The sequence below is a fragment of the Leptospira selangorensis genome (assembly GCF_004769405.1).
In the GTDB taxonomy this organism is placed as follows: Bacteria; Spirochaetota; Leptospiria; order Leptospirales; family Leptospiraceae; genus Leptospira_B; species Leptospira_B selangorensis.
Genome location: NZ_RQES01000005.1, coordinates 346,030 through 403,700 on the forward strand (window position 1 = coordinate 346,030; position 57,671 = coordinate 403,700).

The 57,671-nt window shown below is 39.8% G+C and carries 59 protein-coding genes (2 of these 59 only partly in view); 30 read left to right on the forward strand and 29 right to left on the reverse strand.

Features of this window, described 5'->3' with window-relative positions:
- From EHO58_RS03225 to EHO58_RS03250, 6 genes are all read left to right on the forward strand, one after another.
- Positions 1 to 687: the 3' end of a thiolase C-terminal domain-containing protein gene (locus tag EHO58_RS03225; RefSeq protein WP_135678584.1), read on the forward strand. It extends 855 nt beyond the left edge of the window; 687 of the gene's 1,542 nt are visible here — the last part of the coding sequence; the start codon falls outside the window, past its left edge; the stop codon is at positions 685 to 687.
- A gap of 312 nt (positions 688 to 999) precedes the next feature.
- The gene (locus EHO58_RS03230; RefSeq protein ID WP_244241074.1) at positions 1,000 to 1,338 is read left to right on the forward strand and encodes a hypothetical protein; all 339 of its coding nucleotides are present in this window, start codon (positions 1,000 to 1,002) and stop codon (positions 1,336 to 1,338) included.
- A gap of 60 nt (positions 1,339 to 1,398) precedes the next feature.
- The gene (locus tag EHO58_RS03235; protein ID WP_135627759.1) at positions 1,399 to 1,644 is read left to right on the forward strand and encodes a hypothetical protein; all 246 of its coding nucleotides are present in this window, start codon (positions 1,399 to 1,401) and stop codon (positions 1,642 to 1,644) included.
- A gap of 351 nt (positions 1,645 to 1,995) precedes the next feature.
- Entirely contained in the window at positions 1,996 to 2,250 is a 255-nt protein-coding gene (locus tag EHO58_RS03240) for a hypothetical protein (RefSeq protein WP_100708011.1), read from the forward strand.
- Positions 2,247 to 3,365: a suppressor of fused domain protein gene (locus tag EHO58_RS03245; RefSeq protein ID WP_135678586.1), complete on the forward strand. Its 1,119-nt coding sequence runs from the start codon at positions 2,247 to 2,249 to the stop codon at positions 3,363 to 3,365. Before EHO58_RS03240 ends, EHO58_RS03245 begins: the two co-directional genes overlap by 4 nt.
- A 16-nt stretch (positions 3,366 to 3,381) precedes the next feature.
- Positions 3,382 to 4,032, forward strand: coding sequence for a hypothetical protein (locus EHO58_RS03250; protein ID WP_135678588.1), 651 nt, complete (start codon positions 3,382 to 3,384; stop codon positions 4,030 to 4,032).
- Between the two features lie 418 nt (positions 4,033 to 4,450).
- On the opposite strand, the gene EHO58_RS03255 is transcribed toward EHO58_RS03250, so the two are convergent.
- The 12 genes from EHO58_RS03255 to EHO58_RS03305 form a co-directional block, all read right to left on the reverse strand.
- A complete protein-coding gene (locus EHO58_RS03255; protein WP_135627756.1) occupies positions 4,451 to 6,811 on the reverse strand; it encodes a PP2C family protein-serine/threonine phosphatase in 2,361 nt (786 codons plus the stop codon).
- A complete protein-coding gene (locus tag EHO58_RS03260) occupies positions 6,808 to 8,058 on the reverse strand; it encodes a hypothetical protein (protein ID WP_100722530.1) in 1,251 nt (416 codons plus the stop codon). The genes EHO58_RS03255 and EHO58_RS03260 overlap by 4 nt, the downstream gene beginning before the upstream one ends.
- Before the next feature lie 31 nt (positions 8,059 to 8,089).
- Entirely contained in the window at positions 8,090 to 9,241 is a 1,152-nt protein-coding gene (gene argJ / locus EHO58_RS03265; RefSeq protein WP_135678590.1) for a bifunctional glutamate N-acetyltransferase/amino-acid acetyltransferase ArgJ, read from the reverse strand.
- A gap of 82 nt (positions 9,242 to 9,323) precedes the next feature.
- Entirely contained in the window at positions 9,324 to 10,715 is a 1,392-nt protein-coding gene (locus tag EHO58_RS03270; RefSeq protein ID WP_135627753.1) for a HAMP domain-containing sensor histidine kinase, read from the reverse strand.
- Complete coding sequence (locus EHO58_RS03275) at positions 10,705 to 11,409, reverse strand: response regulator (protein ID WP_100708470.1); 705 nt, start codon at positions 11,407 to 11,409, stop codon at positions 10,705 to 10,707. The genes EHO58_RS03270 and EHO58_RS03275 overlap by 11 nt, the downstream gene beginning before the upstream one ends.
- A gap of 238 nt (positions 11,410 to 11,647) precedes the next feature.
- Positions 11,648 to 12,061, reverse strand: coding sequence for a hypothetical protein (locus EHO58_RS03280; RefSeq protein WP_135678594.1), 414 nt, complete (start codon positions 12,059 to 12,061; stop codon positions 11,648 to 11,650).
- The gene (locus EHO58_RS03285) at positions 12,058 to 12,426 is read right to left on the reverse strand and encodes a hypothetical protein (protein ID WP_100722535.1); all 369 of its coding nucleotides are present in this window, start codon (positions 12,424 to 12,426) and stop codon (positions 12,058 to 12,060) included. Before EHO58_RS03285 ends, EHO58_RS03280 begins: the two co-directional genes overlap by 4 nt.
- Positions 12,407 to 12,994: an RNA polymerase sigma factor gene (locus EHO58_RS03290; RefSeq protein ID WP_100722536.1), complete on the reverse strand. Its 588-nt coding sequence runs from the start codon at positions 12,992 to 12,994 to the stop codon at positions 12,407 to 12,409. The genes EHO58_RS03285 and EHO58_RS03290 overlap by 20 nt, the downstream gene beginning before the upstream one ends.
- Positions 12,995 to 13,047: 53 nt before the next feature.
- Positions 13,048 to 13,440, reverse strand: coding sequence for a hypothetical protein (locus EHO58_RS03295; RefSeq protein WP_135678596.1), 393 nt, complete (start codon positions 13,438 to 13,440; stop codon positions 13,048 to 13,050).
- On the reverse strand, positions 13,437 to 13,613 hold the full coding sequence (locus tag EHO58_RS19495) for an LIMLP_16695 family PerRB-regulated protein (protein ID WP_086448547.1): 177 nt from the start codon (positions 13,611 to 13,613) through the stop codon (positions 13,437 to 13,439). The genes EHO58_RS03295 and EHO58_RS19495 overlap by 4 nt, the downstream gene beginning before the upstream one ends.
- A gap of 240 nt (positions 13,614 to 13,853) precedes the next feature.
- Positions 13,854 to 14,495, reverse strand: coding sequence for an NUDIX hydrolase (locus tag EHO58_RS03300; protein WP_425269429.1), 642 nt, complete (start codon positions 14,493 to 14,495; stop codon positions 13,854 to 13,856).
- Positions 14,491 to 15,660 (reverse strand): ribonuclease D, encoded by a 1,170-nt coding sequence (locus EHO58_RS03305; RefSeq protein ID WP_135627748.1) that lies wholly within the window; start codon positions 15,658 to 15,660, stop codon positions 14,491 to 14,493. Before EHO58_RS03305 ends, EHO58_RS03300 begins: the two co-directional genes overlap by 5 nt.
- A 40-nt stretch (positions 15,661 to 15,700) precedes the next feature.
- On the opposite strand from EHO58_RS03305, the gene purF reads away from it, so the two are divergent.
- The gene (purF, locus tag EHO58_RS03310; RefSeq protein ID WP_100708463.1) at positions 15,701 to 17,167 is read left to right on the forward strand and encodes an amidophosphoribosyltransferase; all 1,467 of its coding nucleotides are present in this window, start codon (positions 15,701 to 15,703) and stop codon (positions 17,165 to 17,167) included.
- A gap of 31 nt (positions 17,168 to 17,198) precedes the next feature.
- On the opposite strand, the gene EHO58_RS03315 is transcribed toward purF, so the two are convergent.
- Positions 17,199 to 18,203 (reverse strand): hypothetical protein, encoded by a 1,005-nt coding sequence (locus tag EHO58_RS03315; RefSeq protein ID WP_135679100.1) that lies wholly within the window; start codon positions 18,201 to 18,203, stop codon positions 17,199 to 17,201.
- Positions 18,187 to 18,660, reverse strand: a complete 474-nt coding sequence (locus EHO58_RS03320; RefSeq protein WP_135678599.1) for an LIC13259/LIC11441 family protein — start codon at positions 18,658 to 18,660, stop codon at positions 18,187 to 18,189. Before EHO58_RS03320 ends, EHO58_RS03315 begins: the two co-directional genes overlap by 17 nt.
- 163 nt (positions 18,661 to 18,823) lie before the next feature.
- On the opposite strand from EHO58_RS03320, the gene EHO58_RS03325 reads away from it, so the two are divergent.
- The 11 genes from EHO58_RS03325 to EHO58_RS03375 are packed head-to-tail and all read left to right on the forward strand — an operon-like array spanning position 18,824 to position 31,440.
- Complete coding sequence (locus EHO58_RS03325) at positions 18,824 to 19,144, forward strand: (2Fe-2S) ferredoxin domain-containing protein (RefSeq protein ID WP_135627746.1); 321 nt, start codon at positions 18,824 to 18,826, stop codon at positions 19,142 to 19,144.
- A 12-nt stretch (positions 19,145 to 19,156) separates the two neighbouring features.
- The gene (locus EHO58_RS03330) at positions 19,157 to 20,185 is read left to right on the forward strand and encodes a zinc-binding dehydrogenase (RefSeq protein WP_135627745.1); all 1,029 of its coding nucleotides are present in this window, start codon (positions 19,157 to 19,159) and stop codon (positions 20,183 to 20,185) included.
- Positions 20,185 to 20,763 carry an LEA/WHy family protein gene (locus tag EHO58_RS03335; RefSeq protein WP_135678601.1) on the forward strand — a complete coding sequence of 193 codons (579 nt, stop codon included), beginning with the start codon at positions 20,185 to 20,187 and terminating at the stop codon, positions 20,761 to 20,763. The genes EHO58_RS03330 and EHO58_RS03335 overlap by 1 nt, the downstream gene beginning before the upstream one ends.
- A complete protein-coding gene (locus tag EHO58_RS03340; protein ID WP_135678603.1) occupies positions 20,753 to 21,082 on the forward strand; it encodes an LIC13255 family lipoprotein in 330 nt (109 codons plus the stop codon). The genes EHO58_RS03335 and EHO58_RS03340 overlap by 11 nt, the downstream gene beginning before the upstream one ends.
- Positions 21,082 to 21,573: a hypothetical protein gene (locus tag EHO58_RS03345; RefSeq protein WP_135627742.1), complete on the forward strand. Its 492-nt coding sequence runs from the start codon at positions 21,082 to 21,084 to the stop codon at positions 21,571 to 21,573. Before EHO58_RS03340 ends, EHO58_RS03345 begins: the two co-directional genes overlap by 1 nt.
- A gap of 24 nt (positions 21,574 to 21,597) precedes the next feature.
- Positions 21,598 to 22,539 carry a DUF1175 family protein gene (locus tag EHO58_RS03350; protein ID WP_135678605.1) on the forward strand — a complete coding sequence of 314 codons (942 nt, stop codon included), beginning with the start codon at positions 21,598 to 21,600 and terminating at the stop codon, positions 22,537 to 22,539.
- Positions 22,540 to 22,549: 10 nt separating this feature from the next.
- Positions 22,550 to 27,169 carry an alpha-2-macroglobulin family protein gene (locus EHO58_RS03355; protein WP_135678607.1) on the forward strand — a complete coding sequence of 1,540 codons (4,620 nt, stop codon included), beginning with the start codon at positions 22,550 to 22,552 and terminating at the stop codon, positions 27,167 to 27,169.
- Positions 27,147 to 27,821, forward strand: coding sequence for a YfaP family protein (locus tag EHO58_RS03360; protein WP_135627739.1), 675 nt, complete (start codon positions 27,147 to 27,149; stop codon positions 27,819 to 27,821). Before EHO58_RS03355 ends, EHO58_RS03360 begins: the two co-directional genes overlap by 23 nt.
- Before the next feature lies 1 nt (position 27,822).
- Positions 27,823 to 28,539, forward strand: a complete 717-nt coding sequence (locus EHO58_RS03365; protein ID WP_135678609.1) for a DUF2135 domain-containing protein — start codon at positions 27,823 to 27,825, stop codon at positions 28,537 to 28,539.
- A 5-nt stretch (positions 28,540 to 28,544) separates the two neighbouring features.
- On the forward strand, positions 28,545 to 29,639 hold the full coding sequence (locus EHO58_RS03370) for a penicillin-binding transpeptidase domain-containing protein (protein ID WP_135678610.1): 1,095 nt from the start codon (positions 28,545 to 28,547) through the stop codon (positions 29,637 to 29,639).
- Position 29,640: 1 nt separating this feature from the next.
- Entirely contained in the window at positions 29,641 to 31,440 is a 1,800-nt protein-coding gene (locus tag EHO58_RS03375; protein ID WP_135678612.1) for a hypothetical protein, read from the forward strand.
- A 53-nt stretch (positions 31,441 to 31,493) separates the two neighbouring features.
- Here the strand turns inward: EHO58_RS03375 and EHO58_RS03380 are convergent, their stop codons facing one another.
- The 4 genes from EHO58_RS03380 to murA are packed head-to-tail and all read right to left on the reverse strand — an operon-like array spanning position 31,494 to position 35,336.
- Positions 31,494 to 32,213, reverse strand: coding sequence for a hypothetical protein (locus EHO58_RS03380; protein ID WP_135678615.1), 720 nt, complete (start codon positions 32,211 to 32,213; stop codon positions 31,494 to 31,496).
- Positions 32,210 to 33,391, reverse strand: a complete 1,182-nt coding sequence (locus EHO58_RS03385; RefSeq protein WP_135678617.1) for a SpoIID/LytB domain-containing protein — start codon at positions 33,389 to 33,391, stop codon at positions 32,210 to 32,212. The genes EHO58_RS03380 and EHO58_RS03385 overlap by 4 nt, the downstream gene beginning before the upstream one ends.
- Positions 33,388 to 34,041 (reverse strand): 4Fe-4S dicluster domain-containing protein, encoded by a 654-nt coding sequence (locus EHO58_RS03390; RefSeq protein WP_135678619.1) that lies wholly within the window; start codon positions 34,039 to 34,041, stop codon positions 33,388 to 33,390. The genes EHO58_RS03385 and EHO58_RS03390 overlap by 4 nt, the downstream gene beginning before the upstream one ends.
- A complete protein-coding gene (murA, locus tag EHO58_RS03395) occupies positions 34,038 to 35,336 on the reverse strand; it encodes a UDP-N-acetylglucosamine 1-carboxyvinyltransferase (RefSeq protein ID WP_135678621.1) in 1,299 nt (432 codons plus the stop codon). Before murA ends, EHO58_RS03390 begins: the two co-directional genes overlap by 4 nt.
- Positions 35,337 to 35,449: 113 nt before the next feature.
- On the opposite strand from murA, the gene EHO58_RS03400 reads away from it, so the two are divergent.
- Entirely contained in the window at positions 35,450 to 37,231 is a 1,782-nt protein-coding gene (locus EHO58_RS03400) for an apolipoprotein N-acyltransferase (protein WP_135678623.1), read from the forward strand.
- Between the two features lie 16 nt (positions 37,232 to 37,247).
- Here EHO58_RS03400 and EHO58_RS03405 read toward each other — a convergent pair whose 3' ends face one another.
- Positions 37,248 to 38,399, reverse strand: a complete 1,152-nt coding sequence (locus EHO58_RS03405; protein WP_135678624.1) for a hypothetical protein — start codon at positions 38,397 to 38,399, stop codon at positions 37,248 to 37,250.
- 51 nt (positions 38,400 to 38,450) lie between these two features.
- Positions 38,451 to 38,885, reverse strand: coding sequence for an LIC_13246 family protein (locus EHO58_RS03410; RefSeq protein ID WP_135678626.1), 435 nt, complete (start codon positions 38,883 to 38,885; stop codon positions 38,451 to 38,453).
- A gap of 284 nt (positions 38,886 to 39,169) precedes the next feature.
- Between EHO58_RS03410 and EHO58_RS03415 the strand changes: the two genes are divergently transcribed.
- From EHO58_RS03415 to EHO58_RS03440, 6 genes are all read left to right on the forward strand, one after another.
- A complete protein-coding gene (locus EHO58_RS03415) occupies positions 39,170 to 39,703 on the forward strand; it encodes an RNA polymerase sigma factor (RefSeq protein ID WP_135627728.1) in 534 nt (177 codons plus the stop codon).
- 16 nt (positions 39,704 to 39,719) lie between these two features.
- Complete coding sequence (locus tag EHO58_RS03420; RefSeq protein ID WP_135627727.1) at positions 39,720 to 40,052, forward strand: hypothetical protein; 333 nt, start codon at positions 39,720 to 39,722, stop codon at positions 40,050 to 40,052.
- Between the two features lie 10 nt (positions 40,053 to 40,062).
- Positions 40,063 to 40,416, forward strand: a complete 354-nt coding sequence (locus tag EHO58_RS03425; RefSeq protein ID WP_244241047.1) for a VOC family protein — start codon at positions 40,063 to 40,065, stop codon at positions 40,414 to 40,416.
- 135 nt (positions 40,417 to 40,551) lie between these two features.
- Positions 40,552 to 41,127 (forward strand): hypothetical protein, encoded by a 576-nt coding sequence (locus EHO58_RS03430; RefSeq protein ID WP_135627725.1) that lies wholly within the window; start codon positions 40,552 to 40,554, stop codon positions 41,125 to 41,127.
- 68 nt (positions 41,128 to 41,195) lie between these two features.
- Complete coding sequence (locus EHO58_RS03435) at positions 41,196 to 42,392, forward strand: NADP-dependent isocitrate dehydrogenase (RefSeq protein WP_100722563.1); 1,197 nt, start codon at positions 41,196 to 41,198, stop codon at positions 42,390 to 42,392.
- A 22-nt stretch (positions 42,393 to 42,414) separates the two neighbouring features.
- The gene (locus tag EHO58_RS03440; RefSeq protein WP_135627724.1) at positions 42,415 to 43,047 is read left to right on the forward strand and encodes a hypothetical protein; all 633 of its coding nucleotides are present in this window, start codon (positions 42,415 to 42,417) and stop codon (positions 43,045 to 43,047) included.
- 4 nt (positions 43,048 to 43,051) lie between these two features.
- On the opposite strand, the gene EHO58_RS03445 is transcribed toward EHO58_RS03440, so the two are convergent.
- Positions 43,052 to 43,897 (reverse strand): response regulator, encoded by an 846-nt coding sequence (locus tag EHO58_RS03445; protein ID WP_208728679.1) that lies wholly within the window; start codon positions 43,895 to 43,897, stop codon positions 43,052 to 43,054.
- Positions 43,898 to 43,998: 101 nt separating this feature from the next.
- Positions 43,999 to 45,198 (reverse strand): nucleoside triphosphate pyrophosphohydrolase, encoded by a 1,200-nt coding sequence (gene mazG / locus EHO58_RS03450; RefSeq protein ID WP_135678627.1) that lies wholly within the window; start codon positions 45,196 to 45,198, stop codon positions 43,999 to 44,001.
- Positions 45,199 to 45,368: 170 nt separating this feature from the next.
- On the opposite strand from mazG, the gene EHO58_RS03455 reads away from it, so the two are divergent.
- Positions 45,369 to 45,887: a DUF6580 family putative transport protein gene (locus EHO58_RS03455; RefSeq protein ID WP_135627722.1), complete on the forward strand. Its 519-nt coding sequence runs from the start codon at positions 45,369 to 45,371 to the stop codon at positions 45,885 to 45,887.
- Between the two features lie 53 nt (positions 45,888 to 45,940).
- Here the strand turns inward: EHO58_RS03455 and EHO58_RS03460 are convergent, their stop codons facing one another.
- Positions 45,941 to 47,194, reverse strand: a complete 1,254-nt coding sequence (locus tag EHO58_RS03460; RefSeq protein ID WP_135678629.1) for an LA_2444/LA_4059 family outer membrane protein — start codon at positions 47,192 to 47,194, stop codon at positions 45,941 to 45,943.
- 135 nt (positions 47,195 to 47,329) lie between these two features.
- On the opposite strand from EHO58_RS03460, the gene EHO58_RS03465 reads away from it, so the two are divergent.
- Positions 47,330 to 47,581 (forward strand): cation transporter dimerization domain-containing protein, encoded by a 252-nt coding sequence (locus EHO58_RS03465; RefSeq protein ID WP_135678631.1) that lies wholly within the window; start codon positions 47,330 to 47,332, stop codon positions 47,579 to 47,581.
- 70 nt (positions 47,582 to 47,651) lie between these two features.
- Positions 47,652 to 48,212 carry an LOG family protein gene (locus EHO58_RS03470; protein ID WP_208728720.1) on the forward strand — a complete coding sequence of 187 codons (561 nt, stop codon included), beginning with the start codon at positions 47,652 to 47,654 and terminating at the stop codon, positions 48,210 to 48,212.
- Here EHO58_RS03470 and EHO58_RS03475 read toward each other — a convergent pair whose 3' ends face one another.
- Genes EHO58_RS03475 through EHO58_RS03490 form a run of 4 tightly spaced genes read right to left on the reverse strand, consistent with a single transcriptional unit; the run spans position 48,213 to position 52,150 of the window.
- Positions 48,213 to 49,310: an ankyrin repeat domain-containing protein gene (locus EHO58_RS03475; RefSeq protein ID WP_135678633.1), complete on the reverse strand. Its 1,098-nt coding sequence runs from the start codon at positions 49,308 to 49,310 to the stop codon at positions 48,213 to 48,215.
- Positions 49,280 to 50,302: an AEC family transporter gene (locus tag EHO58_RS03480; RefSeq protein WP_135678634.1), complete on the reverse strand. Its 1,023-nt coding sequence runs from the start codon at positions 50,300 to 50,302 to the stop codon at positions 49,280 to 49,282. Before EHO58_RS03480 ends, EHO58_RS03475 begins: the two co-directional genes overlap by 31 nt.
- Before the next feature lie 34 nt (positions 50,303 to 50,336).
- On the reverse strand, positions 50,337 to 51,521 hold the full coding sequence (locus EHO58_RS03485; protein WP_135678636.1) for a M23 family metallopeptidase: 1,185 nt from the start codon (positions 51,519 to 51,521) through the stop codon (positions 50,337 to 50,339).
- On the reverse strand, positions 51,518 to 52,150 hold the full coding sequence (locus EHO58_RS03490; RefSeq protein WP_135678638.1) for a DUF2889 domain-containing protein: 633 nt from the start codon (positions 52,148 to 52,150) through the stop codon (positions 51,518 to 51,520). Before EHO58_RS03490 ends, EHO58_RS03485 begins: the two co-directional genes overlap by 4 nt.
- Positions 52,151 to 52,266: 116 nt before the next feature.
- On the opposite strand from EHO58_RS03490, the gene EHO58_RS03495 reads away from it, so the two are divergent.
- Positions 52,267 to 53,064, forward strand: a complete 798-nt coding sequence (locus EHO58_RS03495) for an SDR family oxidoreductase (RefSeq protein ID WP_135627714.1) — start codon at positions 52,267 to 52,269, stop codon at positions 53,062 to 53,064.
- Positions 53,065 to 53,071: 7 nt separating this feature from the next.
- Here EHO58_RS03495 and EHO58_RS03500 read toward each other — a convergent pair whose 3' ends face one another.
- On the reverse strand, positions 53,072 to 54,394 hold the full coding sequence (locus EHO58_RS03500; protein ID WP_135678640.1) for a formylglycine-generating enzyme family protein: 1,323 nt from the start codon (positions 54,392 to 54,394) through the stop codon (positions 53,072 to 53,074).
- Positions 54,395 to 54,491: 97 nt separating this feature from the next.
- Positions 54,492 to 57,086 carry a response regulator gene (locus EHO58_RS03505; RefSeq protein ID WP_135627712.1) on the reverse strand — a complete coding sequence of 865 codons (2,595 nt, stop codon included), beginning with the start codon at positions 57,084 to 57,086 and terminating at the stop codon, positions 54,492 to 54,494.
- A gap of 224 nt (positions 57,087 to 57,310) precedes the next feature.
- Here EHO58_RS03505 and EHO58_RS03510 point away from each other — a divergent pair, with 224 nt between their 5' ends.
- Positions 57,311 to 57,671, forward strand: partial view of a 7-carboxy-7-deazaguanine synthase QueE gene (locus EHO58_RS03510; RefSeq protein ID WP_135627711.1) — the 5' portion only. 344 nt of this gene lie beyond the right edge of the window; 361 of the gene's 705 nt are visible here — the first part of the coding sequence; the start codon lies at positions 57,311 to 57,313; the stop codon falls past the right edge of the window.

The window sequence follows — 57,671 nt, forward strand, 5'->3', positions numbered from 1 at the left end:
CTTTTTGCACAATCCGGTTACCAAAGAGAAGAAGTCGACTATGCTTGGATCTACGATTGTTTTCCAGGACAGGTGATCCAACAGTCTGCTCAATATTTTAAATTGGGCAAAAAAGAAGTCGTTAATGCTCTCAAAAATTCTTCATTAAAAATTTCTAATGGAAAGCAGGTCCCTATCAATCAGATGGGTGGAATTCTAAACTACCAAGCTGCAATGTCTATCTCTGCCGCTACAGGTCTTGTAGATATAGCTGTGCAATACGGGCTATATGCCCAGGTCGCGGATTGTGGAAAAGTTCCAGCACATTCTCCCAAGGTATCACTTTTGGGAGGGAATGGTGGAATAGATAGTATCAATTCTATTGCGTTATTCTCATCGGAACGTCCTTCAAGCGATAGAAAGTCCAGACCTCCAGAACTTTCTCCTCTTACTTTAAACAAGCCCGGCGCGGATATTGGTGAAGAAGGTATAGTTTGGTCTGCTACAACAGTAAATATGAATCCAGGATTTTCTTGGAAGCCTCCTTATTCTTTAGCTCTGATCAAGTTGGCAGAAAATCGTTTCGTTCTTGCAAACATCCATGAGAAGGATGGGACGATTCGTAAGTCCGGGGACGAATTGCAATACGACAGAACTCGGGTAAAAATAGAAAAAGAAGGCCGAAGATGGAAGGCTTTACTTTTATAAATCGATCGTTCGTCTTGCAAAACTAAATAGATTTTTTCTAATATTCTCCGCAGAAACCTGAAAATAAATTGATTAGAATTGTTTTAAGAAGAAAAACTTTTACTTTGTTTTTGGAAAAAAATTTCCGAATTTGAAGTACGTTCCGATTCCATTCCGTCAGATTTTTTCTCGGAAAGTGAAAGTGGCTTCGGTTCTAAATGTTCTGAAAACAAGACAGTCAAAATTTCAGTCTAATACTTGAGACTGTCTAACCCCGGATACACGGGATATCTGAAAAGAAAATGCGAGAACCGTTTCCGTGATTTGATCTTTGTGAAGGGGACGATATTCTTGTTTATCACTGCGGAGAACATTCGAACTGGAGAAGTTAGGACCTTCCTTGGGAAAGAAAGGATCTTAGTGCCTGATTCCAAACATACTGAAGTGGCCCGTTCCCTTTCCGCGCATTGGGAAACGGTGGAAGAATGTTTAGACTTACGTAAATATTCCAAATTTTTCTATGTCTCCGAAACGGAAGGCAAATGGCAAAGGGGAGAAGAAGTTTTAATCTCCACAGAAAGACCTATTTCAGACAGATCAGGAAGTAAAAGCCTCTCTATGGATCATATAGATAGCTACAGAGTACTCGGAATTTTTTTAGAAAAGGAATAAAATCCGAGTAGAATACCAATCGGGAGAAGATAAGGTACGGACCCGACGCACTCACTAACAATGGTCCAAAAAAAGAAAAAGAAACCCTCACCTAAAAAGAAGGTAGTTAAACGGGCAAAATCCTCTTCTACCGGGACAAAAAGCGTACGTATCCCCAGAGATAACGACGTTAAGATGAGCGAAATGGTGGATTTGGCCGCCGAAATATTCGTTCAGACCTTAGAGATCTCCGCTAAAATTCCGGACAAGCTCAGATCTAGACTGATCAAAAGGCTTAAGGACGCTGCAAAAGAAGCGCTATCGTGAACATATTCTACCCTGCCTCCAGGGGTAGATTTTCGATTTTAAGAAATTTTTTTCCAAAAACCTCGCTCAAACGAGGTGGGATTCCGTATTTATGTCCGTCGAAATTAATATGGAAACGATGTTTTTAGCAACGGCCCTTTTCTTGATTCTTTTCGAACAATATAAGGAAAGAAAGACCCGAGAGAAGGTTTTTGTAGAACCTTTACGTAACTTCCTTCACCGTTAACCTACGGTCCAAGCGCCGGGCGAAAGGATGCCCCGGCCTTCGTTTTTCTCGCCTCGTTAATGTTGGAACCGACTTGAATCCTTCCGGATACCAGGGATAATGGCCTTGGGCGGATTTCAACTTCTATGAAGAACAAATTACTCACACCTATCAAAGCGATAGATACCTTCGTTAAATGTAAAAAAGAAGGGGAGCGTATTCCCGTACTGGTTTGGGACAGTTTAAGGACCTACCAAAAATGGAATCAGGTGGAGTTAACAGGACTTCTAAATGCTAGCGCCTATTTTCCTGATATTCTTTTTGAAAAAGATATGGAGAAGAAGATCCAGCACCGTCTGGACGAATTTAATTCCCGGATCGTGGACATTCCTATTAAATGAATCAAACTGCTGAACCTAATATTTTATACCAAGAAGCAAATCCTTACGGATCCTTAACCGCGTATTTAGAAGACGACGGAAGAACTGTTTATCTTTATCTACAAGCAGAAGAAAGTCCTGACTTCGCGATTAAATCCGTTTGGATATGCAATCGAATCGATGCACCTAAAACAAGAACCGATCTAGATCTAAGATCAGGCCTTGCACCATTCTTAACGGAAGAAGAAGTTACTGATCCTAAGGGCCAACCTGAATTCGATCCCAAAGAGATCCATTTTATCTGGTCGGAAGAAGGAAACGGAGTCTCCTTATTTTATAAAGAAGAACTGATTGCATATCTTCCTCCTTGGTCAGGTATCAAAGGATTTCATGGATATTCTAAATTTGCAAAAATGGATACAATTACCGCTTATCCATTAGGTAATACGGAATACGGAGTAATTCCTGATCGTATCAACCAAGACAGAAATTTTTGGGAATACAGATCTACCAAAGGGGTTTGGAAGAATATACAAGAGTCCAGACTTGCATATCTAGAATATGTATTTGGTAAACATGATAAGTATTGGTCTGCAGATGGCGGAAAATATCCACAACTAGGGATCGTAAGATTCGCTCCTAAGAATATGCCAGGTGTTTATGTATATTCTACCGTAGGAATGAGTGCGCAAAATCTTCCTTCCGTTGAATTATACAGAAAAGATTACGAAAACTACGCTAGAATAGAATTAGTTTGTGCAGTAAAAGTTTCAGATGAGGATAGATCCGAAAGTTGGGTCCCGCATCAAATCGGTGAGATCATTCGTTATCCATGGGTCATCGGTAAATGGTTTGGCCATGGACATTCTGTTGCGATGAGCAGAAGAGATCCGGAAGCTTTATACTTAAGTTTTAGCTCTCTCGTTATAAGAGAGATAGGAAAAGAAGAAGGATTCCCTGAATTAGCGGATCTGAAGTCTGAAAGAGGAAATCCGATCAAATTTCTGGCGATGATCCCTGTTTCAGAGGAAGAAAGGGTCTTTATTGAAGAAAAAGGCGCCGAAGAGTTCTTTTCCTTATTGGATTCCACTCAATCTAAGTGGATCCATAATCCTGAGAGACAATCCACAATCTGATCGGACAGTTTTTGGAATGAAAAACTTTATCTCTAAGCGATTTCTAATTTTTCTCGGCTTATTCTTAGCGTTTAACTTTTTAAATCTAAGTTTAAACGCTCAAGATAAGACTTCTGCGGCCGCGATAGAAAAAATTTGGGAGAATATATACTCTCAGGACTTCATCTCGGCTAAAAAACTAGTCCAAAAAGAACTTCAATCATCAAATTCTGAGTCATTACAGCTTCTATCCTTGATGGAAATCTGTTTGAACGGTCTAGAAAGATATAAACAAGCAGATGAAAGTCGTAAAAAGATCCTAAACGTTTGGGAAAAGAACCATAAAAAGGCTTATCTAGAAGAGAATTATCCCTTAAACCTAGCTACTTGGACTAGAATGGCAGTGGTGACACCGAATATTTTAGTATTAGGAGCTGAATATTACCTTCCTTATCCGGTAAATGCTAAGAGAGAAGGCTTCTATTATCATAAATTCACTGCTTATAATCGCTATAGCAAGCATGCTATTAAGTTTTTTAAGTTAGAGAACTCACCTAAAACTGAAAAAGAGTATAGATTATTCGAAATTTCAGAAGAAGGAGAGGCTAAACTAGTTAAAAATTACGGAAATACACTGCCGGATTTCAGAGATGAGATGAAAGACGTGATGAAATCTTTAAATTTATAAGTGCTCTCACCTAAAGTGTTGTATTTTTACAACAGTATCCGTTAGAAAATCGGAAAATACTAATAAAGAAGGGCTATAAAAGAAAAAACCCGCCTCAAAGAAGCGGGTTTTAAGCTTCATTTCTTCCGTATCAAGTACGGAAGAGATGTTGTTGAAGTTAGTTATTTCTTTTTCGCAACTTTCTTCTTAGCAGCTTTTTTCTTAGCTACTTTTTTCTTAGCTGCTTTCTTGACTGCTTTCTTTTTTGCAACCATTGACGTCCTCCATGTATTAGAACTTTATTGCCCTTCATATAATATGAAAGATCAAGAAAGGTCTTGGATAGTGACATAATTAAGCAATTTACTTTTCATTGTAAAGTATTTTAATTAATTTTAGGAAAAAAATTTTAAGAAGTTGATTTCACACTAAGTGATACTTACTCGGAGACTTCTAGACAAACAAATGAGATATCATCGCTAGGTTCTTTGTAATTTCTAAACTCTTCTAGCGTTTTTTTGATAAGATCAGCTAATGATTGAGCATCTTTATCGTGATTTAAGGATAATATTCGTAAAAGATTCTCTTCTCCGAAGATTTCTTCGTTATCATCGAACGTTTCAGTCACTCCGTCGGTGAACAAAACTAATTTATCACCCGGATTCAAATGAATAGTTAAGATTCTATAATCAGTTGGTAGAACACCTAATACTCTTTGAGTTTCGTTTCTAAGTTCTATTCTTCCACCTTTTCGAATACAAATCGGTGGTGTATGACCTGCATTTACGAATGAAAATGCTCCATCGCTAGCGTTATATATACCTGCAATGGAAGTCATGAACTCACTTCCTCTATATCTCTCGATCAAAAACAAGTTAATCGCTCTAAAAATATCAGGAAGAGAAGAAGAATTGCCCAATTGACGGCGAATAATTCCTCTTACTGCAGAAACTAGATAACCTGACCCGAGTCCATGTCCAGATACATCTCCTAAGAATAATAACTGCTTTTTAGGAGAAAGTTTGAGTATATCTAGATAATCTCCTGAAATTCCTACTGCAGGAAGAGTAAAATAGCCTAATTGAACCGATTTTATGGTCTCTAACTCGGGTAAATGAAGAGTTTTATCTAAGACCGCCGCCATATTCAGGTCTCTAACGATCCTTTTCTTCTCTACTTCATCAACTAGTAGAGAGTAGTTTCGAATGAGTAAAGATGCTAATCTAGTACATTCTTTTAAAAATCTAAGCTCACCTAGCGTAAAATTCTTACGATTGATCTTTTCTCCGACCAAAAATACCGCGATGACCTCTTTTCCTTTTTCAAAATTGAATAAAGGATACGCTAGTTGGACTTCCATCTGATTTAAAAATTTAAATACGGACTCTCTAATTCCTAGTCCATACGCAAGGTGAGAAGTAATAGTAACTTCAGTATGATCTTCGAAATAGGTCCAGATCTCGGATCCGTAAGGAATTCGAATGAAGTTTAGGTTTCTTAGGTCTGTTCCCGAAAATTTATCCGCAGGGATCAATATCTGGAGTTTTTTGACTTCTAAAGCGTCAACAAGTCTGCGGATCAGACTGTTGATAGTTGCTCTCATGGAGATCGGAGCACCTATCATTACGGATAATTCTTCTAATGCCGTGTGAAGTTTAGGATTATTTCTAAAACTCCAATAATCTATCCACTTATACAATTTATTGTTCAATGAACCTAAAAAGTAGGCAGCGGCCACCACATAGAATAAATTCCATTCTCTTTGGTGTTTTCCTAAAAATCCCGGATTCCATCTGACAAAAAATTCCAGACCGAATAAATATCCGAAAGTTAAGATCAAGATAGAATAAATAGAAGTTAAGGAAGAACTGAAAGCGATTTGGACCGGAACCAATGAATAAGTATAAGTTCCGAATACGATTAGGACCGGAAATAATATCAGTGCCGCCATCAGATAAGGACGGATTATGAAAAAACTTTTAGTGGATCCAAACTCAGCAATTAAGAATGGAACGATCGTAATTAAGAAGAATGCTAGAACGATACTTAGTTTTTTGAAAACTTCCTGAAAAGTTCCCTTATTCCTAAATGTGTGGAATATCAACTGCAAGATACAAATTCCCGCAGAGAATAGATTGAAATACATCCCATTCACGGATAAGAACTGGAATAGATCCGGATTCCCTTTCTGAGAAAGACCTACAAATCCTGCGACTAAGGAAAAAATTACCTGAGGTGCAAACCATCTGGATGGTATTTCTTTTCCTCTTAATCTAAAAGAAACATCTAAGATCAAAAATCCTGTGAAATATAAGAAGAAGAAAAACGGAAAGAGGAAGTCGTGGAACGCTAATAGAAAGAAGTTAAATAAAAATAACGAAGATAGAGATCCGAATAATAAGAAAATGTATAAGTCTCTAGTGTAAAAGAAAAACCAGATCGCTACTAAGAAATATAATAAAGATAAAAATATATCCGGTAAAAAATCCTTCAATACTTCGAAGGAAGATCTCATATCTAAAGAAAGACTTTTGACTATACTTCCTTCTTTTGCAAAAAAATGAAATGAGTGTCCGGATAATCCGTAATCCGCTCCTAACTTTCGAACGATCTCGTATTCGATTAAATCGATTTTCATTCCGACTAGATCTGCATGAGATCCGCTCGAAACCGCGATTTTTCCGTTAGGATAAAAATAAAAAGGAAGCCTTGCTTCTTTAGAATAAGAGTTCAGTAATCCTGAAAATAGGATCAAGCTGAATAAGATTACTGAAAGAAATACGATTAGAATATTTCTCACGGTTGTATACCCAAATGTTGAAAGGAAATGATATTACGATCATTCCAAGTTAAGAAGAGCGCATCTTTTCCTGGAGTTTCTATGTTTTCCCAACCGATAGACGCTAAGTTTCTATCCGGTTTAGATGCATCGAATAGTTTGAATTTTTTCCCGACGAACCTAAGAGAGATCTTACCTGTTTCTTTCTCTACCATTCCTACTGCGAGATCATATCTTTCCGTCCAAGAAATCTCTTTCAAATTATCTTCTACCAACGATTTGATCTGAAGAACATTCTTGGACTCTCCGTTCAATCTGGAGGAATATAATGTTCCCAATATATAACAAAGAGCTAAAACAGAAACTGCGTTGGTTACACTCAGGCGTAAAAATACAAAATAAAAATCGCCGGAAGGACTTTGAAAAAACTCCAGAAGTTCTCCAGGTTCTCTGGATAATAGATCTATTTTAATATCTCCAACCATAGGAGGTTCCGGAGATTCTAAAAACTTGCGGATCTTTCCCGCATTCTCTAATTCTTTTCTATATTTTTTATTTTCTGCAATTTGAGAAGAAAGGATCTGGTTGTGAACAGCCAGAGCACATTTGCCTGCTAAGAACCCGAGTTCGTGTCGTACATTGTCTTTTGGAATATTAGAAACCGCTAAAAATCCAAAAAGTTTTTCTCTAAACACGAAAGGAAGAATGAAGTTCGCTCTTAAACTTACAAAGTCTTCATTGATAATTTTGTTTTGGTCCGGTTCTCCGATCATAGCACCGGATCTTTTGTTTAATATGTAAGTGAGAAGTGCAGCTCGCGGGTTAATCCCTTCGAATGTATTTACCTTTCTTTGTTTTTTGTGCGCATAGGTATATAATTCGTAATGGACCAAATCATTCTTTAAGATCGCTAATTTTCCAAAATTGCTATTGGTTAGTCGTACTAACTCCGGGAATACGTTTTTGATCAATCCTTCCGAATCAAATCTTCTATGAGCTAGTCTAGAAGAACCTGGATCATCGCTTAAATATTCGGAAACGAATGTAGACTTTAAGAATCCTGAAATTTTTTCTTGGATAGGTAATATCCCAAAGACCCCGAAGACCAAACAGGTTAGGACAGCAATCTCACTTACGAATTCTATTTCTTTAGGAAGAAGGTAAATACTGAGTTCATATAAACCTAGGATAACGAATACGGAAAGTAATCGTACAGCTACTGTGATAGCCGAAGAGATAAGTCTTAGATCAGAAAAATAGGTCTTCACGTTTCAGGGATTCGATACGGATTCGACAAACTTAGGTTGTGTAGTATGCGTTTTCCTTCACGTAACCTTCGGTCAGGTCGCATCCCCAGAACACCATCTCTTTGTTTCCGGTATTCAATACCACATCGACGAAGATCTCGGAATTCTTTTTTAGATACTCCGATAATTTTTTGAGGGTTTCAGAATCTGCACCCTTGACAGGAAGTCCTCCGAAATAAATTTCCAAGGAGTCAAAAGGGATAGGTTCATCGAAAACTTTACCTACCGCCATGACCAACCTTCCCCAATTCGGGTCTCCACCGTATATTGCAGTTTTGATCAACGGGGAATTCAGTATGGATTTACCGATCTTTCTAGCCTGAGACTCGTCCTTGGATTTTTTGATACGTACTTCGATTAATTTGGTCGCACCTTCTCCATCTCTTGCTACTTCTTTGGCAAGATCGGTGCATATTTCTAAAAGTGCTGATTTGAATTCGTTAGGATCAACGGAACCCGCAAGACCGTTGCTAAGCAAAGCAACTGTATCGGATGTAGAAGTATCTGAATCTATCGTGATACAATTAAAACTTAAGTCCACACAATCTTTTAAGATTGGATAAACTTCACCTTCTATCTGCGCGTCCGTGAGAATATAAGAAAGCATAGTAGCCATATTAGGCTCTATCATTCCGGCGCCCTTTGCCATACCAAAGATAACAGCTTCTCCATTAGAAGATTTGATCTTTCTCACAGAAATTTTTCTGCGAGTATCTGTGGTCATGATCGCTTCTGCCACCTCATCTAGATTGCCAGGTTTTAAATTTGATTTTGCCTGAGCACATGCAGGAAGAATTACCTGCATAGGAAGTGGAACTCCAATTACTCCGGTAGAAGAAGGTAATACGGAAGTTTCCGCGACACCGAGAGACTTTGCGACCTCGGAACAGATCTGTCTGGAGTTTAAAATTCCTTTTTCTCCAGTAGCAACATTTGAATTTTTAGAATTGATAACTACAGCTTGCAAAACTCCGTCTCGTATATGTTCTTTGCCTACGATGACTGGAGCGCCTGGAAAATTATTTTTAGTAAATACGGCAGCCGCTTTGCAAGGTTTTTCGGAATAGATTACTCCGAAATCTTTTGTTTTGTCTTTGATCCCAATATTTGTTCCGAATGAAAAAAAGCCCTTAGGATAATCCATGTTCTAACCTTTATATATAGAATCTCTATATTCGTGTTAGGGCTGTTTTAGGAAAAGCGTATTACGAGCAAATGCTCGGATTTCAAACTTCTGAAATTTCAGAATACACTAACGGAAGGGTTACGGAGAAGATAGTCCCGCCTTCCGGATTATCGAAAACTTTGACAGAACCGTGATGTAATCTAACAATATGTTTCACAATGGAAAGTCCGAGGCCAGTTCCGCCTTCTTTTCTGGATCTGTTCTTATCCACTCTGAAGAATCTTTCGAAAATCCTTTCTTTATCCTCGTCCTTGATCCCGATCCCTTGGTCCATAACCTGAAAATTTACTGAGTCAGGTTCCACCTTTGCGATCTTCAAAGTGATTGTTTTATCATCCGGAGAATAAGAAGAAGCATTCGAAATCAAATTTAAGAGCATATGCTCCAAAAGAACCCAATCAGCAGCGATAGTTAAAGGAGCAGGCATATCCACTACGAGCTTTTGTCCTTTCGGAGAAATCACTCCGTCCACAGTGAAAGAAAGATTTTCTACCAGAGACTTTAATGTGAATTCTTCAGGCTGAGCGATTGCGGATTGGTTCTCAATTCTAGTAATCGTAAGCATGTCTTCTACGATACGAACCATTCTGTCTGTGTTTCGAGAGATCGCGTCTAAAAATCTTTTTTCATGACTGTCTTCTAAAAGTTTTAAACGGCCTAATAATGTTTCCGTATAACCTTTGATTGAAGTGATAGGTGTTTTTAATTCGTGAGAAGCATTTTGAACGAACTGTTCTCTTATCAGATAAGACTGTTTTTCTTCAGTGATATTTCGGATCACTCCAATAAACATCAATAGATTTCCGTTTGTTCGAAGCGGATACATTTTGATCGCGTAAAAATTTTGGCTTAGATCCAGTTCCGTTTTAGGTTCACTCTTGCCAGAAAGATTTTTTTTGATAAAGTCCAGAAGTCTCGGATCTTTAACTGCATCTTCTACTTTTCTAGAGCCTGAATTAGGTTCTATTAATGAACCTGGGATACTTTTATTTTGAAAAACGATGGAGCCTTCCAGGTCGACGGAGAATACACCTTCTTTCAAGTTTTGTAATACCGAATCGAACTTTTCCTTTTCGATGGTAAGATCCACGAATTGGTGTTTCAAACGTCCAGACATCAGATTGATGGAGACTGCAAGATCAGCTAACTCTTGGATCTCAGGAAGACTTAGCTCGGAGCCGAAATCTCCAGCGTTGATCTCTCCAGTTTTCATTTCGATCTGGTTAAGTGTTTGGGTTACACTTCTGGCAATGGAGAAGGACATATAAAAAGTCCCAAACATTGCCAATAGGATATAAGCGGAGAATAAAAGTATTTTCAGGTCGGGGTTGATCAAGTCCTCTAAAAAGAGGACTATCCCCGCGACAGCCATAAGGAAAACGAGTAGAAGCCAGTTACTTAAGAGTAGTTTAGAAAATAAGCTACGCCTCATTGAATCTGTAACCAATCCCGCGGATGGTTTCCAACCTCTCCTTCTCTTCTCCTAGTTTATCTCGGAGTCTTTTAATATTAACATCTACAGCGCGATCCGTCACGTAAATATCCTTACCCCAAACCTTATCTAAAAGTTTGTCTCTGGTAAATGCAACGCCTGTATTAGTCATAAACAGATAAAGAATTTTATACTCGATCAATGTAAGATCGATTTCTTCGTTATTGATGAATACTTTATGCGCTTTAGGATTCAGGAAAATTTTGCCGACCGTGATGTTTCCTTCTTGGTCTTGCTCATCTTCTCCTTCTCCCGATCTTCTTAATACGGAACGAACTCTCGCGATGAGTTCTCTAGTAGAGAATGGTTTTCTAACATAATCGTCCGCGCCAAGTTCCAGTCCTAAGACCGCGTCGGTCTCTCCGGATTTGGCGGTAACCATAATGATTGGAAGAGAATATTTTTCCTTGATCCTTTTGCAAAGATCCATCCCGCCAATACCTGGTAGCATTAGGTCCAATACCACTAAGTCGGGCAGATTTTTTTCGATCCTAGGAAGCACCTCTAAACCGTTTTGGCAGGTGTCCACTTGGTAGCCGTTCTCTTCTAAATGAAATTTGATCAGTTCTGCGATATCCTCTTCGTCATCAACTACGAGGATTTTTTGGCCAGGGGTGCCGGAAGCATTTTTCATAAATTCGCTGAAGCTCTTTCTCCTACGCCTCGGAGGATTTTTGTCATTAGTCGTCGGGGAGGAGGATCCTTGGATTTGGATAGGTTCCATCCCATCAGATTGTCAGAAAACCGTTACAAAAGGTTTACACAAACATTACAATCGCCGGAAAAAGAATTTTCTGAGCTTATTCTTGTGACAACCAGTAAACAAAAAGGAATATGTTCCTTTTCGGATTATAATTAGACGGCGGTTTTGTTCAGTCCCGGTCCTTAATAATTTCGTTTAACTCGCTGATCAGCTTTCTTTGGCGGAAGAGGACATAAAGAACGAATCCTGAAAATAGAGCCAGACCCAAAACATATACCCAAAGTAGACCTTTTAATCTGCTCTGTTCTTCTTCGATTGCTTTGATCGTGGTCAGGTGTTCGACTAAGAAAAAATAATTATCGGATTGGGCCCAGGATTTTCTGGCTTCTTCCCTGATCTGGGTGATTAGAACATCCGCTTCTTGTTTGTTCATATTTTGGATGAGCGGGAAGACGGAGTCCAACTTCATTTCTAAGAATTCTTTTGCAGTTAATTTGGTCTCAGGCTGTTTTTCTTGTGCGGAGATTTGGCTTCCGAAGGTAAGTAATAAAGATAAAGCGATCCCAAAACTGAAATATTTCATTCGTCGAATCCTAACTTGTTTTTCCATTCCTTGGTATAAGGACTCTTATTTTGCACAAGATAAATCCCTATCAGAACAGTAAAAAGCAGGAACAAAAAGCCGCTAGTAGCTAAAATCGCATGTAAAATCCCTGTTTGGAAGAGAAAATTCCAATCCGTAAACAGAAGAACGGTCAAAGGAGAAAAAGCCAAGATCAGAATTGTGATCAAGATCAGCCGTATATGCCTCAGATGGACTAAATGAAGCATTACTTTTTTCTTAAGCATAGGTGGTACGTCATCGTTCACCCTGCCTTCCGGAGGTTTTACAAAAAAATCCAATTGCTCCCGCAACTCGTCGGGAAGTTTATCTTTTTCCGTGCTCATCGTCTTTCTTCAGCCAATCGCGTAGGATTTCTTTCCCTCGAAAAATATAACTCTTTAAGGTATTCATTTTCAAGTTTAAATTTTCGGAGATATCTTTATAGGACATATTCTCGAAGTAGTGTAACGATATAGGTTTCCTATATAGTTCGGGTAACTTGTCCACTAAGGATCTGATCTTTTCCGTCGTTTCTTTTTCTAATACTTCGGATTCTTGAGAGGAGAAATTGTCTCCCAGCTTCTCGCTGGACAAAGTATCGATAGGAGCGTCTATCTCAGGGTGTTCTTTACGGTATCTGCGGATGATCTCATTTCTTGCAATGGAGAAGACCCAAGTGGAGAATTTAGATTTCCCTCTGAATGTGGACAATCCTTCGAATGCTTTTAAAAAAACATCCTGAGTAAAGTCCTCAGCTTCCGCTTCGTTACGGAATGCTTTTTTTGCCTGAGAATAAACCATCGCCTCGTACTTTAATACAAGTTGTTCGAAAGATTCAAAATCCCCGGCTAGAACTTTTTGAATATTGGCCCAATCCTCCGGATCGCATAGGATTGGTTCTTCCGGTTTCATGGGAGTAATAATAAACCTATTTTGTGGAAGGATCGGATTTCAGTAGGACCGATTCATTTCCTAGGAGACCATTTATAATAACAAAGAAGACCTAAGCCGGTACCAAGAGGGATCAATCCTCCTAACATCGCTAAAGATTTTCCTAATACTAAAATGAAAGTAACGGAAAGAGCTACACCAACAAAGGTAAGTATCAGTCCTAAAAAGAAGGAATAAAGACGCAGATCAAATTTTTCTTTTTGATAAAGGCCTGCTTTGATGATCGCCATTCTCTGACGATACCACCAAAAGAATAGGAAGAATAATAATAACCATCCGAAGATGATCCCTACGATCGGAATACTATATAGGATCGCTTTGTATTCTCCACCAGGCTGACTAGCTTGGATGGCGATCCTGATTTCTTCTAGACTACGAAAGAGGGCTTCCTTTTCTTCCGGAGTCATCTGCTAAGAACCGCCACCTTTAGTGAAGAAGTTTCACCTTTCTTAAAGTATGGGATTTTTTGTTCAATGCCAGGTCTGCCGGCGAGAGACTCATACCAGTCTTCTTCTTTCCAGCTTTCTTTTAGATAACTAGTGCGGATGTCTGAATTAAATAGATCCTTAATTTTGCTCATTGGAATGCTCCTATGTAAAATGCCTTTCGAAGTTCGAATACGAACTTTAAAACTCCCGGAAAAGGGTTTTAAATTATGTCGTATATAATTTCGGTCCACTTTTGGAATCCCTAAAGTGGAAAACCTCGTAGGACTACATTTTTTAGAGACGTAAGGGTTAGAAGAAAAATTGGGAGATGAGACAAAAAAATAGAAAGAAAGAAAAATCAAAAACCTTGGATCTTTCGTTTTATGCGGAAACTATTCGGTCTTTTTCACGTCCAAGAACGGCGCTGAACTTAGGTTAGGAGTTCTTAAAATGGGAGGACGATCGAATCCTGCGTATTCTCTTAAGAAGTCTACAATGATCCTTGCAGTGGCTCCCCATAAAAGTCCTTCCTCTATATCAAAGTAAAATACTTCTAATAAAGGTGAGTCAGGCTTTCTTCTTCCTTTAATACTGTAGAAAGGGGCTTCCCAAAGTCTATCTAGCTCCAATATGATAATTCTTTCCACTTCTTCCGGATTGAATTCGAATTTGAAATCTCCGGAATATTTAGCTAAGAAGGGAGTGATGTGAAATCCGGTATGAGTGAGTTGACCTCTGTAATTTCCGATTACGGATAATTCTTTGTCCGGAGCTCCCATCTCTTCTTCCCATTCTCTAAGGGCCGTAACTAAAAGGTCCTTATCTTCCGGATCCTTTACTCCACCTGGAAAAGAGATCTGTCCCGGATGAGAAGCGAGGTTTGGATTTCTTTTTTGAAGAAGAAAGCCGTCTTGTCCGTTCTTTTGGAACACAGGCATAACTACGGAAGAATGTGCTACATCTTCCGGTAAGTTCGGTTCCCCTTCAGGTAGAAACGGAAGTTCCTTTTTTAGTTTATCTAATTCTAATCTAATCAAATTTCTTTTTGATCGGGATTAAACCTGACAAGGTAGTCTCATAAGGTTTAGATTGCATTGCTGCTATAATAGAAGGTCCGTAATTTTCTACCTTCCAGTTGGAAAAAATTCCTAGCTCTTTTAACTCTTCAATAGACTTAGGATTTCTTTTTGCAATCTCCGCGATATTCTTATTAGACGGCATCAAGTTGTGACCCATCCGGCGAATGGACATGATTGTTTCTCTCCATTGCCTTAATCTCTTGAATCTGTCCGCATCTTCCCCAGCCAAATCTTCAGTAGATCTTTTGAATAGATCATTCTTTTGGATAGGAGGGCCGCTTGGATTTTTATAAACCTGATATAAATTTTCTGCGTCTTTTTTGCCTAAGATGTCTACGAGTTTATTCAATTCTCCCCGAGACTTGACTAATTCCAAAACCTTGTCGTTATTCCAAACTCTGAATGGAGCCTTGTTCAACTTCTTCGCTTTTTCGTCTCGGAAACCAAGGGTATCGTGAAGTGCCCTTCTTTCGTCGGAACCCAATTCAAGAACATTCGGGAATTTTTCCAAATTGATAGAAAATCCTTCAAAAGGTTCCGGCTCTTCTTCCGCGATTTTTGCGAACTCGGAAACTGCTTCGTCTAACAATTTACGTTTTCCGAGTTCCTCACTCATTTTAGTCCAAATGGATTCCAGATAAACTGTGTCCAGGGCTGCATATTGGAGCTGACTTTTTTCTAGAGGGCGTTTTTCCCAGTTGGATTTTTGTTCCTTCTTCGAAAGTTTGACCTTGTGATAATGTTCGACAAGATACAACAAAGAGTTCTGTTCTAAGTCTAATAAACGAGAGCTGAACATCGTATCTGCGATGTTGATAAACTTGAAACCGAAGTCTCTTTTCAGAGCTTTGATATCGTCCGAAGCGGAATGAAATATTTTTAAAATGCCGGGATTCTCGAATAGAGGACCTAACCCGGAGAGATCGTCCAACCGAATAGGGTCAAAGATATAATTTTTACCCTTAGAGGATATTTGGATCAGACAAACTTTGGAATAGTAGGTGTAATAACCGCTGGATTCCGTATCAATAGAGAGGCAATCGGATTGAGAGAGAGTAATCAATGCCAACTGTAAGCTTCGGACGTTGTCTACGACAATATAATCGGATTGTATTTGCATCTAAAAGGCGACCTGGGAGACTAGCGTCGGAAGGGGGACCATGAGTTCGATTCCCAATACGTCCAGTCTACGGACCCTAGTCCGAGATGACAAACCAAAAGAAGAATGTGCTATCTTTGGGATTTTTAATTCTCCCGAAGCGGCCAATTTCACTTACCTCGGCTTGTACTCCATGCAGCATAGAGGCCAAGAATCGAGCGGGATCGTTTCCTCCGATGGAGAACATCTCTACCGCTACGCCGGAATGGGATTAGTAGCCAATATTTTTACCGAAGGCAAGATCCGGGAGCTAACCGGAAGCGCGGCTATCGGGCATAATCGTTATTCTACCACTGGCGCGAGCTTCTTAAGGAATGCTCAGCCTCTCAGAGTTGAGTCCCATTTGGGGCCGATCGCTCTGGCTCATAATGGAAACCTGGTAAATTCCTGGGAAGTTCGTTCCCAATTGGAAAAAGAAGGTTCCATTTTCCAAACTACAATCGACTCGGAAGTGATCGTCCACCTCATGGCTCGCTCAGGGGAAACAGATCTACTTTCTGCACTTTCTTCCGCTTTGAAAAAAGTGAGAGGTGCATATTCCCTTGTTGTTCTTACTAAAAACCAATTGATTGCAGTTCGTGACCCGAACGGTTTCCGTCCTTTGGTCATGGGAAGAAGGGACGACGGATCCATCGTATTCGCATCTGAAACCTGCGCATTCGATATCACCGACACCACCTACGAAAGAGATGTGGAACCGGGTGAGATGATCGTTGTGGATAGAACAGGAACCCGTTCCTTCTATCCTTTCCCTCCTGCAAAACCTGCTCTTTGTATTTTCGAATACATATATTTCGCGAGACCTGATTCTAATATTTTTGGTGAATCGGTTTACAAAGTCCGCAAGGCACTTGGAAACCAACTCGCTCAAGAACTTCCTGTAGAAGCTGATGTTGTGATCCCTGTTCCGGACTCTGCAAACATCGCGGCTTTAGGATATTCAGAAGCTTCCGGTATTCCTTTCCAATCAGGACTTATTCGTTCTCACTATGTAGGTAGGACTTTTATCGAACCGGACCAAAAGATCCGAGATTTCGGTGCTAAGATCAAATACAATGTAGTGAAAAACGTAGTGGATGGAAAACGTGTTGTGATCGTGGACGATTCCATCATGAGAGGAACCACCAGCCGTAAGATCATCAAGATGATCCGAAATGCAGGTGCCACTGAGATCCACTTAAGAGTTTCCGCTCCTCCTACAGTTTCCCCTTGTTATTACGGGATAGACATTCCAACCCATAATGAATTGATCGCTGCCACTCATACGATCGAAGAAATTCGAAAGTATTTGAGAGTGGACTCCATTGCTTACCTTTCAGTGGATTCTATGCATAAGGCAGTGAATGATCATAGGGGTGGTGGTTTCTGCAACGCTTGTTTTACCTCAGATTATCCTGTGGAATTCCAAAGCGATATGGGAAATCAAAAGAGTTTGTTCAAGGAATACGAGGTAGAAGAAAGGGTCTAAATATTTCCGTTTGATCGGAGCTTTTAGATCTTTATTTCACTCTGAAAACTTGCGGCCTTCTTCCGAAGGTAATGAAGTCGGACTCTTCTCCTTTGATATAAGCGGACAATAGGCTTTTTTCCGAGAATCCTATATGGTTCTGCTCTTCCAACATTCCTAAAATTTCTAAGGCAGCATCCTTATCCAAAGTATTCAGATAATTTAATACTTCTTGGTGGGAGTTCTTTTTATGGGCTTCTTCTATAATTTTAAGAACTTCTTCCCTGGCTTTTAATAGGGATTCTTTTCTTTCTACAAGTCCTTCCATTGTAGAAAGTATGATATTGATCTCAGGATCTTCGGAGAATAATTCCAGTAGATGTGGATAGATGCCTGGGAATCGGATCGGAAATTCGTATAAGGAATCTTCTAGTCCTCTGTAGAGTTCTGCTTCTTCTTCTTTATTTAATCCTAAGGATTCCCCAAGCATGAGTAAAGTTTCGATAGGCATGAGTCCTAAAAATCTGGCTGCGAATATATTATCTTTTTTGGTTCTAAGACAGAATAATATAAATTTGGATATTCTTTCCGGAGGAAGTCCGTTCCAGAATTGTGCGGCTTTTGAGTCTAGGAAATTACTTTCCGTTCCGAAGACCTTCTTCTCTTTTTTAAGTTTTTGGAATATTTTAAAGTCTTCTTTTACGATCCTATAAAGTAAAGAATCGTCCATCTCCAGGATTGTGGACATGACCTGGTCCGGGGAAGAGATAGAAAGAAAGTATCTGACTAGATCGAAACCTATTTCGGATCTTGTGGAAAAATTTTCTAAAATATCTGCGGGTGCTTGTTGGAATGCAGTGGCACCGACTGAAAAAGAACTGACTCCTTCTAAAAACTTTTCTAATTTTTCAAAGGCAAAACATGCCTGTTCACCGGAATCATTCCAATTCGATTCCCTGTAAAAATCCCTACAATTTCCGGGACAGGGTTTGGACTCGGAGACTCCCGCTAGACAGGTTCTTTCTTGTTGGCTTTCGTTTTCAGGGAATAAGATCACCACAATCACGCATATCCGGAGCGTAAGGATTTAGGATTTTCATACCTGAGAACACCCATGTCTTTTTGACCATCGGACAATAGAAACGGTTTCTTCCAGATTGTAGTCCATGCACCTTCATTGTACTAGCTAAAACTTCGCTGAACTTAGAATAGGCCTCAAAGGATATTCTCACATCCGAAGATTTTGCCCCTTCTAATACGTTTTTCATTTCTAGTGCAGAAGATTCCAAGCCACCTTTTGCTTCTCCCAGAGAATTTAAGGAGGAAATTAATCCGTTTACATCCGGAGAAACACTCTCCGTTGTTAAGAGAAATTGAATTATCTTATCGTTTTCCGACAAAACTTTTTCGAAAAGTGGTTTTTCTGTCTCTAATACAGGCTTCTCTTCCTTTTTGCAGAAGGAAAGGGAAAGTAATAGTGAAGATAATAAAATTAGTATTACGGATCGTTTCATTTTATTCTCCAAATATGAGTAAATACTCGGGAATCGAGCCTCTTAGACCATAAAAAAATCTTTTTTAGGTTCTGGCAACCGTTAGAGCTTCAAACTAATCTCCGAAAAAATGGGTTCAAAGCTTTTGCCTATATAGGAAATTAGGAGGAAAGGCAAGTACCTAATGTATTTTGATAAGCATGTTTTTGTCTGCGAGAATGTCAGAGCGGAAGGAGAAAGACCTTCTTGCGGTCCGAAAGGATCTCCTCAGTTGCTCGCTTATATGAAAAAGAGAGTACAAGAACTTGGATTAAAAGGTAAGATCCGTGTCCAAAAATCAGGTTGTTTGGATCGATGTGAGTTGGGTCCTGTGCAAGTTTCTTATCCGGAAGGCCTTTGGTTTTCTATCAAGACCCAAGAAGACGCCGAAGCATTTATACAAAATCATATACTAGAAAATAAACCGGAAGCGATCCGGCATCTGACATTAAAGGACGAAGAGTGAGAGGGTAATCAAATGGCAAAAAAGTTCGAAATACCAAAATCGTATCTTGCGTATGAATTGAAAGAATACAGCAACGAACCTGGAAGAGCTAAAATTGTAGAGAAAGAACCGAAACCTTTGAAGAAGGGAGAGGTTCTACTTAAGGTTCATTCGGGTTCCATCAATCCATCAGATCTAATGTTCATGAGAGGGCTTTACGGAATTAAGAAAAAACTTCCTGTTGTTCCTGGTTTTGAAGGAAGCGGTTTGGTGATCGCAAGTGGCGGTGGTTGGAGAGCAAATTCTCTAGTTGGTAAACCGGTTGCATGTGTTGCTCCAAATAAAGGTGACGGACCTTATGCAGAATACATGATCACTGACGCATATTCTTGTTTTACTTTAGGAAAAGATGTAAGCCTGGAGCAAGGCGCTTGTTTATTCGTAAACCCAATCACCGCTTGGGCCTTGCTCGATCAAGTTATTCGAGAAAAACATAAGGCTTATGTCCAGACTGCTGCCGCTTCTGCCTTAGGAAAAATGTTATTAAGACTTTCTAATAAGAAAGGAATTCCAGGTATTCATGTTGTAAGAAGAAAAGAGCAGGTTGATCTTCTTAAATCTTTAGGCGCCGAACATGTATTGGATTCTAGTTCCCCTAATTTTGATAGAGAACTTAGAGTTCTTTCCAATAAACTGAATGCTACTATCATGTTGGATGCAGTTGCAGGAGAGATCACAGGAAGAGCTTTAGCAGCAATGCCTTACGGAAGTAAATGTGTGGTTTACGGCGCATTATCTGAAGAACCCATTTCTTATCATGCGGGGCTTGGTATCTTTCAGGATAAAAAGATAGAAGGTTACTGGCTTTCTTCTTGGATGCCTCGGCAAAGTCCTTTTAAAATTTGGAAGATAACTTCAGAGATCCGATCTCTTCTAGGAAAAGAATTCCAGACTCAGATCGCTGCTAAATACCCGCTTAAAGAGGCAGATAAAGCGATCCAAGAATATGCAAATAATATGACCAGAGGAAAGGTTCTCATTTCCAATGGTTGGGAGCTTTAATGGGAATATTTTCCCCGCATATTAAAGGGCAGAGAATCTTTCTGCCTTTGGTTCTGATTTTAGGGACCTTCTTTCTTTTTAACTCTTGCCTGGGAGATCTAAGGGAGAATGTTAAAAAACTACAGGCTTGTAAGTTTCGGATCTTGGAAACAAAAACGGAGAAGGTAGAAATTCTGCCTTTTCCACCTTCTCCCAAGATCGTGATGATATCTAAATTGGAAATAGAGAACCCGAACGATTCTGCCGTTAAAATTTATAAGTTTGATCTTGGTGTGATTACAGCCGGCACAGATGGAAAAGATGCGGAATTGGCTCGGGTGATCTCGGAAGAAGAAACAGAGGTCCCGGCTTTTTCCAAAACCGTTGTCCAACTCAGGATAGAAACAAGCTTTGAAAAGAGAGAGAATCAGGATAAACTATTACTTGGAATTTTAGTAGTCACGAACCTGGTCGCTGGAAAAGATCCGAATTTGAGAATGAAAGGAACTGTGAGATACAAAACCGCTTTAGGAGAAGTAGATCTTCCTTTGGATGAAAAAATACGATTATTACCTAAGAAGCCGGAGCATGAAATTTAACTCTTTAAGTTTTAGAACTGCCAGTAAAAGCCTAATTCTTATTTTAATCTTAACTCTAGGTTTGTCGAATTGTTCCAATGTGGACGACGATTTTTATACATTCGGAGAAGCGGGGGCTAAGATCATAGTAGCTTATGCTGCAAAAGATGTGGAATGCGGGTCGAACAGACAGATTACTTCTTTGGTTCCGGGAAAACAAAGAAAAAAGGATGTGGATAACTGTGTTGCTTCAGTTGCTTTCGAAAAATGTAGTTTTTGGATCCAAGCAGGAGATCCTGTTCCGTTTGCATGTAAGGCGATCGAGTATAGATTGAAGTGATGGGATGGATAGCCAGACATTTTGATTATCTGATTTTTGCTGCCCTGGCGTTGTCCGGCCTTTCCTATCTTTATATACTTCTCACTCGAAACAGAAGACACGATTCCAAATCAGTAGTTCATTATAATATCCCCTCGGACGAACCAATGAGTTTTGATCCGAATGAAAAACCCAAAAAGAAAGAACCTAAAGTAAATGTTCTAGAAGTTTTCGATTATAATGGGATCAAGATCATGCATGAGAACGGAATGTACACTGTGAATCATGCTGGAGAGATTCAAGTGTACGGTTCATGGCAAGAACTTCCTTCCAGATACCAAGCAATGGTAAAAGAGATGGATAAATCTTCTATAGGACAAAAGAAGAAAGGAAATTATTATATGGAAGTTCTAAACGGAACTTACTATGTGATCTTTCCCGACGGCAAAAAACATAAATATCCCAAATTCGAGGATATTCCTGAAAAGATCAGAAAGGCGTTGGGTTATTGACTTTTTGCGATTTAGGTTCCTTCCTTGAAGTTTCGAATTTGTTATCTTCTAATATTCTTACTACTCCAATGTAATTCTTATTTCGAATCCGTTTTGGATCCGACTGAATTAAGAATGCCTGCAGACGGTAAATCAGTTGCTGTTCTAAAAATTTCGAATCCGATCTTCGGTGTGAAAGATCATTTCCTACGGGAAAAAATAGATCCTGAATTACTCAAACTTCTCTCGAGCGAAAAAAACGAAAGAGAAGACGTCTTACGTGTGCAAGCGGGGAAGATCCCTACAAATATTACGATCCGGACTGAAAAGGGCAGAACTGTCCAGATATCCCTGTTTAGCAGAGATGGAGATTTTGACCAGGATGGATTTCCTGATTCTGCGGAGCTTAGAACCGAATCCGATCGCCAGGCATTTCGAGACTGGTTTGTGAGGGTATCTTTGTCACAATATTTAAAAGAGAATTCCTCCTGGAATCTAAAGGAAAGAGATTGCAGCGGATTGATTCGTTTCGCATATAAGGAGTCTCTAAAGGCTCATACCCAGGACTGGCAAACTCGGACTGGGATCCTGTTGGATAAAAATTTACCGGATGTCCGGGAATTTAATTACCCGGATATACCCTATATTGGTAAAAATTTATTTCGAATCGGTGAGGGCAAATTCGGAGAATTTGCAGACGCTGAAAGTTTGGAAAAGTTCCATACTTACTTTGTTACCAAAGAGTTGGAGTCTGGACAAGCGGGAGATATTCTCTTTTTCAGATCGGATCGTGGGGTGGGGACAAATTTCCATTCTATGATCCTTGTAGAGGGAGAAAGTAAAAATCCCCAGCTTTTATATCATACAGGTTCGGATCGAGGTATCAAATTGATCCGGGCAAAAGAATTGGAAAGAAGTGTGTTGTTTTCCCCGGAAAAGAATAACCGAAATTTTCTTGGGGTTTATAGATTTCGGATTTTAGACTAGGAATTTCAGAATGAGAACTCGTGTATTGGATCGTAAAAAGATAATATTCTCTTTTCTCGCAATTTTGATCTCTGCATTAGGATTATTTTATGTGAAACCGAATTTATTCGGTTCCGCCGCATTCTATCTCGGAACGGACAGAAGTTTCGGCTCAGGTGAAAATGCTTATGTAAATCTGGAAGGGAATGGAACTGTAAATTACGAATTCAGAGTTTATAAGATCGCGGACCCGCAAACATTCTTGACCAAAAAAGTAAAAGAAAGATTGGTCCAAGAGAATAATGACGGAGCATTCGGAAATCCGATCGCACTTTTTACAAGAACCTTAGACAAATTCAGAAACGATTTCCGTAAGGTTGCCAGAAAAGAATTCAATTCTAAGACAAGATCCGAGCTGAAAAAAACATTAGGGGTTGATTATGAAAAACCTGATGAATATAAAACTCTCGCGGTCCCCGCTATTCTAAAAGACCAAGAGTTGGTTGCTACATTCTCCATTCCGACTGTTACTTCTTTCTGGGCATATCGTAGGATTCCTGTTCCGATCCGAGACAATGGAGTTTATCTTGTAGAAGGTGTTTCCGGATCTCAGCTTGCTTATACAATCCTGATCAAGTCCGGCCTGAACTTTTTAGTAAAACAATCCGATGCGGAAACTTTCGTATATGTGGGCCGCAAAGATAGTGGAGAACCGGTTTCAGATGTGGATCTGACTCTTTTTAATTTGGAGAACGGCCAAGCATTCCAAACCGGAAAAACAAGTTCCGATGGAACGTATTTTTATAAGGGAAGAAGTCCCGTCAAAGGTTTGGTTCTCGCCCATAAGAATGGGGAATATTCAGTTTCCGATCCGGAATTTTATTCCAGTTCTTTTTATGGAGAAGGTGGCCCAAGGGCCTATATGTATACGGATCGTCCCGTATATAGACCGGGAGATACCGTTTATTTTAAGGGAATTGTTAGAAACTTCTCCCAAGATGATTATAGAGCTATTTCCGGTGCAGGTGTGATTGCTGTTGCAAGTGAGCAAGGAGAAACTTCTATCCCTAGTATTCCTATTAATATCTCGGGAGATAATGGGACTTTTTCAGGAGAATTTGTAGTTCCTGAATCGGAGAATATAACTCTTGGAAATTATTCTCTTATATTAAATTTCCGTGATAAAACTTTTCAGACTGAATTTGCCGTAGAGGCTTATAAAAAACCTACTTTCTTGGTTTCAGTATCTGTTCCTAAATCCAATTATTTACAAAGGGAAGAAGTAAACGCTCTTGTAAAGGCCAGATATTATTACGGCCAACCGGTTGCAGGGCAAGAGGTCGCTTATAGAGTATTCCGTAGACCTAAATTCGATTATTCTCCTGTTGGAACGATCAACTTTGATGCTTCTTCCGATTATTTGGAACAGTCCGGTCAAAGTGATAAACAAGAATTGGTTTTAGATGGAAAAGGAAAATTAGATTCCAAAGGGCAATATTCTATCAGCTTTAAACCGGATAAATCTGATGCAGATTCCGTTTATACTATCATTGCCTCCGTTCAGTCCGAGGACATGACCTTGGATGGATCCGCTTCCTTCTCCGTAAATCGAAGCGCATTCTTTGTTAGGATCTCTAAAGACAATTCAGTATACGAACCGGGTAAAGAAGCAAAGTTAACTGTAAGCCTGATCGCTTATGACAAAACCCTGAGCGATGTAGAACGCCAGAAAATGGTGGGAAATCGAAATGTGGATCTCATTCTTTATAATAGGGATATTCAATTCGTAAAAGAGGCAAATCGTTCTAAAATTTCTTCTTTGTCTGTGATGACTTCTGCCTCTGGAGTTGGGACTGCTTCATTCACAATTCCTAAAAGAGGACAATTTGTTTTGGTCGCTGAGACAAAGGACCCCAACGGAAATCTTACAAAGTCGGAAACATTTTTCTGGGCTTCTTCCGTTTCCGATTCTATCGAAATTCCTTTCAAAGATATTACTCTCAAGCCTGGTAAGGATATTTATTCCGTGGGAGATACTGCAGAAATTCTGGTCTTAAGTCCAGTGTCCAACGGGCATATGATATTGACCTTAGAGGGAAATCGTATTTTCAAAAAAGAAGTAGTGAAGATGAAGGGGAATGCTCTGAAATATGCGGTCCCGATCACTGCAGAGATGAGCCCGAACTTCACATTATCTGCAGTTCAATTTTCTGGAAATGATGTTTATAAAAGCCAAGTAAGAGTGGTCGCTCCTCCGGAGCAGAAGTTTCTGAAAGTGGCTCTGGATCCGGGACGTAAGGTATATCGTCCTGGTGATAAAGCGGAGATCCGTTTGAAAACTACCGGTCTGGGTGGCGGCGGAGTATCTGCAGAAGTTTCCCTCGCAATCGTAGATGAGGCTATCTATCAGATTAAAGAGGAGAAAACCCCTAATATAGGAACATTCTTCTATCATCCAAGAAGAAATAACGTGCAGACTACTTTGGCGTCCGCTTATAAGTTTTTCGGTTATTCTGAAAACAAAAGATTAAAACTGGCCTTGGGTAAAAAGGGAGACTCTGTTTATTCTGCGATGAAAAACGAAGACCAGGCTCGGGATCGTTTTAAGGATACAAGTTACTGGAATGCAAAAGTAAAAACAGGGCCTGATGGAACTGCAACAGTTAGTTTTAATCTTCCGGATAATTTGACTTCTTGGAGAGTGACTGCTATTGCTATTACTCCTGATACAAAAGTAGGAAGAGGCCAAACCAGTTTTATTACTAAAAAAGATCTGATGATCTTAGGTGGAATGCCTAGGTTCATTATCAAGGGAGAAACCCAAAAAGTTTCCGCTACAATTTCTAATCAGTCTCCAAGTAAGTTACCTGTTAAGGTTACGGTAAAAGCAGAAGGTGCAAAGATCCTAGGTAACTCCGAAACTACGATCAACTTGGAGCCTGGCCAAAATCAATCTTTACATTTTGATGTGCAGACTATTGCAGATCCTAAGATCAAATCGGCAAAAATCAGCATTCTTGCTGCGGGCGCCGGTTACCAAGATCTACTTAAATCCGAAATTCCACTTAAGACTTGGGGATTACCTAAAACTATTTCGGATAGTTTAGGAATGGAAGAAGGAGAACATTCAGGAGTTCTAAACTTAGAAGCGCCTAAAGAATTAGGAGATCCTCGTTTAGAAGTTCGACTCAGTCCTGCTTCTTTACCTGCATTGAGACAATCTTTGGATTATCTTGCAGATTATCCTTACGGTTGTGTGGAACAAACTATGAGTAGATTCTATCCACTTTTATCCGCTCAAAAAGCAGGCTTCATCAGTGAAAGACTTAGAAAAGAACTTCCTAAGATGATCGATGTTGGACTGAAAAGAGTGTCGGAACTCCAACGAACAGACGGTGGATTCGGTTGGTTCGAAGGTGGGGTTGAAAGTGATGTTCTGATGTCCGCTTATGTTTATAGGGGCTTGGCTGTTAGTCAGAAAAATGGAGCAAAGGTTTCTGCTCCAGTATTGAATAGAGCCAGGGCTTATCTTTATGATGTTTTGGGCAAAGGGGATCTTTCTCTGAATGCAAAAGTATATATTATATTCTCCTTAAGTGAAGGCGGAAATGTAGAAGACTCTATTGTGGATGGCCTGGTAAAATCTTCTGCCAAGCTAAACCAATATGGACAAGCGCTTCTTGCATTGACTTTAGCTAATAAAGGTAAGAAGGCAGAAGCTTCTTCCTGGTTTAAAAAAGGTGTCGAATCCAGTGGATTTGGCAAGAAGCCTTTCCTAAAACTAACCTCTTACGGTAAAAACCCTCGTTGGGAAGAAGACAGGATCGAAACGATTTCTGCACTTTTAAGTGCAGGAGTTCGATTGGGAGAAGATAAGGTGATTCTCGCAAATCTTGCTTCTTCTCTATTATCCAATCGTATAGAACTAGCTTGGAATAACTCAAGAGATACGTCTGCAGCTGTATTGGCTTTGTCTGAGTTTTTAGCTTCTGTTCGTGAATCTGAAACTCCTGCAAATGTGGAGATCGTGCTGAACGGAACCAGCTTAAAAACTGTAACACTTCCTCCTAAGTCGGAACAGGGAGAATTGTATAAGATTCCTATTCCTTCCGAGTTGATACGATCCGGATCGAACAAAGTAGAAGTTTTGAAGAAGGACGGGCCTGTACTTTATGCGACTGCTTCCTTATACTATACGGATCGAAGCAAGAAGATACAAGCTTACTCGAATGGTATCAAAGTAAAACGAACCTATTATAAATTAAAAGTGGATTCGAATGATATCACTCCTGTGGAATCCAAAACTTTCCAACCGGGAGATTTGGTAATGGTCGAAGTTGCGGTTCAGAAAGAAGGTGATGCGGATTCTTATTACCAAATAGAAGATTCTCTGCTACCTGGATTTTCTTTCTTACAAAGAGATGCGGAGTATTATGCAGGCGATCTGAAGATGGAATATCTAAGTCGTCAGGTTTATGATGATCGAGCCGTTTTCTTTGTAGGAGGTCCTACAAAAGAATTTAAGGTCAGATATTTTATCAGAGCAGAAGTAGGCGGGAAATATAAGGTAATACCGGCTAGAGCGTCCTTGATGTATTATTCAGAAGTAACAGGAGCGAGTTCAGACGATGAAATCAACGTTGGTCAATAATTTACTCATAATTGCTCTTTTACTTTTTGGATCTGCTACATTTGCGCAGACGGTTACTATAGATTCTCCTCATGGAGGTTTCACTACGGAGAGGATCCAAACCGTTTCCGGTTCCGTTAGTGGAAATCTGGAAAAGGCAACCATCGTAATTAACGGAATTCCTCAATCGATCCGTTTGCATGGGGGGAAATTTTCCTTAAGCACTGTAGTCGCTCCAGGAACAAATTTGATAGAAGTAAAAGCAGGCAATGCAAGCGATCGAGTTTCCTTCTTCGCCGCTGTTCCACCTCGAGATATCAAAGTTGTTCTGACCTGGGACACTGCGACTGATGTGGATCTTTGGGTCTTAGATCCTACTGGGGAAAAATGTTTTTATGCAAATCGTTCTACCAAGTCTGGGGGAAATCTGGACGTAGACGTAGTAGATGGATATGGACCGGAAACATTTACCATGTCCAAGGCGCTACCTGGGAATTATTCCATACAAGTGCAATATTACGGCTCTTATGATAAACCGGTCACAAGAGTGAATGTGTATGTGGTTTTGAATGAAGGAAAACCGAATGAGAGAAGGAAACAATTTCAGTTCGTGATGACCCGTTCCCAACAAGTTTATCATATTGCGAATTTCGAGATAGATCCGGAATCCTAAGATGTTTTTTTTCGATTCAAATATATCTTTTGGAAAGTCGAATAGAAGTTTTGGAACCCGTTCCCTTGCTTCTATTATCGTGATATATTCACTTTCCATAATGTATTTGGATGCGGAAACTGTATCTATTGATTCTCCTCACGGTGGTTTTACTACGGAGAGAATCCAAAAAATCTCCGGAACCGTAACTGGTATTAACCCAGAAAAGGTCACAGTAGTTCTGAATGGAATCCCGCAGATGGTGCCTTTGTATGCCGGTAAATTTTCCTTTAGCACAGTAGCTTCTCCCGGAGACAATCTGGTGGAGGTTCGTGCCGGGAAGGCATATGATAAGGTTAGTTTTTTTGCAAAAGTTCCACCTCGAGATATCAAAGTTGTCCTGACCTGGGATACTGCAAGTTACACGGATCTTTGGGTAATCGATCCTTCAGGGGAGAAGTGTTACTGGGCCCATACTTCCACTAAGTCAGGAGGTAATCTAGTTTATGATGATGCCACTTTTTCTCCTCAGACTTTCACAATGTCTAAGGCTTTACCCGGAAATTATGCAGTCCAGGCCCAATACTATGCTCCATTTAACGCACAAGTGACACGAGCCAAAGTGTATGTGGTTCTATACGAAGGAACTCCCAGAGAAAAAAGAAAACAATACCAATTCACTATGACCAGAGCCCAGCAAGTATATCATCTGGGAAATTTTGAGATAGAGCCGGACTGATCAGAATGAATTCCAAAGTATATCATAAAATCGGAATTTTCTTTACCCTGACTTTTCTTTGCGCGGTTGGGATTGAAGCGGCTCCCAAATTTTCTTATTCCTATCTGGATGAAGCCGTAAAAGAATTTGAATCTAAAAATTCTACATCTTCCGTTGTGTTGATGGAAATGGATTCCGGAAAAGTGGAATATATTTACAGACCAGAGATTGCAGTTTCTAAAAAATTACCTCCTGGTTCTTTGGTAAAAACCTTCTCCGCTTTAACTTTGTTGAAATACAAAGACAGACTTGGATTTTCTCCCGAAAAAAAAGTATTATGCAAAGGAAGATTCTATCCTAAGGAAAATTTAACTCCTACTAAATCGGATCTAAATACATTCCATTTGCCTCAGGATGAAAATGGAAAAGAATATTTGAGATGTTCCTTGGCAAAAGGTCATGGAGAAATGGATCTTAGATCCGCCTTAGTTCATTCTTGTAATGTATATTTTTTAGCGAGTGCTTCTTCCGATCCCGATCTATTTTATTCTAAGTTATATGAGGATTGGAGTTTAGGAAAATCTACAAGATCGAGACTGGATTCTTATCTGGAACCTTCTGATACAAATTTTACCTCTATTAGTTCACTTAGAAAAGTAGCTGCTTCTATTGGAGAAGGTGGACTTCTTCTAAGTCCTTTAAAAATTTCTCAGCTATATTCTTCTATTTGGAAAGAAGGCCCAAGACTTTCTCCTTATTGGGCAGTAAGTCAAGAGCCCGTTCGATCGGAAGAAAATCCATATTCAGGAAAGGACTTGAGATGGATTATATCCGTCCTTTCCGAGGTTCCAAAAACCGGAACTTTAAGGGATGTACATTCTTCTGAAAAAGCGGATTTAGAGATCCTGGGTGGTAAAACCGGGACTGGAACTAAATTTATGCATAAATATGAAACACATGGATGGGCAGTATTATCTTTTCGTAAAGATCGGAAATCATATGTGCTGACTGTTTTCGTGGATAATGGCTCCGGAGGAAATCAGGCCAAATCTTTGGCCGCGATCCTTCTGGATAAGATCGATTCTAAAACTAAAGATTCTGCAATAAAATCAGGTAAATAAAATGAGAACTTGCATCCAAATTTTCAAAACAAAAATACTTCCTAAGATCAAATCCTTTTTTTCAAAGGAATCTTTGGAAAATTTAAAGACCGGATTCAAAGAGAATATATTAAAAGATCCTAAAGTTGGAGTTCCGACAGGGGCCGGGGTTGTGTTCTTAGCGATCGGATTCTACCTTTCTTTTAAGGGATATTCTATTGATTCATCAATCAAGGATCCTGCACTTCTCATTCCTAAAAAAGCAAGCGCACTTGTGGAAATATATCGCCCTGAGGAGTTTGTGGAAGACCTGGAAAAAACAAATTTGGGAAGAGAACTTTCCGACGATGGCACTTTCCAAAAAATCCTAACCTTGCCTGAACTTAGAAAGATCAGTTCTGTTCTTTATTTATTAGAAGCAAAAGTAGGAGTAATGACGAAACCATCCAGACTTGCTGCTTTATTCGATGGACCTGTGGCTGCTGCAACTTTTCCTAAATCCAATTTTTTACTTGTGGGTAAGGCAAGCGCGAGTTCCAAGCTAGGGGTGAGTTTGATCACTGCATTTAAAGGAGAAAAGATCGTAGTCAAAGAGACTCCTAAACAGGAAAAACCTCAGACTCCTCCACAAACGGAAGAAGGATATTATACTCCTACAGGTTCTGAAAACACACACTCTGCAGATGATTTTGCTGATCAATTTGCAGCAGGCTCTGAAAAATTCGGAAACTTGGAAGCATTTAAATATGAATTCGGTTCCGGAAAAATTTTAGCGATTGTACTGGGAGATTTTATCATCCTCACAGACTCCGAAGATCTATTGGAAAAATCTTTGGATCTGGCTTCTTCTGCAAATAATGATTCATTAGGAAATCAAAGCGGTTTTGACGTTCTCAGAAAAGAAGCTTCTAAAAAAGAAAACAAGGTTTTGCTCTATGCCGGAACGGATTCTTTCATTGCTCCATTCCTTAAACCTTCCTTCGGAAATTCAGGAGCCGCTTTACTTTTAGGTTGGGAAACCGGAAAAAATCTGGATGGAAAAGTTTTTAAAATAGGCGGAGATAAAAACCAAGTAGTTAGTTCTGGTCCTGCTCTCTCCAAAGTTATACCTCGAGAAACAAATTTAGTATTTTATTCTGAAGAATTAAAACCGTCCGAAGTTTGGAAATCTTTAGAATCCATAAGCGGAGAATGGGAAAACTTCGGAGAAGGTCTAAATGAATTCGGTAAAAATGCAGGCATCCACGAACAGTACTTTGGTTCCGAGAAAGGGATCGCTCTAAGTTTTAACGGATTAGAATACAGATCAGGAATGGTCTATCCAAGATTTGGAATTTCTTTACCTGCGTCTGTTTCGGATGATAAACTTTTAAAAGCCATCTTCAAAGTAGGAAATCCTATCAAGGTTTCTTATCAAAATACAAACTTAGAATCTTATCCTTTGAGAAAAGGTGGATTTTATACTCCGGCTTCTTTGAAAGTAGGAAATTGGAAATATCTAACTTCCGATAAAAAAAGTGCAGAAGAAACAGTGTCTTCCGGAAATGGAAATCGACCTAACCAAGCGGATCTATTCTCTTCCGGTCCTGCAAAAGAATTGGCTTATTATCCTCATCATTTAGTGGTTCGTGTTCCTGGACTTCTGGATGATCTCAAAAGTTTTTATCTATATGGGGCAGAAGGATCTCCTGAATATACTTCTAAAACGATCGATAGAGATGTGCAGCCTATCTTGGATAAGCTGAAAGTTTTTGAAAGATTAGTGATCTCTTTTGGCTCGGGTAAAGAAGGGGAAGATTGGGGAAAATTAAAAGTTTTTTAAGAATTTCTCTGAAGTGCGTGTTGGAGTTCCAACACGACATTCACTTCGTAAAATCAATATCTCGACTTTACAAATTGTGAATATATGTTTTGGATTTCCGGATTAGGGGCCTCGAGAAAGGCCCGAAATCTTGCTTCTCCCTTTGTTTTTAAAAGCCAGGAACCCCAGAGATAAAGTTTCTGGTATAAGATCTTTTTTTTAGATCCATTTCTTGTATGGATCTCCTTTGCACATTCTTCGTCGAATTTTTCCCAGCTCCAAGGAAACTTTAGATCCTGAGATGTCGGTCTTGGATTCGTAGGATACAAAGATTCACAATAAGATTCCTGCATCCAAAAGGAAGTTTCAGATTTAGATTCTGGAGCTAAAAAATGGCAGATCTCATGTTTGACCACCGTATCTAAAATTCCTCTTTTAGCTAAACTCTCCGGATTTTGAAAAAAGAATTTGTTACTTACCGGAGAATAGAACGCTGCGGTAGTTCCAGGTTGACTTGAATATTTTCTGAAAACCTCAGAGTTTTCTGTGACAAAAATTTGAGCATCTTGAGGGATTCTTCTTTCTAGTCTTTCCGATTCTGACCGGATCTCAGTTATGAATTTTTCTGCAAATGTTTCGAGTAATTTTTCGGGATTTCTTTCTTTGCTCCAGTCATCTAAAAAGTAAAATTCAAATCCTTCTACTTTTCTTTTTGCTGCTTGGCTGTGTACGGTTTCAAAGAAGAGTATTATAAAAAATAGATATAATATAAATGTAGAAAGAATAGATCTCAAGGGATTTGCCTTAGTTCCGCGCCTGGAAAGTAAAAACGAAGTATCTCTTCCGATTTTGTTCCTCTAAACGCCATTTCTCTTGCTCCGTATTGGCAAAGACCGATCCCATGTCCGAATCCTTTTCCTTTAAAATAAAATCCTCGAGCACTTGTTTCTATCTTAAAATCGTTACTCTTGGTTTTATTCCAGCCCAATTTTTTACCGATTTTAGATAAGAATTCAGATGCTTGGATATTCTTTTTTCCAGAGTAATCTTTATATTCTAAGGATATTACTCTGGATTCGGAATACTTGGGATCTAATTCAGTGATTTGTTTTGTTTCTAAGGCAGATTCTAATTCTTCTTTTGAGATAAAAGTTTCCCAAGAGAAGTATGGAGAATTTTTACATTGAATATCTCTGCCGTTTGTATCGGAGCCGGATCTATAATATTGTGGATTTTTAAAATTTTTCCAAAGAACGGAAGGAGAAGATAAATTTCCTCCGCAGGTAGAATGAAAAAATGTCTCTAACACTTTTCCAGATTTATTTTGCAGAAGTATTTTTTTAGATGGGGAGAAGTTTATATTCTCCTTTTTCAATTTTCCTGAAAACTGTAGGCAATGAGTTAGATCGCAAAGATCGTGACCTTCTTTAGAATGTCTTCCCAAGTTTGCGAGCGCATAAGAACGGATCATTGCAGATGCGGCAATTGAGTATTCTTTCTTCCAGTTTGAGTTTGGATTTTTCTCTTCTTTAGGATAAAATAAGTCTCCGAATTCTGAGGCCATTCCAATCCCTACATATTCTTCTAATGGAACCGTAAGTATGAGTTTTAGTTTTCCTTTCAAAGAACTGATTTCAAGATCCCCTCGGTATTTTTTAGGAGTTTGGTCTTTCGGAACTTCGAGTTTGTATTCTCCGCCCGAAAATAAGATATGTTCGGATCTTGAGTTATTGGCTCCGTCTATAATTCTGATTTGATCTTCTTCTGCGCGGATCGAAATCGTTTTATCTTTTTCTAAACTATTTTTACCTGAATATTGTATTCTGGAACCTTTTGCAATGATATGGATTGTATCAGGAGAATACTTAGATAAAATTCCGATTTTGATCTTATTTGGGATTTGATCTGCAATTAAAGAATTAGAGAATAAAAATAGAAAACCCAAACCAGCAAGTCTGGAAATGTGACTCATTGTACTTGGATTGCCTTAGGAAATGTAGGACAAGAAGAAACACATAAGCCGCAGCCAACACAATCATTCGAGAAACTGGGTTTGTTTCCTTTAAATTGGACTACATTTGGAATAGGGCAAGTGATCGCACATGTTTCGCAGGTTTTTTCTCCGGTTCTGGAATTGATACAATGTTGGAAGAAACCTTTTGCCTTTCCGAATTTAGGAGATTGATTTTCTTTATAAGGTAAAAGTGCGCCTGTCTCGCAAGCAGAGATACATGGATAATCTTTGCACAACATACATGCATTCAGATTTACATCCATATGAGGAAAATGTTTGCCTGTTTTATCGTCAGGCACCGGAAAGAGAACTGAATAAGGACAAGCGTAGATACAATCACTGCATGCAGTACACTTCGAAAAGAATCGTTTTCCTTTTGCGTCTGCTCCGGGAGGAAATTGTAAATTCCTAAAACCTTTAAATTTACTTTTTACAGTTTTAGGTTTTGGAACCTTGATCTGAGTTTTTTTAGGCGCGGCCTTTTTTGGTTCTGCTTTTTTATCTTCTTCTACAGCAGTTTTCCAGGTCTCAGAAATTTCATTAACGCCTTCTTCCATTACGGAAAAAGCTTTTGCTAAGCCTTTCCGGAAGAAGTCCTTTCGGTTCATTCTTCACCTATCCTCTCAATATGAGCGCCTAGAGATCTAAGTCTAGTATCTATGTCTTGGAATCCTCTGTCTATCTGTACGATATTATGGATAGAGCTTGTACCTTCTGCGCAAAGCGCCGCGATGATCATTGCCATTCCGGCTCTGATATCTGGACTTGCTACTTTTTGTCCATAAAGACGATTCGGTCCGATAACGATTGCTCTATGCGGATCACAGAGTATGATTTGAGCGCCCATCGAGATTATATTATCTACGAAGAACAATCTAGATTCGAACATTTTTTCGTGAATTAGAACTGTTCCTTTACATTGTGTAGCAGTAACTAACGCAACTGAAGTCATATCCGCTGGAAAACCAGGCCAAGGAGAATCGTCTATTTTTGGAGTGGCTCCATGGTAGTCCGGAATGATTTCCATTTTTTGGTCAGAAGGAACCAAGATGCCTCCATCTTGAGGGCGAACTTCTATCCCTAAGCGAGAATATACCATGCGGATCATCCGGATATCTTCCAGTTCCACATCTCCGATAAAAATTTCTCCACCGGTGACTGCGGCTAGGCTGATAAAACTTCCGATCTCTAAATAATCGGATCCGATCCTATGTGGTTTTTCAGGAGTTTTTAAGGAGCTTACACCTTCAATAGTAAGGATATTAGAACCGATCCCTGAAATTTTTGCTCCAGCAGAAACTAAAAATTTACAAAGCCTTTGCACATGCGGTTCGCTAGCCGCATGACGTAAGATGGTAACACCTTCTGAAAGTACTGCCGCCATGACTGCGTTTTCTGTAGCAGTCACGGAAGCCTCATCCATGAGAAGGTCCGTGCCCCGGAGTCTATCACCTTTGATTTCGTAACCGTCTGGAAATACTTCTATCTGAGCTCCGAGTGCTTGGAGTGCGAGAAGATGAGTATCCATTCTTCTGCGGCCGATCTTGTCTCCACCCGGTCTTGGTAAAAATACTCTTCCTGTTTTCGCGAGAATAGGACCTGCAAGTGTGACAGCTCCTCTGATCTTGGAACATAGTTCTGCGGGAAGATCAGATTTTAGTTCTCCATTATTACGAAATAAAAACGTACCTTCTCCCTTATCCTCTACTTCCATTCCTAAATGGCGTAGAACGTCCATGAGCATTAGAACGTCCGAGATCTGGGGAATATTTTCGATAATCACTTCGCCGGGAACTAAACAAACAGCGCCTAAAATAGGTAAGGCCTCGTTTTTATTCCCTTGGGGCATTACAGTTCCGTGAAGAGGATTTTTACCGACAATTTTAAAATATGGAGAGCTCATGATTCGACCAGTGTTATTGGTATACTCATGCCTCCTTCTCCTACGGCAAGCACTTCACTAAGACCTAAATAGATTGACTCAAAAGGTTTTTTTTCCGATCAACGTTGGTACCCATGGATTCTTTTTTACATCGTTTTAGAGAGTTTCAAAAAACACTGTTTTTCGACTTCTTCTGTTTTCTTTGGCTGGGGACTTTTGCATTCTTAGCCTTCGCTCCTTTTTATCTCAGCCATTTAGTTTGGATCGCACCTTTCGGTCTGTTTTGGATCACTCATAAATATTCCGGAAGATATTGGAGATTGGTCGGATACGGTTTCCTATTTGGCGTATTCTTCTATGCGATCGCATTCCATTGGATCCATCATATGGCAATGGTCTTCGGGAATTTCCCTTGGCCTCTCGCATTTATCATTCTTCTTTTAGCAGGAGTTTTGTTCGGAGCAAAATTCCCCATCTTCTTAGTTTCTTACTCTTTTCTTTCTAGAAGAGCAGGTAAACATAGCGTTTGGGTAGCTGGAGTCTGCGGAATGGCTGCCGATATGATCGGTTACCAATTATTTCCTTGGTATTGGGGAAATTTGGCAGCGGGAAATATTATACTCGCTCAAACCGTGGAGATCACGGGAGTTTACGGACTTTCATTCTTAGTATTCGTAATTTCTTATACACTCTTCGAAACAAATCTGTTACATCTTCCTGAGATCTTAAGATCCAAAGATAAAAGATCTCATTTTATAAAATTCTGGTCCTTACCAATTGCGTTACTTCTTCTTTTTGTGATTGTTGGTTCTACTCTATATCTCAAATGGAAAAATGTAACTCCAACTAAAACATTAGAAGTTCTCGTAGTCCAACCGGACGCTCCTATGAGTATTCGAGATGAAAGAGGAAGATCTCCTAGAGAAGTAATCGAAGACCTAATGGGTAGAATGGACAAGATGGTGGAGAATGCCGTCCAAAGAGCCGGTAAAAATCCGGACCTCATCGTTCTACCGGAAGCGGGGATCCCTTATTTTTCCGCGAACCGAGAACTGTTGAAGATCAGAATGGGAGATCGTATCTATTGGCCTAGATTCGATTCCTTAATGGTTTCTTTTGCGAATAGATATAAAGCTACAGTATTCTTTAATGAAATAGATGCGGCGTATAAAACCAAAAGTTCTGGAAGAGAATATCTCAGATATTTTAATAATAACGTAGTATATGATCCGAATGGAGTGAGAAGGCAAGCTTACCAAAAACAATATTTGGTAATGTTCGGAGAAACAATGCCTTTTGAGTTCATGTATGATCTGAGCCCCCAAACTGGAAGGTTCGATCCGGGTGAATCTTTCGATCTTCTACATTATTATTCTGATATTCCAAAAGAAAATCCTCAGACTGTTTTACCGGTTACTTGGGAAAAAACAGAAGGTTTAGATGCGGAATTTGTAAGAAATTATTATTCTCCGACTCATACGGAGTTAAAAGACGAAGGCCTATTTCTTCCTTTGATCTGTTATGAAGTGATTGTTCCGGAGTTTGTTAGAAAGTTTAAGGACTCAGGAAATCCTCAATTCATCGCAAATCTTACAAATGATAAATGGTATGGGACCACTACTGAAAGTGACCAACATTTCGAGTTAGGAAGATTGAGAGCGATTGAATGGAGAAGATGGCTGGTTCGTTCTACTAACTCGGGTATCTCAGGTTACGTGGATCATTTAGGAAATTTTATAGAAGGTAAGTCCACCTCTCTTATGAAAGCGGAAACCAGTTGGCAACAGATCCAGGTGATCGATTCTCCTCCTGGTTTTTATATTCTATATGGAAACCTGATCCCTTGGATCATGATCGTTCTGACCGCGATATATTACGGAAATCTATTGCTTCGTAATAAAAAGTCAGAAGTTTAAGTCGCAAATTTGGGGCCTAAGGATTGATCAGATAATAGGAAAAAATCCCCCGGAAGTTTTTATCTTTCGGGAGATTTCCTTCCGGAACTTGGGCGCATTCCAATTTAGAATCGGTTATATAATAAAGCTGATAAGGTTTCGTAAAAAATAATCGCACAAAGAATCTAAGTACTGCGGATATATTAGAAAGAACATAGATCTGTCCCACGGTATGTTTTCGAGATACAGTTAAACTGCAGGAACCACTTTCATCTAAATAAAACTTTTCTTTGATCGGTAAATGATAACCTGAAAAAGGTTCCGTTTCCGATTCTAAAACTTCCGACTTCAAAACTTTTGCGGAGAATAACATTTTTCCCGAAGGATCCAATGCACTTACTGTCCGGACCTCTTCTCCCGGAAAGTTTTCGTTTCCGATAAAACCGCCTGCAAATAATCTTTCTCCCGCACTATTGATGGAGCGGTATAATTCCCAACGCCTGCTATATTTATACACTTCATAGTTGGTAAGAAGATGTTCCATTCCACCTCTTCCATTCAGCTCCATTCTATTACCGTTCAATACCAAATATCCTTTTGCAGGAACGGAAGAGAATGCCATGTCCGCTTGTACAAAACTATCTTTTTCAGGTAGATGTATCTTTCCTCCGGAAAGAGAAACTGCTTTGGACCAACCGGTTTTATAACTGATAACAAGTTCGGCAGTGTCGGTGATCATTTTTATCTCCGGGCCGCCTTCTCCTTTATAAACAGAACTATCATAAATTTCTAATTCTAGATTTCCGCTCTCTGCTTTGAGTTCGTCTTTAGAATATTCTCTGGTGGAAAATTGGGTTCCATTCTCTTTGTCGTAAACGACTAAGCTTACTCCGCAGTTTTTTGTGCCTGGACCTAGATTACTTATGATGAATGTTGCGAAGATCCAGGTTTTATCATCCGTATAAGAATAATTCCAGGCCTGGAAATAACCTTCTTGGGCATAGGGATGAAATCCCATTTCGTGTTTGTTTGTTTTTCTGGCCTGGATCTTTGTTTCGTCTGCTGATAATTTCCATTCTCCTAAAGCGCAAAATATTAGGGAGAAGACCAAAATGGATTTGGAAAGAATAGATTTAGATCGTTTAAAAGAACAATCGTTCGCCGAAGGATTTTCGGATGAGAAAAACATGGGGATCAATTCCTAACCCTGGTTTTAATCTCCGGCAAGCAATTTTTGAACTTAACTACAATCAGAATCTATTTTATCCTCTTCCGATCTGGATGCCGGTACACAGGAGGATTCGAAAATATCACTTAAGCATCTGATCTCATAAGAAGGATGATCCTTCACACCTTTTGCTTTCATTTCGTCCCTTTCCATTCTGATCCCGTCTACGTGGATCCAAGAGTCCGACTCCGATTTTCCGTCGGTTTCTATCCGGGCATAGATCAGATATTCATAATCTCCGAACTTCTTCATAAAAATTTTGGAATATCTAAAATCTGTTCTTACTAATTTTCTTCGGAAGTAACGCAGTTCGTTAGATTGAGAACCTTGGAGAGAATCATAGAACCTATTTACGGAATGTATAATTCCTAAAAAACCCAATTGATCCGTTTTTAATTTCATCCAACCGAAATGTTCCTCTACATCTTTGTTTTTTCTAACCTTCATAAAAATCCTCCGGGAAAACGGGTTTTAGCTGAAGGAAATGGCTGAAAAAAATTTAGAGTTTTGGAAAAAAATGGGACCCAAGAGATAAACTTAGCTTTCTCACATGGGACCTTTGAATCGAACTTCAGGAGTTTTTATGCGGAGCATTTTAAATTCGAATGGGTTCTGGTCCGGAATTTTTCCTTTTTGGATCATTTTTTTTCCGTTTCAAACCAATTCTTAATAAAAAAAATCCAAGGAAAATCCCACTGCAACAACTACCTCTTTAAGGAAAGAGAAACACATTGGGATCCTTGGACACGATATACAGACGGGAAAGAGATAGAATCCTAGCATGGGTTCGTTCCAGGGTTGCGGATCCGGAAGAAGCGGAAGATCTTCTTCAGGAATCTTTTTTAACCGCTGTAACTGAACTGGATTCCGCTGGGTCTATTGAATATCTTCTAGCTTATGTGTATGCGGTTCTTCGCAATAAAGTCGGGGACTGGTACAGATTTAAAAAAGCGGGGAAGTATTCTAACACTCGTTTAGAGCAGGAGTTTTTCTTAGAGGATGCAATCCCTGATAAAGCAGCAGGACCTGAAAAGGAATTTTACAGAAGTCTTGTGCTCCAGGAATTAGCGATCGCTATCGAAGAGCTCCCTGAAGAACAAAGATCCGCGTTTGTTGAAAACGTGTTCGAAGGAAAATCCTTCAGAGAAATTTCGGAAGCAACCGGAATTCCAGAAGGAACTCTCTCGGCACGAAAATCTTACGCTAAGGATTTTTTAGCAAAACGTTTGAAGGACCTCAAGGTTTTCTTTCTGGAAGAGTTTTGAGTTTTGGAGGAAAACCATGCACGGTTCGGACGAGTTTAGACATAGATTAGGGAAATTTTTTCTGATCATATTCTTTATGCCGTTGTTCTTTTTCGGTTTGGCTTATGCGGTTTGTCAACTTTGGAACTGGCTGCTTCCTGATATTTTCGGGATCAAGCAAATCAGTTACTGGCAAGCTTTAGGTTTGTTCGTTCTTTCACATATTTTGTTTAAAGGCGGACACTGGTTTGGTCATGGTCATCACCACGGTCATAGAGAAAGAGCACATTGGAAACGTAGAATGAAAGAGAAGATGAGACACAAACTTCAGCAGAAGTTAGATCAAATCGATCGCGAATTAAGGGAGTAAAATTATGTTTATGGAAGTAAATCATATCGGTATCACCTCCCGTGATCCGGAAGTAAGCGCGAATTTTTATCGTGAAATTTTCGGTCTCCCCCAAGAGGAGGAGACCGAAAAGGCTGCGAAAGTTCTTGGCATCGGAAAATCGAATATAGCGATTTACGGAGAGAAGAATGATCCTGCTTCTCCCGTATTCGGATCTGGATGTGATTTTGCTATTAAAGTAGATGCGAAAAGTTTCCATGAGATCGAACAAAGATTATTCTCTCAAAGATTAGAATACGGTGTTCGTAAATCTTCTAAGACACTTTTTCTGAATTTTCAAGATCCGGATGGTTATCTGGTTGAATTGATGTGCGAAGAGGACTAAACCCTAATCTTCCTAGGACGGGTTTATTCCTTGGGTACCAAACCTTTCCCCATAAGTGGTAAATAAGAACAGAATTTGAATCTCAAGATAGAGATTGCCAAAAAAGGCCGAGCAAAAAATGTACTCTTTACCCACATGGAAACGGAATTACTGGGCCTGTTCTGGACAGAAAAGATCAAGCTCAGCCAGTACACTATCCAAACCGTAAAGGATCTAAGCGATTCACAGCTGGATCATACCGACGCGTTGGGCGAAACAATTCGAAGATATCTGAATTCCATAGTCGCTTCCGACTTTTTATTCCGTCTTTCCCTTCCAGTTTCCTTAGGAATCAGTTCTATTCTTCCTATTCCGAGACAAACAGAGTCCGAGGTCGAAAAAGACTTGGTCAAAGTAAGAGACCTTTTCGGTTCTCCGGCTCTTCCCAGCAATTTAAAAGATGTAATCGTTAGCTCCGCAGAAGGTCTGTATTTCGAAGGATGTAATCCTTCTCTTCTTCCCACCTTAGAACGCTGGAAAAAGATACTTTTACGTATAGAAAAGTCCATCGTGGGTTTGGATGGAAAAGATCCTTTAAAATATCGTTATTTTTCAGTCCTTGGGATTGTTTCCCTTCCGGTTGCTATTAATTACTTCTCCACCCAAAACCTATACTACCTCCGAAGCGGAATCTTGAAAATAAAGGAGAATCCTTCTTTCCCGAAGTCCTAAGTCCTTAGAAGATGGAAAAACCTAAGGTTTAAACCTACAATCCATCTGACATTCTAAGGAGAATTCCAATGGCTAAAATTAAGGTGAAAACTCCTCTCGTCGAACTCGACGGGGACGAGATGACACGTATAATTTGGAAAGAAATTAAGGATCGTTTCATTCATCCTTATCTTGATATAGAATTAGATTATTATGATCTAGGCGTAGAATATCGTGACAAAACCGACGATAAGGTTACTGTAGATTCCGCTAATGCTATTTTAAAATACGGTGTCGGCGTTAAGTGCGCTACCATCACTCCGAACCAAGACCGAGTTGTAGAATACAAACTCAAAAAAGAATGGAAGTCTCCTAACGGGACCATTCGTTCCATTTTGGACGGAACCGTTTTCCGTAAGCCGATCATCGTAAATAATATTCCTTCCGGAGTTAGATCCTGGGAAAAACCGATCGTTGTTGGTCGTCACGCATTCGGTGACCTTTACAAAGACACTGAGCTTTATATTCCAGAAGCTGGAAAAGTAGAGATCGTTTTCACAACTAAAGACGGGAAAGAAAAAGAAAGAGTTACCATTAACGATTTCGACGGACCTGGTGTTGTGATGGGACAGTTCAACTTGGACAAGTCCATTTATAGCTTCGCAGAAGCTTGTTTCAACTATGCGATCTCTGAAAAGATCAACGTATGGTTTGCGACTAAAGATACTATTTCTAAAAAATACCATGCTCGTTTCCGTGCGATCTTCGACGAAGTTTCCACTAAAAGAGCTGCAGAACTAAAAGCTGCAGGAATCGAATACTGGTACTACTTAATCGATGACGCTGTTGCTCAGATCGTTAAGAACCCGGGCGGAATGCTTTGGGCTCTAATGAACTATGATGGAGACGTGATGTCCGATATGGTGGCTTCCGGATTCGGATCATTAGGACTAATGACTTCTGTTCTTGTTTCTCCGGACGGAAAATTCGAATACGAAGCGGCTCACGGAACTGTGACTCGTCACTACCGTCAGTATCAAAAAGGAGAAACCACTTCTACCAACTCTGTAGCTTCTATCTTCGCATGGACCGGAGCTTTGGCTAAGAGGGGGGAATTGGATGGAACTCCTGACGTGGTTGCTTTCGCTCAAAAATTGGAGAAGGCGGTAATCGACACTATCCAAGCGGGAGAGATGACCAAGGACTTAGTCCTACTTACCACAACCAAAGGCCCGAAACAATTGGATACCTTCCAGTTTATGGAGGCTATCCAAAAACGCCTTTAGTCTAAGATTGGAATTTCTATCCGTGAAATTTAAGGACACAAACAGAAGAGGGAGCCATTTACGGCTCCTTCTTTTTTTGTTTTTGATCACACCGATTTTTGGTCAAAAACTCAGCCTACCTAAGGACCCAACTCTTCCGAACGAACCAAGTTTGGATGCGAGAGGGGACGCTTCTACTTCTTCCAATTCTTCGAGTAACCAAAACTCCGGTCCGAATGTTAAGGCATTCTTTTGTGATGGCAGAACGATCACCGGAACTTGGAAAGCCGCACCTAAAGAATTCTCATTCAAACATACGAGAGAGAATGTACAATATTCTAAAACCTTAAAGTTGGAAGAAGTATCTAGGATCCTTCTCAAGGCCTGGAAACTAGTACAAGGAAAACCGAATTCCCAAGGGGTTCCTTATAAAGCAGAACCTTGGGAGATCCATTATAAGACCAAAAACGGAGAGACTTTCGAAAGAATAGGCGAACTTAAAAAAGATTTCGGGGAACTTAAGATCCAAAACGAATTGGGAGAAGCGAATTTGTTCTTCTATTGGATCGACCTATTATTCGAAAACAAAACTTGGTTTTCTAAATTGCCAAAGATAGAAGGCGATATCAGAAGAGAATGTCATCCGGACGTGATTGTCGGGATCGAGTTTCTCTAATCGTTTATTTCAAAAAATTACAGATCTCTTGCATATCGTACGGTTTAGAAAATAATTCCACACCACTTGGGATCTTGTCCCGAGTAAAAGAAGATTCTTCTGCCGCAGAAGTAATCCCTAATCTTATTTGAGAAAATGTTGGGTTCTTTTGAACGATACTACAGAGTTCATTCCCATTCATTCCAGGCATGTACATATCAGTAAAGATCGCTTGGAAATCCTGAGGATTTTCTTCCAAAATTTGGAGTGCATGTTTTCCGGAAATTGCGGTTTGGACTTCTGCACCTTTTGATTCCAATAATCTTCTGAATAATACTAGGTTTAGTTCGGAATCATCTATAATGAGCACTTTCCTTTTTGCTAAACTAGGGTTCTTTTGAGAAGGTTCCTTTTTCTCTTTTATTAGATCTTTTATGATCTCCTCTATCGTGGATTGAAAAGAACTCAACTCTTGGGTTTTTTCTATAAAACCGTCTGCTCCCGCGTTATGAGCGATCATCCTATTTTCTTCCGTAAAATCAGAGGTAACGAATATGATCCTAGCTCCGGATGATGCGAATTTTTCCTTCTTAGTTTTACTTCTGATCTCCCTGCAAAGATCAAAGCCTGTTCCACCTTCTAAATGGATCCCCAAAGTGATTAGATCGAATTTGTTCTCTCTGGCAAGTTGCGCTGCTTCTTCCATAAGAGATACTTTTTTAACCTCGAATAAGGATGAGGAGAACTCGGAGGAGATAATTTCAAGTATGACCTTGCTCGTATCTACGATTAATATTTTAAACTTTTCAGAAGGCAAACCGGCACCCTCTTTTAGGTCGCCTTGGTATGGTATTTCCTGGTTTGCGTTCATGGTTATGGAGACGGATAGAACTTTCGATCTAGATTGGAAAATCCGTGTCTTTATTAAGGAAATTTATTAAATAAATTATTAACGCTGTATCCCATAACGGATCACTCTTCTTTATCTGAAATTGCCTTATGATACTCTTGTATCGACACTAAGATTGCCTCGTAAATATCTTCCTGAGTTTTATAGGAATTTCCAGACAAATCTTCCCAAGTTCCAGGATTCTTTTCAGATAGATTTAGGTAGAAGATCGGTTGCGCCTTTCTGCCCCAGGGATCTGCACTTGGTAATACTGTCATAGACCCGAATGCCGAGAATACTAAAGAATACTCATTTGATTTGTAGGAAAAACTATAAGTTTTAGGCCAATCTGTTTCAGGGATTTGTTTCCAGATGATAAAAGAAGAAAGTCCACGGATCAGTTCTGATACCTGGACCTGCTTTTCTTCCAATGGGTTTTGGGTTTGTTTTTGGAGCCCGTTCTTTGCTTGGTTCCAGAGTTTTTCCAACTCATCTAAAGGAGTTTCAGAAAACTTACGATCCGATTCTCCGAGTCGAGCTTCTATATATTCTATTCTATGTTTAAACTTTATATTAGTTCGAGTAAGAGATGATTCCGCAGAAACTCCTAGCTTTCTTGCAAGATTAACTATCGTAAAAAGTAGATCTCCCAATTCTTCTTCTATTCTGATTTGATTGGAAGAAGGATCCGAAATTCCTCTGATCTCGTCTAGGAACTCCTGCAATTCTTCATTCAGTTTTTCTTCTACACCTTTTATATCTTCCCAATCAAAACCTACTTTGGCCGCCTTCTTCTGGAATTTTTCCGCCTTTAATAGTGAAGGGAATGTTTCCGGGACTTCGGATAAAATGGATTTAGGTTTGGAAGTTTTTTGCCTGAGTTGTTTTTCTTTCTCTTTAAACAGATCCCAATTTGCAACCACCTCGTCTGCGGAAGAGATATCTTTTGTTTCAGGATCGAATACATGAGGATGTCGTAGCACAAGTTTTTCCGCTACGTCTTTGGCCACTTCTTCTAAACCGAATACACCTCTTTCAGATGCGATTTGAGAATGAAGGACCACTTGGAATAATAAATCTCCCAATTCTTCCTTAGTATGCTCGTCGTTCCCTTTGAGTATTGCTTCTACCACTTCCTGGGATTCTTCGATTAGATAAGGGACTAAGGTAGAATGTGTTTGCTCTCTATCCCAAGGACAACCTTCCGGACTTCTAAGTTTAGAAGTTATGTCTTGGAGAAATGCCATCGAGTTTTGATAGTCTTTCGGATCGGGAGCTTTCATTAAGTACTAGGCTCGATTTTCGATTCCGAATTCCCAGCCTTTTTCCCGGAAATGAAGATTGACTGGGGGATTTATCCTAACATCCTATCCGAAAATCCCTGTTTAAATCTAAGTACTTTTCAATTTAGAGTTCTTATGCTAAAATTGGGTAAAAGGATACCAGAAAGAACATGTCACTATCTAAAAATTTGGTAGCTTTCGCATTACTTGTATTTGCGGTTCTCAGTCGTTTTCTTCCTCACTTACCGAACTTCACTCCGGTTTTGGCGATTTCTATTTTCGCTGGGGTTTATTTCTCTAACCGTTGGTTAGCGATCGCTCTTCCTTTGGGAATTATGCTGATCAGCGACCTAGTGATCGGTCTTCACGATATGATCCCAGTGATTTACGGATTGTTCGTTGTGTATGCGATCGTAGGAATGAAGATCAAAGATCGTTTAGGTCTTGGATCTTTGGCGATTGCCGGTCTTGCAGGTTCTGTTTCATTCTTCGTGATCACCAACTTCTTCGTTTGGTTAACTTCCGGAATGTATACTTTGAACACACAAGGATTAGTAGAATGTTATATTGCTGCGATTCCTTTCTTCAAATACAGCCTACTCGGAGATTTTACTTATGTTTCCGTTCTGTTCGGTTCCTATTATCTATTGGAAAAGAACGGATTTGTAGCTTCTACCCAAGCAGCTTAATTTCCTCTAATAGGCGCCGCACTTCTTGCGGCGCTTTCGATTCTTCTTTTATCTTAGATAGTCAAAGTTAAACTTAAATAAATTCCGTAGAATTTATCATGCACTTCTTTTCGTAAGGCTGAGCCTGTAGAGAACTGATCTAAAGGTTTGGAAACCTGATTTAGAAACAGAGCATCGCCTGGTGCCCCGGGAAAAACATTCGCGTTATAATTATAACCGGAAACTTTAGAAATCAATTCGGTGTATTGGAATCCTAAAGTATATTTTAGCCAACGGCTTCTGAGTAGAGAAAGACCAAAATCGATTTCGTATCCGGTTCTACTGAGCAAGTTCTCTTTCAGTCCACCTGGAGGAGCAGTGTCTAGAATATAGGGTCCAGTGATCCCGTTCAACACTCCTTGAGTGTTCCTATTATAATGTCCTAAGGTCCTGAAATAATCCGCTTTAAAATGTCCCAACAAGGATGCGTTGAAATTTTTAAAGATCCGTACTCCGATCTGAGGACCTAATCCTCCCGCCTTTTCTTCTGATTTTCCAAATCCATAATTTCCCGGGATTACTCCGTATTCACTGGATGTGATATCTAAGTTTCTTGCTCCTACTGCTACGCCGATCCTTCCGGTTGCGGTTTGCATATACCAAGCAAAGTTCAAAGAATAATCTAATCTTCTGTATTGAACGGAATGATATTGAACAGGGGCAAGTGCGGATAATACGGAAGCGGTGTCTACAGTTGTGTAAGAAGGTCTGATTTTTAGATCTAAATAATTGAATTCTATTCCGAAAGTTTTGGCTGTATTCAGATAAGAAAGTTTGATCGGAAACGCAGTCTTAGTATTCCCTTGGGGGCTGGAATAACTAGTGATGCTATCATTTAGAAGGTTCGGATTTACTCCTGCACCTGCTGCAGTGGTTTGTGCATTTTGATAAGCGCCTACCGTAGACAGGATTGTGTTGTAGTTGTTGACCCCGATATTTTTTTGTCTGGCTAATACCTCGGATTCCCAAGTGGATTGTAATGCTGCGAATTGGATATCTAAGGTAGGCCTGCTATAAGGTTTGGATAATTCTTGGTCATGAAGTTCGTTTCGGATATCAACCGCTTGCTTTCTCTTTTCTGCGGCGAGTAATGCAAGCCTTCTTCTCTCGGCTTGGACCTGGGATTTACCGGCTTGGTATTCCAACTCGTCTGCTTCTTTTTCCAAGGCATCCGGATCTGGTAATTTGCCCTGGGAATATATAGGGCCGGAGACAAATAAAAAAATGCCTAAGAATAAGGATGCGGAAAGTTTCAGGAAAGTCTGCAAGGTCTACCTCTAAGTATTTCGCGTAGCTTCGTAAACGGAAAGACTAAGTATCTTGGACGCAAGACTCCAATTCTTTTTTATAGGAAGAATGAAAAAAGGGAGGAAGTATTTTGCTAAAATCGAAAGTTTTGAGGTATGCCTTTCGATTTTTCGGATGAATACAAAGAGACCGTCCAAAATATTCTCTCGGATCGGTTCTCCCAGGTTTCTAAGATCTATGATCTAAAAGCCAGATCCAAGGGAGAAAGGAAATTTCTTGAGTTCAGATTGGAATTTAAAAAGGACATTCATCCTTTGGAGTATCCTAAGATCTTGGAATCTTTACTAGACGATCTAAAACAAGAATTCCCTTATACAGAGATCATTATTTATCCCAACCAAGGATAGATCCAAAATCTTTCCTTAAGATCTGATCCTTCTCTCAAATCAGGTTGCCAAACCTAATTCAAAATCGATCCTGACCCAGATGAAACCAGCCATTTGTGTATTCTGCGGTTCCAGACCTGGAAAGGAACCTCGTTATCTCCAAGCCGCAGTATTCTTAGGTCATCTAATGGCCTCCGAAGGAATAGGGCTGGTGTATGGAGGAGCTACCTCCGGATTGATGGGAGCGGTTGCCGATTCTGTTTTAGAAAAAGGCGGGTCCGTAATCGGCGTACTTCCCGAGTTTCTTTCCAGCAAAGAGATCGCTCATAAAGAAATCACGGAACTGATCTTAGTCCCAACCATGCACGAAAGAAAACTTCTCATGTACGAAAAGTCCATAGCGTTTATCGCTTTGCCGGGTGGGATCGGAACCTTAGAAGAATTGGTAGAAGTTACTTCTTGGAATCAACTTGGAGTTCTTTCCAAACCGATCGGAATATTGAATGTAAACGGATTTTTTGATCCACTATTACAACAATTAGATCATATGGTAGAAGAAGGTTTCTTAGATTCTCAAACAAGAGAATGGTTAGAAGTTAGCGCGGATCCCGAAGAACTTTTTGAAAAGATCATCAAAAGAAGTAGGATCTAGTTATTTTCCTTCTTCCGGATTCAGGAATTGCTTAAATATCTGATGTAGAGCAGGGCTTTCAGAAGCTTCTGCAAGAGCTAAAGGAGAGTTTCCTTCCTTATCCGTAGAATAAGGAGAAGCTCCATTTTTCACTAATAATTCGATCAGATCCGTTTTTCCTGATTTTACAGCGAGGAGTAATGGAGTGCGACCGAGCATATCACGGACTTCTGCTTCGTAACCATTGCTTAGGATTTTTTCCACTGTTTCCGTTTTTCCTTCGGAAGAAGCTCTGAACAATAAAGTGAGCGTGGCCTTATTTATGACTTTTAAAGTATGATGGAATTTCATTCTATCAGCTTCTTCTTTAGCAGTTTTACCGCTTAGATTTTTGGCCAAAGGATCGGCGCCAAGATTCAGTAATCTTTCCAGGCATTCTACACTATCATATAAAGCGGAAAGAAGAAGAGGAGTATTTCCGTCTTGGTCCTTATTCTCCATTAAAGAACGTACTTCTTTGTTCTCTGAGAATAGATCTAATATCTCATAATCATTATGTAATGCGGTGAGGTGAAGAATTGTCCGGCCTTCGGAGTTTTTCTTTTTAGGATCTGCACCTTTTGAAACCAGATATTCCGCGATCTCTAAATGGCCCATGTCCACCGCGAGTAGAAGAGGAGAATAACCTTCTCCATTTCTGGATTCTATATCAGGTGGATGATTTGGTAGATCGAATAAGATCTCTACCAATTCTAGTGTCCCGGAACTGATCGCTCTTGTTAATGGAGTGTTTCCATCCATATCTCTGAGTTCAGGATCTGCACCATAATCCAAGAGTATAGTGGTGAGTTCCGTATTCTCAGATTCTAATGCGAGAAGTAGCGCAGTTTCTCCTCTGGAGCTTGTCTCGTTCGGATCGGAACCGTACTCTACTAAAAGATTTGTGGCTTCTTTATTTCCTTCTTTGATGGCCCAGTACAAAAGTCCGCAGCCGTAAGAATCTCTGAGTTCAGGAAATTCTTCTGCGAAACCATCTCTTGTCGCTGCCTCAGACAATAAGGCGCGAAGTGTTCCGTTGTTACCTGTTTTTACTGCCCGAAAAAGATCGTTCCAGTCCACGCCAGATTCTCCAGGAGGTAATACAATCCTAAGGTCGTTAGAAAAGAAAGCGGTATTCCAATTCCGACTAGGGAAACAGCTAATCTAGGTGAAAGTCCCCATTCTGCAGCGAGAAGACTTCCCGTGATCATGGGAGCCATTGCAGATTCCATGATTAGGATCTTAAAGTTTCTAAGAAAATTTTCGCCTATATTCTTCTCCGAATAATGGAAGAATGTTCCGAAACAAAGCCAGACTAAGATAGGGCCGATTATAAGTTTAAATATTAAGCCGAATAACAAAGGAACTCTTATCCTAAAAGAATCGTCTGATTCCCTCTTGGGATTTTCGGCATTTGGTTCTTCGGAATTGATCCGAATGGTCCCAGGAAGTTGGTATCCGACTGAAAAAAGAGCAAGCGGGATGAGGGTATCTCCTATCTTTGAGATTGCGGATTCAAGTTCCGGTGGAACCGAAATAGGACGAGAAGCCAGAGAAACCAGTAATGCTATAAATGGAGGAAACGTGAATAATGTTTTCCAAAGAGAGGACTTGGTTTCCGGGGATTGGAGTGCATGCCTTACCTTCGTTCCTAAATAAGTTCCAGGAATAGCAAGAGTTAGAAATGTCCCAAGTTGGTCTATGATCAGAACTGTAGGAAGTCCCTCTTTCGAGTAATAGGATTCTATTAGTGGAATTCCCAAAAAGGAAGTGTTTCCGAGACCGGCGGAAAGACAAAGACATACGATTGTACTTTCTTTCCAATCCAGTAGTTTTCCGAAAAAGCTGAAAAATAAAAATCCGAATCCAAAAAGCACCCAAGGCATTGCTGCGAATGTTAAGAAGTTCCCATCCAGAGAAGCATGACGCAGAGGTCCGAACTCCATACAAGGAAGGGAAACGCTGATGATAAACGAATTGATAACTTTATGTGAATCGGCAGGAAACTTTCCTTTGCTTCGAATGAGTATCCCGAACAGAAAACAAAGTCCGATTACGATAAAATTAGACATGGATCGATCCTTTTCACCTGAGATCGAATTTAGGTCAAGGAAGGATTTGTAATGATCTTTCCCCGATCTCTTTTTCTTCTAGATAAAATTTGATCTTATACTTCCCGGCGCTCAGGACAGGTTGAATTTCCCAGGCTTCAAAGTTGATCCCGCCAGGGATTTTTTCCTGAAAAGTAAAACTTACTTTTTTTGTTTTTAAAGAAATGAATTCCCCCTTAAAAGTATAAGGCCCTGATTTGTAGATCGGGATAGAAAGATAAAACTTACGTTTTGTTTGGATCTTATCGGAACAGGAAAAAGGTTTGTCAGGATCCGGAATAGAATGGCTGATACAAAATTCTTCTATATTTGTGATCGGAAATCCTGGAGGAGTTTTTCCGTCCGGAGTCCAGTAAGCATTTTCCTCACTCAGATATTCTTTTTCTTCCGATTCGGTTTTGAATAATGTAGCAAAACTTTTTTTCTTACGATTCTCTTCCGGCTTATAAACTTCGAAATGTAGATGGGGTCCGGTGCTGAATCCTGTATTTCCGGAGAGTCCAATTTTTTGTCCCGCGACAACCTTATCTCCAGGCTTTACCAGTACACCTTTGGGTTTTAGATGTCCGTAGATCGCTACTGTTCCGTCCGAATGTTCTATTACGATACGATTTGCTTTATCGATGAGTTTAGGGTCCCTTCTTCCTTCCGTAAATTTATCTTCCGTTTCTACTACGATCCCATCTCTGGCTGCTAAAAGTGGAGTTCCTTCCGGAAGTACAAAGTCCAGTGAATAGGCTCCTCCACCTTTATGTTCTTCTCCGCTATTATAACCAATGGAGATCCAAGACTTTCCTTCGTAAGGAAGAGTATATACATAAGTTTCGTCATGTTTTGCGGATAAGTCTCCGTAATAGGCCACTGCCAATACTGCTACCGAGACAGGAGCTTCCGTGTTCTCTTTCTTTTTGAATGTCAGTACCTTCTTCTTATCCGAATCGTTTAATACAAAAGAGATCGGGCTTTGAGGTTCCGTTTCTATATTAGGACCTTCGATTGCAGTATATACAGTGATATGGGTCCCTGGGATTAGATTTTTAGCTTGGAGATAAACTGAAGTTTCGTCGTTCTCCGTTTCGATCGAAGAACAGATATTTTTTTTATCACAGTTTTGGTTGGTATCCGCAAATACCGGGCAAAACCAAATGAATAAAATAAATGTCGCAAAACTTCGGATCATCCTGCTCCTCTGGCGTTGCGGAATTCTTTTACCATTAAAGAAGTGATACTGTCAAGAGGTTTCACCTGCTGTTTCAAGTCGGGAGTTTCATGTCTGTCAGAGAAACTATAACAAGAATTTCGAACACCCTTGTCTTTCATCCACCAATGCCTTCCGATCTCTCTTCTGGATTTCGGATCTAAGTTGCCTTGGTACATTCTATACTCGTCCCATTCCGCCGGGAAATTTCTTTCCTTTAAAAAGAACGCATACGCAGAAGAAAAACTTTGGGCGGCATTTTGTAGAAGTTCATTTATATGAAGACAACCCATCGTTTTATCTTCGGGAAATTTTCTCATAATTTTATTATACGATATATCTTCTCCGATCAGGTAAGAATACGTTTTGATCGCATGAGGGCAGGTTTCATAAGGAACCCTGTCCTCCTCCACATCTAAGTCCATAATTTTCATTGTGGCTAAGTTCACTAACATGTACAAAGTCATGTCATGATAAGGATCTCTTTGGCTGACTTCTATCAGGCAGCTAGGAGGACTTTCTTCCGGAAACCAATAGTATCTACTTTCGTACCTACGCTGGAAACCGCAGTCTTTGTATCTGATCTTTTGTTTTAATTGGGAAAGCGCCATACATTCTCCTGGTTCCTTTTTTTCCCTAAGAGATAGACCTGAAAGGATTTTACGCTGTTTTGATTTGCTTTTTTAGCATTCTTACCTATTCTTCTACCTACTTTACGGATTTTGGGATGGAGTCTTTTTTTCAGGATAAGGTTTTTTTAGTCACGGGAGCAAGCTCAGGGATAGGCAGAGCTTTAGCTATTGAGTTGGAAAAGGAAGGAGCCTATGTGGGCGTGATCGCTCGCAGAAAAGAGGCTTTAAAGGATCTGAAAAATTCGGCTTCCAATCCGGATAAAATTTTCGTTATGCAAGCGGATGTAATGTCTGAATCCGATCTGAAAAAGGCGGTCGAAGAATTTCGAAAAAAATTCAAGAGAGTAGACGGCTTCATTCATAATGCCGGAATTTCCATGAGAGGAACCGCGGCAGAAACGGATCTGAAAATTTTCAGAGCAATTATGGACACGAATTATTTTCCCTTGGTCTTATTGTATCGTTTACTTGAATCAGATCTTCGTCAAAGTGAAGGACATGTGATCGCCGTATCTTCTATACAGGGAAAGTACGCTACTCAATTAAGATCCGGATATGCAGCAAGCAAACATGCGATGCAAGGATTTATGGACAGTATCCGTTTGGAAAACCTGAAAACCGGGATCCATGTTATGAGTGTTTGCCCTGGTTTTGTAAAAACGGAAATTTCAATTAAGGCATTAGGAGGAGATGGAACTCCTCATGGGATTATGGATGAAGGTCAGAAAAATGGATTAGATCCTGAGGTAGTGGCCAAAAAGATCTTAAAAGGAATTGAGAAAAGAAAGCGAGAGATCATTCCTTCTAAGTTGAAGGAGAAATTCGGTTATCTACTAAGTAGGATCTCTCCTAAAACTTTGGATAAAATTTTAGTTAGAGTTAGGATTTCTTAATAAAGTTTTAGTTTTTCACCTCTGTGATCAGCCTGAGACCCGCTTTTCTATCATTCAATAGATTCGGAATTCCTCCGAAGTCTCTTGCGTAAACTTTTGCTTCTTCTTTGGTTCCGGAATAAGACCCGCCTCGGATCACTTTTAGATGTTTTCCAAATCTTCCGGAGTTTGGTCTATGTCCTGGATAAGGTATATAAGAAGAGCTGGTCCATTCTGCTACATTACCGCACATTCCGATTGCACCGTAAGGGCTTTGGCCTTTGGAAGGAAGTTCAAACACGGATATTGTTCCTTTGCTTCCACCTTCTCTGGTATTACAAAGTGCAGAATCGAATTCATTTCCGAAAGGATAGTCTTGTGGTTGGGAGATAAATTCGTAACTCTCGTCTTTCAATAATCTCCAAATAAGTCCTGTTCCTCTCGCCGCTTTCTCCCATTGCCATTCGGTTGGGATTTTTTTACCGGCCCATTTGGAATAAGCTTCCGCTTCTCTGTAGGTAAGGTTGGTGACAGGATGGTATTCTTTTCCTCTAGGAAAATTTCCGTTTTCCCAATGAGGAGGAGAAGGATTGCCCGTTTCTTTTAAGAATTTATTATATTCTTTGTTTGTGACTTCGTATTTATCAATGTAAAAGGACGAAATTTCTTCCAGGCTACTTCTATCAGGAACTCCGAACTTAGGATTATAACTATCGTCTCCAGGATCGGAACCTTGTCCGTATAGGAAATATCCCATATGTTCGTATAAAATTTTCCCGTTGGATTCGTAGCCTGTATGAACGAGCACCATTTCTTTTCCGTCTTTTGGATGAAGAATGTTTTTAGCTAAACGATTTCTGACTACGTCAGTAGCATCAAATTTGGAAGGATCTTGGTAGAATGTTTCTTCTCCGTAAGCACCTATTAAAAGTCCTACGCTGATCAATCTGGCAGGTTTACCTTCTGCTACGGAGAAACTTCCTCTAAGTTCTATGGAAACAGGTTTGGTGAGTTTTCCCACTTTTCCAAATTCTACTTCTATATTCTCCACTTGGAAGGCGCCTATTTCTTCCATTTTAGGTTTTCTGAATAAAGGTAGATTCGGTTTTTCGCTCAATATACCTTTGATCTCTTCTTCAGAACGTTCTGAAAAGTAGGAGTTCCTACCTATCTTGATCTTTGCCTTTCCTTTGTTTCTATAAACTGAAAGAACTTCTCCAGTCCAAAGAACTGTTTTCCTTGTATCAGAAGATGAAGATGTGGCTTCCTTTTCTTCTTGGCTTGTCCCGGTTTCCGAAAATAGAAAAACCAAACAGAATGAGATGAATATAATTGCTCTGGTCCTGGACATGGAAGAGTGAGATCCTCTAAACTTAAAGATCGGCAGAAATTGCGGATTTTTGGACGGTTTTTTATCGCGTGGAATTGACAGAAACCGGAGTTAGAGCTTAGGCCTTGGACTTAGGAAAGAGTGTATTCCCGGCTTTTCTCATTACGTGGACCAGCTCTTCGAATACGATTGGTTTAGAGATATAATCGTTCATTCCGGCTCGAATACATAGATCCCTGTCTCCTTGCATTGCGGCCGCAGTCATTGCAATGATATAAGGTTGGGATTCTACAGGCCAAGTATTCCGAATGACCTGAGTTGCTTGCAGCCCATCCATCTCAGGCATATGAACATCCATAAAGATCAGATTGATTTTCCTTTCTCTGAGAGCGATCAAAGCTTCTTTTCCATTCGGAACGATAAACGGTTCATATCCTAATTTTTGGATAATCCTTTTTGCAAGGGTTTGATTGATCTCGTTATCTTCTGCTACCATGATCTTAAAAGGAAATTGAGAACTTAAAATTTCTTTTTGGCTAGCGAGATAAGAAGATCTGGTATTCGCCTTTGCCTTAGTCCCACCCTCCGCTAAAATTTCAGTTACGATCATTTCTATATCTTTTTTCTTAACCGGTTTACTCAATTCTCCAGAGAATAATTCTCCGGCAGTTTCCTTATCTTTTGGATCTAGGAAAGAAGAAGATAGAAGCACTAATGGAAAATGAAAATTTCTTTTGCGAATTTCCTGAGCGATCTCTAATCCTGTACTTCCAGGAAGATTATAATCTAAGATGCCGAGGTCAGGCATAATGTCCAGATCGAGTAAGTTAAATGCTTCTTCTTTTGATTTAGCGGAGAAGGTTATAAGTCCTAAAATTTGCAGTTGGTATGCAAGGATCCTGAGGTTAGTAGGATTATCATCGAGTATAAGAACTTTCTTGTTCTCTAATTCCGAATTTGCCGCTTTTTCTTTGACCTTTGCTTGATTATTGCCTTCTACCTGGATATAAAAGGAGAAGGTTGTTCCGATATTCAATTCACTTTCTACCCAGATGACTCCACCCATCATTTCAATCAATCGAGAAGAAATAGAAAGCCCAAGCCCTGTTCCCCCGTATCTTCTGGTAGAAGATGTATCAACTTGGTAGAATGGCTGGAACAATTCCTTTTGTTTTTCATCCGGAATCCCGATCCCGGTGTCTCTGATCGCAAATAAGATCGTATATAAATTACCCTCTAATTTAGAAACTTCTGCAGATAAAAAGATCTCACCTTGCTCGGTGAATTTTAACGCGTTTCCGATCAGGTTGATAAAGATCTGTTTTAAACGGAGACTATCGCATAAGATTCGATCCGGAACATTCGGATCCAGATAATAGACCAGATCGATTTGCTTCTGGGCGGCACGAGACCTGAATAGATCCAAAACTTCTTCGATAGTTTCGATGACGGAAAATTCCCTGATTTCCAGAGAAAGGGTCCCGGATTCAATTTTAGAATAATCTAAAATATCATTGATGATATTGAGTAGGCTTTCCCCGCTTTTTTGAATAATTTCAGCGTATTCTTTTTGTTCCTTATTCAGATTGGAATCTATCAATAATTCGGTCATTCCGATCACTCCGTTCATAGGAGTTCTGATCTCATGACTCATCATCGCCAAAAATTCCGATTTGGCACGGTTCGCCTTTTCTGCTTCTTCTTTTGCTTTTTTGAGATCATGTTCGTAGTTTTTGCGAACGGAAATATCTGTGAATAATCCGCAGACTGAGTAAACTTCTCCCTCTAAGTCCACTAAAGGAACGATCACACAGTAAAAAGTTTTTTCTTCTTCGGAAACGACTAGGTCTAGTTCGAAATCTAAAGGACCCTGTTTGTCTAAGGATTTTGCAATTACGGTGGAAATGAACTCTGCCTTTTCACTTCCAAAAAGATTTTCCAGGCCCATGTCCTGTCTTTTATCTTTACTTCCTAAAAATCGGTTTGCGAATACTTGGTTATGGAATAGAGCTCTTCCCTCTAGATCCATCATACAAAACGCGGAAGGTAGATTGTCCAAAATGGAAAGAAGCCTGGACTCACTTTCGATCAATCTATCAGTGATTCTTCTTTTTTCTTTGATATCTTTTTGGACCGCAAAGGAACCGTAACCTACTACCAGAAAAGAAACTATAACTAAAGTAAGTAGTGAATAAGCGACCCTAGTTCCTCTCAAAGAATTCGTGGCATTTCTGCTATTCAGAAGTCTTAACTCTTCTTCCTGCATATTATTGAGTAGCTCTGCTATCTCTATTAATATAATCCCTTTTTTGGATTCGAAAGAGCCGGGTTGTTTTTCCGCAGTTACAATCAGGTTAGAAATTCCCTGGATCCTTACTTGTTGGATCTGATTGTCCTTGGTGAGATTTTGAAGGATCTTAATCTCGCTTTTTAAGTTGGAGAACAAAGATCTAGTATTATCTGAGGCTGCGTCTTCTGTATAAGCTTGTGCGATCCCAATCTCTCTAGTGATACTTTTACATTGGTCGATCTCTTCGATGACCGTAAATGTATGTTCTATCATTACTCCGGAGTCCTTCAGCTCTATCATTCCATACAAACTGATCAAACTTGCGATGATCAATAATAAGGTAAGAGAGAAAAAACCGATCAGCACTTTCCATTGCAAGAATTGGGATTTTTCTTTGATTTTTTCTAAAAAGGAAAATTTCATGAAGGACGTTCTAGTACTTTCGAAACGTTAAAATGATTTCAAAAAGGCTTCCAAATTTATTACACGTACATAGGTCTTTCAACAAGCTTTTTTCGGGATTTTGATAGCCCCATCTTGACTGGATCGGGCCAAAAATCATTCTGGTATTCTAATAAACGGTTTTTTCTGGATTCTTGCAAAGAAAGCAGGTAAAAATCTTGTACCTTGGAGAGCTATTCCTTAGTATGAAATCCGTCGTTCATGAAATTTATCTCTCCGTTTCCGGAGAAGGAATTTCAACAGGTTTGCCTACAATTTTTGTCCGGTTCGCGGGATGTTCTCTCAGATGCGGAATGGACGGAAGCCGCAAACTTTGGTGTGACACTCCGTACGCTCTTTCTCCAAATGCGGGGAAAGAAATGGAATTAGAAGATGTGATCTCGGAGATAGGATCGATTTCTTCTACTCCTATACAAATACTTCTGACGGGCGGAGAACCATTAGAAAATTCGAATAGGATTTTCAGCCAAACATTGGCGGAAAAATTGAAACAGTCCAGGCAAGTTTCGGGGCTTTATACGAGGGTGAGGGTGGAGACAAACGGTG

Coding starts and splice junctions, on each gene's coding strand:
- EHO58_RS03235 (WP_135627759.1), top strand. CDS start 1,399: ATGGTCCAAAAAAAGAAAAAGAAACCCTCACCTAAAAAGAAGGTAGTT.
- EHO58_RS03240 (WP_100708011.1), top strand. CDS start 1,996: ATGAAGAACAAATTACTCACACCTATCAAAGCGATAGATACCTTCGTT.
- EHO58_RS03245 (WP_135678586.1), top strand. CDS start 2,247: ATGAATCAAACTGCTGAACCTAATATTTTATACCAAGAAGCAAATCCT.
- EHO58_RS03250 (WP_135678588.1), top strand. CDS start 3,382: ATGAAAAACTTTATCTCTAAGCGATTTCTAATTTTTCTCGGCTTATTC.
- argJ (WP_135678590.1), bottom strand. CDS start 9,241: ATGGATTATCCTAAGGGCTTTTTTTCATTCGGAACAAATATTGGGATC.
- EHO58_RS03270 (WP_135627753.1), bottom strand. CDS start 10,715: ATGAGGCGTAGCTTATTTTCTAAACTACTCTTAAGTAACTGGCTTCTA.
- EHO58_RS03275 (WP_100708470.1), bottom strand. CDS start 11,409: ATGAAAAATGCTTCCGGCACCCCTGGCCAAAAAATCCTCGTAGTTGAT.
- EHO58_RS03280 (WP_135678594.1), bottom strand. CDS start 12,061: ATGAAATATTTCAGTTTTGGGATCGCTTTATCTTTATTACTTACCTTC.
- EHO58_RS03285 (WP_100722535.1), bottom strand. CDS start 12,426: ATGAGCACGGAAAAAGATAAACTTCCCGACGAGTTGCGGGAGCAATTG.
- EHO58_RS03290 (WP_100722536.1), bottom strand. CDS start 12,994: ATGAAACCGGAAGAACCAATCCTATGCGATCCGGAGGATTGGGCCAAT.
- EHO58_RS03295 (WP_135678596.1), bottom strand. CDS start 13,440: ATGACTCCGGAAGAAAAGGAAGCCCTCTTTCGTAGTCTAGAAGAAATC.
- EHO58_RS19495 (WP_086448547.1), bottom strand. CDS start 13,613: ATGAGCAAAATTAAGGATCTATTTAATTCAGACATCCGCACTAGTTAT.
- EHO58_RS03305 (WP_135627748.1), bottom strand. CDS start 15,660: ATGCAAATACAATCCGATTATATTGTCGTAGACAACGTCCGAAGCTTA.
- purF (WP_100708463.1), top strand. CDS start 15,701: ATGAGTTCGATTCCCAATACGTCCAGTCTACGGACCCTAGTCCGAGAT.
- EHO58_RS03320 (WP_135678599.1), bottom strand. CDS start 18,660: ATGAAACGATCCGTAATACTAATTTTATTATCTTCACTATTACTTTCC.
- EHO58_RS03325 (WP_135627746.1), top strand. CDS start 18,824: ATGTATTTTGATAAGCATGTTTTTGTCTGCGAGAATGTCAGAGCGGAA.
- EHO58_RS03330 (WP_135627745.1), top strand. CDS start 19,157: ATGGCAAAAAAGTTCGAAATACCAAAATCGTATCTTGCGTATGAATTG.
- EHO58_RS03335 (WP_135678601.1), top strand. CDS start 20,185: ATGGGAATATTTTCCCCGCATATTAAAGGGCAGAGAATCTTTCTGCCT.
- EHO58_RS03340 (WP_135678603.1), top strand. CDS start 20,753: ATGAAATTTAACTCTTTAAGTTTTAGAACTGCCAGTAAAAGCCTAATT.
- EHO58_RS03345 (WP_135627742.1), top strand. CDS start 21,082: ATGGGATGGATAGCCAGACATTTTGATTATCTGATTTTTGCTGCCCTG.
- EHO58_RS03355 (WP_135678607.1), top strand. CDS start 22,550: ATGAGAACTCGTGTATTGGATCGTAAAAAGATAATATTCTCTTTTCTC.
- EHO58_RS03360 (WP_135627739.1), top strand. CDS start 27,147: ATGAAATCAACGTTGGTCAATAATTTACTCATAATTGCTCTTTTACTT.
- EHO58_RS03365 (WP_135678609.1), top strand. CDS start 27,823: ATGTTTTTTTTCGATTCAAATATATCTTTTGGAAAGTCGAATAGAAGT.
- EHO58_RS03370 (WP_135678610.1), top strand. CDS start 28,545: ATGAATTCCAAAGTATATCATAAAATCGGAATTTTCTTTACCCTGACT.
- EHO58_RS03375 (WP_135678612.1), top strand. CDS start 29,641: ATGAGAACTTGCATCCAAATTTTCAAAACAAAAATACTTCCTAAGATC.
- EHO58_RS03385 (WP_135678617.1), bottom strand. CDS start 33,391: ATGAGTCACATTTCCAGACTTGCTGGTTTGGGTTTTCTATTTTTATTC.
- EHO58_RS03390 (WP_135678619.1), bottom strand. CDS start 34,041: ATGAACCGAAAGGACTTCTTCCGGAAAGGCTTAGCAAAAGCTTTTTCC.
- murA (WP_135678621.1), bottom strand. CDS start 35,336: ATGAGCTCTCCATATTTTAAAATTGTCGGTAAAAATCCTCTTCACGGA.
- EHO58_RS03400 (WP_135678623.1), top strand. CDS start 35,450: ATGGATTCTTTTTTACATCGTTTTAGAGAGTTTCAAAAAACACTGTTT.
- EHO58_RS03405 (WP_135678624.1), bottom strand. CDS start 38,399: ATGTTTTTCTCATCCGAAAATCCTTCGGCGAACGATTGTTCTTTTAAA.
- EHO58_RS03410 (WP_135678626.1), bottom strand. CDS start 38,885: ATGAAGGTTAGAAAAAACAAAGATGTAGAGGAACATTTCGGTTGGATG.
- EHO58_RS03420 (WP_135627727.1), top strand. CDS start 39,720: ATGCACGGTTCGGACGAGTTTAGACATAGATTAGGGAAATTTTTTCTG.
- EHO58_RS03425 (WP_244241047.1), top strand. CDS start 40,063: ATGGAAGTAAATCATATCGGTATCACCTCCCGTGATCCGGAAGTAAGC.
- EHO58_RS03430 (WP_135627725.1), top strand. CDS start 40,552: ATGGAAACGGAATTACTGGGCCTGTTCTGGACAGAAAAGATCAAGCTC.
- EHO58_RS03435 (WP_100722563.1), top strand. CDS start 41,196: ATGGCTAAAATTAAGGTGAAAACTCCTCTCGTCGAACTCGACGGGGAC.
- EHO58_RS03445 (WP_208728679.1), bottom strand. CDS start 43,897: ATGAACGCAAACCAGGAAATACCATACCAAGGCGACCTAAAAGAGGGT.
- mazG (WP_135678627.1), bottom strand. CDS start 45,198: ATGAAAGCTCCCGATCCGAAAGACTATCAAAACTCGATGGCATTTCTC.
- EHO58_RS03455 (WP_135627722.1), top strand. CDS start 45,369: ATGTCACTATCTAAAAATTTGGTAGCTTTCGCATTACTTGTATTTGCG.
- EHO58_RS03465 (WP_135678631.1), top strand. CDS start 47,330: ATGCCTTTCGATTTTTCGGATGAATACAAAGAGACCGTCCAAAATATT.
- EHO58_RS03480 (WP_135678634.1), bottom strand. CDS start 50,302: ATGTCTAATTTTATCGTAATCGGACTTTGTTTTCTGTTCGGGATACTC.
- EHO58_RS03485 (WP_135678636.1), bottom strand. CDS start 51,521: ATGATCCGAAGTTTTGCGACATTTATTTTATTCATTTGGTTTTGCCCG.
- EHO58_RS03490 (WP_135678638.1), bottom strand. CDS start 52,150: ATGGCGCTTTCCCAATTAAAACAAAAGATCAGATACAAAGACTGCGGT.
- EHO58_RS03495 (WP_135627714.1), top strand. CDS start 52,267: ATGGAGTCTTTTTTTCAGGATAAGGTTTTTTTAGTCACGGGAGCAAGC.
- EHO58_RS03500 (WP_135678640.1), bottom strand. CDS start 54,394: ATGTCCAGGACCAGAGCAATTATATTCATCTCATTCTGTTTGGTTTTT.
- EHO58_RS03505 (WP_135627712.1), bottom strand. CDS start 57,086: ATGAAATTTTCCTTTTTAGAAAAAATCAAAGAAAAATCCCAATTCTTG.